The sequence below is a fragment of the Faecalibacterium intestinale genome, assembly GCF_040096575.1.
In the GTDB taxonomy this organism is placed as follows: domain Bacteria; phylum Bacillota; class Clostridia; order Oscillospirales; family Ruminococcaceae; genus Faecalibacterium; species Faecalibacterium intestinale.
Window position 1 is genome coordinate 227,980 of record NZ_JBBMEN010000001.1, and the last position, 56,704, is coordinate 284,683.

Genomic DNA, 56,704 nt, shown 5'->3' on the forward strand with positions numbered 1-56,704 from the left:
CGGCGGTAAGGTACTGCACCGTGGTCAGCACGTCCTTCATCTCACCGCCGTAGGCACCGGCGTTCATGTAGACTGCGCCGCCCACCGTGCCGGGGATGCCATAAGCAAATTCCAGTCCGGTCAGGCCGTGTTCCAGCGCCGTTTTGCACAGTGCCGAAAGCCGCACGCCCGCCCCGGCGGTGAGCTGTGTGCCGTGCACCTCCACAGCGTCCTGCATGGAGGAAATATCCAACACTGCGCCGTTGTAGCCTTCGTCGGCAAACAGGATATTACTGCCATTGCCCAGCAGATAATACCGGACGCCCTGCGCCTTGCACAAGGCAACGGCGCGGCAAAGCTGCGCCCGGTCTGTCGGCTGCACGAACAGCCGCGCCGGGCCGCCGATTTTAAAGGTACAATGCGCCGCCAGCGGCTCATTTTCTTTATAAGCAATGCCTGCTGCGGTCAGCAGCTGCTTGAGTTGTTCCATAGGGTCAGGCTCCTTTTTATAGAGAGTTTCAGTCCATTTTGTCATCCAGTCCCAGCCGGATCAGCAGCTCCTTGGCTGCGTTATAGCCCATCTTCTTCTGGCGGTTATTGATGGCTGCGGTCTCCAGCACAACAGCCAGATTACGGCCGGGAGAGACCGGGATGCTGGTGCTGGGAATGCTCACGCCCAGAATGTCGTAGTATTCGCTTTCCAGACCGGTGCGCTGGTAGTTCTTGGTGGGGTCCCACGCTTCCAGCTGCACCACCAGATCCAAACTTTCGCTCAGCTTGACAGCACCCACGCCGTACACACGAGCCACGTTGACGATGCCAATGCCGCGCAGTTCGATGAAGTGGCGGATGTTTTCCGGTGCAGTGCCCATGATCTGACGGTTGGACACCTTGCGCAGCTCCACGGCGTCATCTGCCACCAGACGGTGGCCGCGCTTGACCAGCTCAATGGCCAGCTCGCTTTTGCCGATGCCGCTGTCGCCAAGGATCAAGATGCCCTCGCCGTACACCTCCACCAGCACGCCGTGCCGGGTGATGCGGGGCGCAAGCTCCAGATTCAGCACGCTGATCAGGCTGCCCATCAGGGTGCAGGTAGTCTCGTTAGAGCGCAGCAGGGCGACCGCGTGCTTCTGCGCCAGTTCCTGCATCTCCGGGAAGGGCGCCAGCTCCTCGCTGCGGCAGACGATGACCGCCGGGGGCTGCTGCCGGAACAGCTGCTCCAGCGCTTCGTAGCGCTTTTCTGCCGTCAGACCGGACAGAAAGTTCATCTCTGCCAGACCCATGATCTGCAGGCGGAGCTTATCGAAGTAATCATAGTAGCCCGCCAGAAACAGACCCGGGCGGTTGACCTCAGCGATCTCCACACTGATCTCATCCAGCGCCCGGGGGGTGTATACTACTTCCATGCTGACGCGGTCGGTCAGCGTTTTAAGCGAAACATTGAACGTACCCATCCTGGTTCCTCCTGTATCCTATTGCCGCGCCGTGCTGCGGGCACTCTTATTCTTATTATAATAAAATTTGGCGTCAAATACAACGCCCGGGGCGCTGTTTTTGTACTGCAGGCAGGAAACCGACGCTGCATCGCTGCCCGTGCACAGGATTTTTACATTTTTCTTACTTTACATGGGTTTTACATTTCGTCGATTTCAAATTTTACATTATTTTTCTATACTTAAAGCACAGGAGAAAAACACGTCAAGATAAAGTGAGGAAAACACTTATGACCATTTTTAATGTCTTTTCGCTGCTGGGAGGTCTGGCTCTGTTTTTGTTCGGTATGGACATCATGGGCAAAGCACTGGAAAAGCAGGCCGGCGGCCAGCTGCAAAAAATTCTCAGCAAACTGACCGATAACCCCCTCAAGGGCTTTTTTTTGGGTCTGTGCGTGACCGCCGTCATCCAGAGCTCCAGCGCTACCACCGTTATGGTGGTGGGCTTTGTCAACAGCGGCATCATGGAGCTGCATCAGGCCATTGGCGTGATCATGGGCAGCAACGTGGGCACCACCGTGACCAGCTGGATCTTGAGCCTTTCCGGTTTGCAGGGCGACAGCCTGTTCATCCAGCTGCTCAAACCTACTTCTTTCAGCCCGGTGCTTGCATTTATCGGCATTTTGCTGTATATGTGTAAGAGTGAGAAGAAAAAAGGCGTGGGCACTATCCTTATCGGCTTTGCCGTGCTGATGACTGGCATGACCACCATGTCCAACGCGGTGTTGCCGCTGCAGAACGAGGCATGGTTCACCAGTCTGTTCACCCGCTTCTCCAACCCCCTGCTGGGCGTTCTGGTGGGCGCACTGGTCACCGGCATCATCCAGAGCTCCAGCGCCAGCGTGGGCATCCTGCAGGCGCTGAGCGCCACCGGTGTCATCACCTACGGCAGTGCCATCCCCATCATCATGGGTCAGAACATCGGCACCTGTGTAACTGCACTGCTGTCCTCGGTGGGTGCGAACAAAAACGCCCGCCGCGCTGCTATGGTGCACCTGTACTTCAACATCATCGGTGTGACCATCTTCCTGTTCGGATTCTATGGGCTCAACGCCGTCTGCCACTTTGCCTTTGTGAATACCACCATTGAGGCCTGGGGCATTGCAATCGTGCACTCGGTGTTCAACATTCTGGCCACTGTCATTCTGCTGCCCTTTGCCACTGGGCTGGAAAAGCTGGCTATCCTGACTATTCCCGATTCCCCGGAAAAAGAGGAGTTTGCTCTGCTGGATGACCGTCTGCTGAACACCCCTGCTATGGCTGTGGAGCGTGCCCGTGCCGCTACCGCCGAAATGGCAGAACTTGCCCGGGTGGGCGTGGTGCAGGCCATGAGCCTGACCCATGAATGGAGCGACGAGCTAGCCCAGAAGGTGCGGGACGAGGAGTGCCGGGTGGACCGGTACGAGGACGCGCTGGGCACTTATCTGGTCAAGCTGTCCAGCCGGGAACTGAACCACGCCGACAGCCAGAGCGTGAACACCCTGCTGCACACCATCAGCGATTTTGAGCGCATCAGCGACCATTCCGTTAACCTGCTGGAATCTGCCGAGGAGATGCACCAGAAGGAGATTCACTTCTCCAAGGATGCACAGGAGGAGCTGCAGGTGCTGGAGGATGCGGTGCAGGATACCCTGAGCCGCACTACCGATGCCTTCCGCAAGAGCGATCTGCACCTTGCTTCCAAGGTGGAGCCGCTGGAGGCCGTGGTCAACGAGCTGGTGCGTGCCATCAAGGCGCGGCACGTTGCCCGCCTGCAGGCTGGCAGCTGCTCTATTGAGTACGGCTTTGTGCTGGACGATCTGCTGACCAACTACGAGCGTGTGTGCGACCATTGCAGCAACGTAGCAGTTGCGCAGATCGAGGTGGCACAGGACAGCTTTGACACCCACGCTTACCTGAACGACCTGCGCCACGGCAACGACACCAAGGAAAGCGAAGAATTCCATCGCCGTCTGGGCCGCTACCGTGAGCGGTATCTGTTCCCGGACGGACAGACTGCTGAGGAGAATTGAGTTATGATCTATATCGTAGAGGACGACGCTTCCATCCGGGAACTGGAGCAGTATGCCCTGCAATCCAATGGCTACGAGGTGCAGGGCTTTGAAAGCGCCGAGCCCTTCTGGCAGGCTATGCGTGCCGCCGAGCCGGAACTTGTGATCTTAGACGTGATGCTGCCCGGCGAGGATGGCTTTTCCATCCTGAAAAAGCTGCGCAATACCCCTTCCCTGCGCAAACTGCCCATCATTATGGTCACTGCAAAATCCAGCGAGCTGGACACCGTGCGCGGGCTGGACTGCGGCGCAGATGATTACATTGCAAAGCCCTTTGGCATTATGGAATTTCTCAGCCGGGTGCGTGTGGCGCTGCGGCGCTCCGCCCCGGAGGTAAGGCCGGACGTACTGGTTTTCCATGAGATCCAGCTGGATAATGCCCGCCACAGCGTTACGGTAAACAGCACCCCTGTGGAGCTGACCTACAAAGAATACTGCCTGCTGCGGCTGTTGCTGGAAAACACCAGTCTGGTGGTGACCCGCGAGACCATTTTGCAGGTGGTGTGGGGCACCGACATCTCGGTGGAGAGCCGTACCGTGGATATGCACATCCGCACCCTGCGCAAAAAGCTGGGCGACGCGGGGCGTTACATCTGCACCGTGCGCAAGGTGGGCTACAAACTGACCGATGAGGAGGCCGAAGAAGAATGAAGCTGCGCAGCATGGAAGAAAAAATCAGCTACCGGTTGTTCCTGATGGGCTTTCTGGGGCTTATATTCACCGCAGCGCTGTGCATTTTTGTATTCCATAAAGCCTTTACGGCGCAGGCGTGGTCGGGGCTGGAGCGCGAGAGCGACCTTGTGCGCGCCGGGTACGAGCAGACCGGAGACCCCGCGCAGCTGAGTGCCTTTGTGACCGATGATCTGCGCGTGACGCTGATCAGTCAGGACGGCAGCGTACTGTTTGAATCTGCCACCGACCAGCCCATGGAAAATCATCTGACCCGCCCGGAGATCCGCGATGCCATTGCAAACGGCGAGGGACGGAACATCCGCGATTCCCAGACCATGGGCTACGAGACCTATTACTACGCGCTCCGGCTTTCCGGCGGGGACGTGCTGCGCGTGGCGCAGGACGCCGAGACCGTATGGTCTATCTACGACTCCACTATCCCGGCCATCGTACTGAGCTGTGTAGCGCTGATGCTGGCCGCTGCGGTGCTGGCTGCTCTGCTGACCAAGGCATTGGTACAGCCGGTGCTGAACATGACCGAAGATCTGGATCATATTCAGGAAAACGTGCCCTACCGGGAGCTGATTCCCTTTGCGGAAAGCATCCATTCTGACCGCATCCTGCGGGAGAACAACGAGAAGATGCGGCAGGAGTTTACCGCCAATGTCAGCCACGAGCTCAAGACCCCACTGACCAGCATTTCCGGCTATGCAGAGCTGATCGAGACCGGCATTGCAAAGCCGGAGGATGTGCCGGATTTCGGCCGCAAGATCCACAGCGAAGCCACCCGCATGATCCAGCTGGTCAACGACATTTTGCAGCTTTCCAAACTGGATACCGTAAGCGAGACCGGGGACACCCCGGTGATGGAAACGGTAGACCTTTTGGATGTGGCCAAGGAATGCGTGGAGCGCCAGAAACTGAATGCACGCCGCGCTTATATCTCCCTGACCTATCTGGGCGAGAGTGCCCCGGTGCTGGGCAGCCGCGCGCTGCTGGATGAACTGTGCCAGAACCTGTGCGACAACGCCATCCGCTACAACCGCCCGGGCGGCAAGGTGCAGATCATTACCGCTTGCAGCCGGGACGGGCACTGCTCCCTGACCGTGACCGACAACGGCATCGGCATCCCGCGGGAGGCACAGTCCAGCGTGTTCGAGCGCTTCTACCGGGTGGATAAGAGCCGCAGCAAAGCCACCGGCGGCACCGGACTGGGGCTTGCCATCGTCAAGCACATTGCCCGCATCCACAATGCCCGCATCAAGCTGGAAAGTCAGGTGGACGTTGGAACCACCATCACCGTTACCTTCCCCACTGCCTCTTAATACAGCATGAAATGCACGTCTGTCCGCAATTGCGGGCAGGCGTTTTTTGTTGGGTCAAAACTTGCGCCGCTGCCGTCCCGCAGCGCTGCCCGGGCTTGCAGGTGCAGCACATCCACGCCCTGCTGCCAGCAGCCTTGCAAAAGCGCCGTGCACTGCGCCGCAAGCTGTTGCTGCTGCGCCTGCGTGGGCAGCGGGCTGTGGGCGGCACGCTGACAGTCCAGCCGCACAAGTACCTGCGCCTTTTGCAGGGTGACCGAAACGGTGCAGCGCCGGATGCCAATGCGCTCCCCTTCCAGCCAGAGCTGCCGGGTGCCGCCTTGTTCGGTAAGCAGACGGTATACCTCGGCCTGCTCCGGGGACAAAAGCGTATTACCCACCACAGTGTGCAGAACACCGCCCTCCTGCAAAGACACCTCTTCCGCGCTCCACCCGAGAACCGGCAGAAGTCCCGGTTCTGTGTGCTCATACAGCCGGGGCGCGGTGGGCGCTGCGGCCTTTAGCTGTGCCATCAGGGCGTCCGGTAAAGCGGCCTGTGCGGCAAGGCGGTCTATCTCCCCTTCGGCGCAAAGCAGCCTTGCCGCCGTGCGTCCGCAGCCGCGCCGCAGCACAAGCTGCTCGTACTCTGTTAATAAGGGTTCTTCCGCTTTTGACAGCAGCAGGTAATCACACAGGCGGTAGCTTGCGGTTTGGGGCAGTGCCTGCTCTGCCGCATCCAGTGCCCGCTCCATCGTTTGGCCCTCTGCCTGCACAAACTGCAATGCAGCAGTGGCATCGGCAGCATCAGCGGCGGCCTGCGGTGCCTGATAAAGCAGCCCTGCCTGATACCCCTGTTCGCTCTGTGCCAGATACACTGCCCGCACCATGCTTTTCTCGGTGCTCTCGCACCGCAGGAACAAAAGGCACCACCCTGTCAGCAGTAAAAACAGCAGCGGCTTGTAAGATTTTGCATTTCTCATGGCTGCACCTCAGCTTCCGGCTGCTGCCAGAGCAAGCGGATGGCGGCACACAGCATGGCCACCCGGTAGACAGCGCACAGCAGCCACAGCAGCAAAAGCAGCGCATCCATGCGGGAAAAGCTGCCGCCGCTCCACGCCCGCAGCAGCTCCAGCCGAGGGTATGCGCCACTGCCAAACAGCAAAGCACTGCCCATCAAAGCTGCCGCCTGCACCGCAAAGCCCCATACCGGCAACCAGACCGTGTGGCGAGCAGACCGCGTGCTGCACAGAAGGGCTCCGGCAAAGTATTCTGCATAGACCGGTACGCTCCAGTTTGTTCCAGTCGGCTGTGCCGGGGTGAACAGCCGGTACCAGTGCAGCTGACCGGCAAGCCCCAGCAGACAAACCACGCCGCCCACGGCTACAAACCACCACAGCACCCGCGCCGAGGCGTTCCAGCTTGCGGGACGGATGCACCACCCCGCCCAGAGCAGCAGCGGCAGAAAGCCCAGCAGCGCCATGGAGGAAAACTCTGCCGTGCACAGCCCTTGTGCCTGCACGAGGGTGTGCACCAGTTCCATAAATAGCCCGGCTGTCAGTGCCAGCCGTACCGCCAAGGAGGGCGCTTTATCCCGCAGCGCCGCCGCAGCCAGCGCTGAAAGAATGCACAGGCACACCGTGCTGACTGCGCCCAGCCACAGTGCCCGGCGCACCGGGACACCCTGCGGGATGCCATCTGCCAGCGCTGCCGTGACCACGCTGAGGGTCAGCGCTGCTGGGGTAAAATATCCTGCTTGCTGCTTCATGTCTGCCGCTTCCCCCTCTCCCGCTTTTGCCAGATATTGAACCCGTGCCGGGACAGCTGCCGGTAGTTGCGGCGCAGAACACCATCCTCGGAAAGCGGCTGCTGCGGGAACGGGTGCGGCGCAAGATAGGACACGCCCAGCGCTTCGGTGCTGACGATGCTGAGCAAAAAGCCGAAAAACGCCGCTGCCAGCCCTACCGGCCCGGCAAGCCCTGCCAGCAGCACCGTGCCGATGCGCAAAAGGGTGGCGGGCTCATACAGTCCCGGGGTGACAAAGACCGCAATGGCCGTAATACTAGCCACAAAGATGACCGGGGTGCTCATAAGCCCGGTGGCAATGGCGGCGTCTCCGATGATGAGCGCCGACACCAGACTGACCGAGTGCCCCAGCGACTGCGGCATCCGCAGACCCGCCTCCCGGATGATCTCTAAGATCAGGATCACCAGCAGCATCTCGGCAAAAAGGGGCAGCGGCGTAGCCTTTTCGGCTGCTTCGATCTTATACAGCAGCTGCGGGGGCAAAAGCTCCGGCAGATACACCGCCACGCACACAAAGACCCCCGGTAAGAACACCGTAAGGTAGAAAGAAAAATATTTCAGCACCCGCAGAAAAGAGGAAAACGCCGCCGTAGAAGCGTAATCATCCAGACACTCGAACTGCTCGCTGAACAAAGCGGGCAGCACCAGCGCTGAGGGGCTGCCGTTGACCAAAATTACCAGCTTGCCCTCGCAGAGCTTCGCGGCGGCGACCGCCGGGCGCTCGGTGTAGTGTACCGGGGTGAACAGCCGCGCCTTGCCGGGTAGCAGCCACGGCACAAAATAGCTGGAATCCAGCAGCAGCTCCGGCCTTGCACTTTGCAAAATGGTACGCACCCGGCGCACCATGGCAGGGTCGGCACGGTCCTTGCAGTAGCAAAGGGCATACTCTGTATTGCAGCAGGTGTGCGCCTGTGCAGCCTCCTGCACAAGGGTGTCGGTGCGGACAAGACGGCGCAAAAGGCTCAGGTTCACCCGCAGCAGATCGGTAAAGCCTTCCCTGCTGCCGCGCAGATTGCCCTCGCCGGATGGCTCTTCCACAGAGCGGAACTTGAGCCCCTGCACCGAAAAAACAATACCGCTGCTGCATCCCTCTAACAGCAGCACAGCCATGCCGGCTGTCAGCCGCGCTACAAGCTGCGGCAGATCCTGCACCGGGGCGCTCTCAGCCGGAAAAGCCGATCCGTGCAGGATATACGCATAGGCCTGTGCGCCGGTAAGCCGGACAGAAGCAGACTGGCGTCCGGCAGCGTCCAGCAGCAGTTCCCAGAGCGAATCTAAGCTTGCCATGCCGTCAAACATTACGATACATCCCGGACAGCCATATAAAACGATCTTCTTCGCATAATAATCTGCCGACTTGCCAAACCTAGCATCAAGCGCGGACAGGTTTTCCGCAAGGCTTTGCGAAAGCTGCTGCACATCTATCACTCCTTTGTATGTGCAGTATGCCCGCTTTGCCGCAGCGGAATACGCCGCGCACACCGCACCGGGAGGGTTTGTGCATGAAACTGCTGCTTTGCCGCACCATTATCCTGTATCTCTGCGTTTTGTTTGCCATGCGGCTGATGGGCAAGCGTCAGCTGGGAGAGTTGCAGCCGGAGGAGCTGGTATCCACCATCCTGATCTCCAATCTGGCGTCCATCTCCATTGAGTCAGAGGATGTGCCCATCACCGCCAGTCTCATCCCGCTGTTCCTCATTGCGGCGCTGGAACTGCTGGGTTCAGTGGTAAGCTTCCGCAGCCAGAAATTCTTCAATTTTCTCTCCGGGCGACCCAAAACGGTCATTCTGGACGGAAAGATCGATCAGAACGCTTTGCGGATGCTGCGGCTGACCACCGCTGACCTGATGGAGGCGCTGCGCGGCAAGGATATCTTTGACCCGCGCAGGGTGTCTTACGCCGTCATTGAAACGAACGGCACATTGTCGGCGGCGCTTCGCCCGGAGCAGGAAGCAGCCACCCTGTCCGACTTGCAGCTGAAGGTGCAGCAGACACAGGCCACCATCCCCTTTGTGCTGGACGGACAGGTGCTGGAGGATAATCTGCGCTGGTGCGGCAAAGACCGTGCGTGGCTGGAACGCACCGCCACGGCAAACACGGTTTTGCCGCAGGAGATCTTACTGCTTATCGGCAACGAGACCGAGGACTATTTTCTGCTGAAAAAGGAAGGCCGTCAGCCGGGAGGAAAACGATGAAGCGGATCTATGCGTGTATCCTGATCGTAGCTGCGCTGCTGGGGATATCTCTTTATAGCAGCGGACGGGTGCAGGGCTTTGCGCAGGACATCTCGGCTGACTTGGACTGTGCCCTTGAAGCTGTGCGGCAGAAGGATCTCCCCACTGCGCGGCAGGCGCTTGCCGAGGGCGCAGAGCTGTGCGACACCATGCGCCAGACTATGAGCCATCTGCTGCGCACTGCTGACTACACAGAGCTGGAAGCTGCACTGCGGGCGGCGGACGGATACCTTGAGCAGCAGGCCACCGAGGATGCGCTGGGCGAGCTGCGCCGCGCACAGGTAGAGGTGGAGCGGCTGGAATGGCTTGCCCGGCGGCTGGTGTAAGCGGCACGCAAAAAAGGAGAGCGGCTCCGAAGAACCGCCCTCCCACAATTCAGGCTATGCTATTGTAAATATGCTCGGGGACAGATGATCACAGAGCAGCCTTTGCTGCCTCGATCTGCTTGATCAGCTCGGGCACGACCTTGAACAGGTCGCCCACGATGCCGTAGTCTGCAACACCGAAGATGGGAGCACCCTCGTTCTTGTTGACGGCGATGATGCACTCAGAATCCTGCATACCGGCGGTGTGCTGGATGGCACCGGAAATACCCAGAGCCACATAGATCTTGGGGTGCACGGTCTTGCCGGTCTGACCGACCTGATGGTCAGCGGTCATCCAGCCTGCATCGGTGACGGCACGGGAAGCGCCCACGACACCGCCGCCCAGAGCGGCTGCCAGCTGCTCGGCCAGCTCGATGCCCTTGTTGACATCCTTGCTGATACCACGGCCCACGGAGACGATGACGTCTGCGCCGATCAGGTCGACCAGCTTCTCAGCGGCCTTCTCCACGCTCAGCACTTCGGTCTTGATGTCCTCAGCGGTCAGGCTGAAGGCGGGCTTGACGATCTGGCAGGCATCAGCCTTGGCCTGATCGAAGGGAGCCTTCTTCATAACACCGGGACGCACAGTGGACATCTGGGGACGGAAGCGGGGGCAGATGATGGTAGCCATCAGATGGCCGCCGAATGCGGGACGGGTCATCTTCAGGTTGCGGTCTTCCATATCGAACTTCTGCTTGGACAGGTCGATGGTGGAGCTCTCCTTCAGGAAGTCGATGTACTTTGCAGTGTCGATATCCAGATGGGTAGCGTCGGCGGTCAGGCCGGTGTGCAGACGGGCTGCGCAGCGGGGGCCGAGGTCGCGGCCGATGTTGGTAGCGCCGATCAGCAGCACCTCAGGCTTGTACTCGTTGACCATATCGCACACGACCTTAGCGTATGCGTCGGTGGTGTAGTTCTTCAGCAGGGGGCTGTCGCACACCAGAACCTTGTCGGCACCGTAGCCGCCCAGCTCCTTGGCAATGCCCTCCACGTTGTCGCCCAGCAGCAGGCCGGTGACCTCGCAGCCCAGCTCGTCGGCCAGCTTACGGGCCTCGCTAACCAGCTCGAAGTCAGTGGACATCAGTGCGCCCTGGCGCTGCTCGCAAAAGACCCATACGCCCTTGTATTCGTTAAAATCAGCCATTGTAATCCTATGCTCCTTTCATCAGATCAGGTGCTTCTTGGCCAGGATGCCAGCCAGCTGGGCAGCAACATCGTCGCCCTGCAGCATGGTGCCTGCGCCCTTCTGCGGAGGAGTGAAGGACTTAAAGACGTTCGTCGGAGAACCCTTCAGGCCAATGGTGTCCACCTCGATCAGCGGATCGTCCTTCAGTGCGTTGTAGTCGAACACTTCCATGGGCTTGTCGTAGCAGGTAAAGATGCCGTTCACGCTCATGTAGCGGGGGTCGTTCAGCTCCTTGATGCAGGTCAGCAGGCAGGGAGTCTGCACCTTGACCATCATGTAGCCGTCCTCCAGCATACGCTTCACGGTCAGGGTGTTGCCGTCCTTCTGGATGTCGGCAACGTAGGTGACCTGCGGCAGATGCAGCTTTTCAGCGATCTGGGGGCCGACCTGTGCGGTATCGCCATCGATTGCCTGACGACCGCAGAACACAACGTCCTCGGGGCCAACGCCGATCTTGTTGACGGCAGCAGCCAGGATCTGGCTGGTTGCAAAGGTATCGGAACCGCCGAACTCACGGCCGGAGACCAGAACAGCCTTATCAGCGCCGCGGGCCAGCAGCTCACGCAGCATACCCTCTGCCGGCGGGGGACCCATGGTGACAACAACGACTTCACAGCCGGTGGCGTCCTTCAGCTTCAGAGCAGCCTCCAGAGCATTCAGGTCATCGGGGTTGGTGATGGTTGCCATGGATGCACGATCCAGAGTGCCATCGGGCTTGACGGACACCTTGCCGGAGGTATCAGGAACCTGCTTTACACAAACAATTGCTTTCATTGTAACTCTTGCCTCCCTTACTTCAGCAGCGCGCCGGAAATGACCATCATCTGCACTTCGCTGGTGCCCTCGTAGATCTCGGTGATCTTGGCATCACGCATCATGCGCTCGATGGGGTAGTCACGGGTGTAGCCGTAACCACCGAACAGCTGCAGGCAGCGGCGGGTCACATCGCTTGCGGTGCGGGCTGCAATCAGCTTAGCCTGAGCAGCCTCGACGCTGTAACGAACCTTTGCGCCATCCATAGCCTGCTGCTTCTTCAGAGCGGCAGCATAAACCAGATACTTAGCAGCCTCAACACGAGCCTTCATCTCAGCCAGCTCAAACTGGGTGTTCTGGAAAGCAGCGATTGCACGACCGAACTGCTTGCGCTCCTTGACGTAAGCAACGGTCTCCTCCAGAGCGCCCTCGGCGATGCCCAGAGCCTGAGAAGCGATGCCGATACGGCCGCCGTCCAGCGTAGCCATAGCCAGCTGGAAGCCCTTGCCGCGCACGCCCAGCATACGATCCTTCGGGATGCGGCAATCCTCAAAGATCAGCTCGCAGGTAGAAGAACCGCGGATACCCATCTTGTCCTCTGCCTTACCAACAGAGAAGCCCGGGTCGGTGCGCTCCACGATGAAGGCGGAGCAGAGCTTGGTGGGACGGCCGCGCTTATCCAGCACGTTATCGGTAACGGCGATGACGATGAACACATCAGCAAAGCCGGCGTTGGTGATGAAGATCTTGGAGCCGTTCAGCACCCAGTAATCGCCATCTTCCTTGGCAATGGTCTGCTGACCCTGCGCATCGGTACCAGCGCCCGGCTCGGTCAGGCCGAAAGCACCCAGCCACTCGCCGCTGCACAGCTTCGGCAGGTACTTAGCCTTCTGCTCGGGGGTGCCGTTCTCGTAAATGGGGGCAGCGCACAGGCTGGTGTGAGCAGAGACGATGACACCGGTGGTGCCGCAGACCTTGCTCAGCTCCTCCACGGCCATGACGTAGGACAGCACATCGCCGCCTGCACCGCCGACCTCAGTCGGGAAATAGATGCCCATCATGCCCAGCTTGCCCATCTTTTCGACGGTCTCCTTGGGGAAGTATTCCTCTGCGTCAACCTTCTTTGCCAGAGGCTTGACTTCGTTCTCAGCAAACTCGCGGTACATTTTCTGCACCATCTGCTGCTGCTTGGACAGAGTAAAATCCATCGCTATATCCTCCTAACAGGTCTTTTTTCATTTACCGGAATAGCCCGGTGCAAACAAATTCCTCCCGACTGCTTTCCCCGCAGCCGGGAGAAATGTTTATCAGAACTTACAGCTGGTCAACCGGGGTCTTGGTGCGGTCTGCGTTGTAAACGTAGAAGCCCTTACCGGTCTTGCAGCCCAGATTGCCGCCGCGCACCATCTTGCGGATCAGCGGGCAGGCACGGTACTTGCTGTCGCCGGTCTCGTTGTACAGCACGTCCATGATGGCCAGGCAGATGTCCAGACCGATGAAGTCGCCCAGTTCCAGGGGTCCCATGGGGTGGTTAGCACCCAGCTTCATAGCGGTGTCGATGCCGGCGATATCAGAAACGCCCTCCATCTTGATGAAGGCAGCCTCGTTGATCATGGGGATCAGGATGCGGTTGACCACAAAGCCGGCAGCCTCGTTGACCTGAACGGGGGTCTTGCCGATGGCAACGGAGATCTCCTTGATCTTCTCAACGGTCTCAACGGGGGTGTTGCAGCCGGCGATGACCTCGATCAGCTTCATGCGGTCTGCGGGGTTGAAGAAGTGCATACCGATCAGGGGACGGGTCAGACCCTTGCCGATCTCGGTGATGGACAGAGAAGAAGTGTTGGAAGCGAAGACGCACTCGGGCTTGCAGATCTTATCCAGCTCACCGAAGGTGGTCTGCTTGACCTTCATGTCCTCGAAAGCAGCCTCAACGACCAGATCGCAGTCTGCGCACAGATCTTCCTTCAGGCCCGGGGTGATGGCTGCAACGATCGCGTCAGCCTTCTCCTGAGTCATCTTTCCCTTAGCGACCAGCTTCTCGTAGCCCTTCTTGATCTTTGCCAGACCATTCTCGGCCCACTCCTGCTTGATGTCGCACAGAGCAACGGTGTTGCCCTCAACCTGTGCAAATGCCTTTGCGATGCCCTGACCCATAGTGCCAGCGCCGATAACACCGATCTTCATAGGAAATCTCTCCTTTAATATCAAAAATTATGTAATGGATTAGTTGTTGGTGAACACTGCCTTGGGCTTCGGTTTCTCACGGGACAGGAAGCAGGCCATGCCCTCCTGCTGATCGTGGGTCTCGAAGCAATCGCCGAACAGCTTCTCTTCGACCTCAACAGCCTTCTCGATGGGCAGGCTGATGCCGTCGTTCATTGCCTTCTTGCAGTTGCGCACAGCAATGGGAGCGTTCTTTGCGATCTTGCCTGCCAGCTTCAGGACATTCTCCATCAGCTCAGCCTGCGGATACACGGCGTTGACCAGACCAATGCGGTAAGCCTCGTCAGCCTTGATGTTCAGAGCAGAGTAGACCAGCTGCTTTGCCATGCCCATGCCGACCAGACGAGCCAGACGCTGGGTGCCGCCGAAGCCCGGGGTGATACCCAGACCGACTTCCGGCTGACCGAACACAGCGTTGTCAGAGCAGATGCGGAAATCGCAGCTCATAGCCAGCTCGTTGCCGCCGCCCAGTGCAAAGCCGTTGACGGCTGCGATGACGGGGATGGGGAAATGCTCAATCATCAGGAACACATCATTGCCCAGCTTGCCGAAAGCTTCGCCTTCTGCCTTGGTCATGGTGCTCATAGAGCCGATATCGGCACCGGCAACAAAGCTCTTGTCGCCTTCGCCGGTCAGAACGATGCAGCGGACAGTCTCCTGATCGACTGCCTCAAAAGCAGCCTTCAGGTCAGCCAGAACCTCGGGGTTCAGGGCGTTCAGTGCCTTGGGACGGTCGATGGTAATGACCTCAACAGCGCCCTGCACCTCGGTTTTTACAAATGCCATTGTGAAAACCTCCATTTCATACAGTTCAGTTTTTTCAAAACAGCCCCCGGAACGCGGGAGGGCTCTCCGGTTCCCTCCGGCGCTCCGGGTCTGTGGTTCAATCAGGATTCAGAGAAAAAGTGCTTAGTCCATCTCAACGATGGTAGCGCAGCCCATGCCGCCGCCGATGCACAGGGTAGCCAGACCCTTGTGAGCACCACGGTGCTTCATAGCATACAGCAGGGTGACCAGAATACGAGCGCCGGAAGCGCCGACCGGGTGGCCCAGAGCAATTGCGCCGCCGTTGACGTTCAGCTTGTCCTTATCAAAGCCCAGAGCCTCGCCGACAGCGATGGACTGTGCTGCGAATGCCTCGTTGGCTTCGACCAGATCCATATCGGCAACGGTCATGCCGGTCTTGGCCATGACCTTCTTGGTAGCAGCGATGGGGCCCAGACCCATGACCTCGGGCTCAACGCCTGCCAGAGCACCGGCAACCCAAGTTGCCAGAGGCTTCACGCCCAGCTCCTTAGCCTTCTCCTCGCTCATGACGACCAGAGCAGCAGCGCCGTCGTTGATGGCAGAAGAGTTAGCAGCGGTGACGATGCCGTCCTTGGTGAAGGCGGGCTTCAGCTTTGCCAGAACCTCGGGAGCGCTCAGACGGGGGCCCTCATCGGTATCGAACACGGTGTCGCCCTTCTTGCCCTTGATGACAACAGGAACGATCTCGTCCTTGAAAGCGCCGTCCTTGATGGCCTTGTCAGCCTTCAGCTGGCTGTTGTATGCGAACTCGTCCAGCATCTCGCGGGTGATGGGGCTGTAGCCGTACTTCTTCTGGTAGGTCTCGTTGGTGCAGACGTTCTCAGCGGTCATGCCCATGTGCTTGTTGAAGCCGCAGGCATCCCACAGTGCATCGTTGACCATGGTATCCACGATCTCGCTCTTGCCCATGGGAGCACCCATGCGGTAGCCATAGCGAGCCTTCTGCAGTGCGAAGGGAGCCATATCCATGTTCTCCATGCCGCCTGCAACAACGATATCAGCATCGCCTGCCTCGATCATCTGAGCAGCCATGTTCACGCAGTTCAGACCGGAGCCGCAGACCACGTTGACGGTGACGGCGGGGGTCTCGATGGGCAGGCCAGCCTTCAGGGCAGCCTGACGAGCGACGTTCTGGCCCAGACCAGCCTGAATGACGCAGCCCATGTAAACATGATCGACCTGCTCGGGCTTGACGTTTGCACGGTTCAGAGCCTCCTTGATGACGATGGAGCCCAGCTCAGTAGCGGGAACGTTGGCCAGAGTGCCACCGAACTTGCCGATAGCGGTGCGGCATGCAGATGCGATAACGATCTTTTTCATGTGAATAGCCTCCTGAATTGTGTATGTGTGTTACTTATCGGTTACCCAGTTATCAAAACGCCCTGCGGCATTTTTGCGGTATCAGATCTCTTCCCTCTCCCGGAGCTGTGCGTATTTTTCGCTGACGGCTTTTTCCACATTGGGTGTGACGAACTTGCTGATGTCACTGCCGTAGTACGCTGCTTCCTTTACGATGGTGGAGGAAAGATAACTCCATTTGATGCTGGTGGCAAGGAACATGGTCTCGATGCCGGGCATCAGTGCGTGGTTGGTTTGCGCAAGCTGGATCTCGTTTTCAAAGTCCGTTACCGCCCGCAGCCCCCGCACCATAACGGATGCGTGACGCTTTTTTGCGAACTCCACGGTCAGGCCATCGAAGCTTTCCACGGTCACGTTGGAGATGTTCTTGCAGCACTCCTGCAGCATAGCCACCCGCTCCTCCACTGTGAACAGCGGATGCTTGGCGCTGTTGATCAGCACCGCCACGATGAGGTGGTCGTTGATCTTTGCTGCGCGCTTGATGATATCAAGGTGTCCCTTGGTGACCGGATCGAACGACCCGGGATAAACTGCTGTTGCCATCGGTCAGTGTCCTCCTTGTGCGCTGTAATTACTAAGCGCGATGTGGTTCTGCCATGATAGCACTTTCCAGCCTTGGGTGCAACCTGAAACTGCTGCGGTGCGTTTTATCGTTAAATTTTAAACGAATCATCCCGCACTGCTCCGCAGTTGCTTCCCACGCTATTAGTAAAGCACATCGTCAAAATTTTATCAAGACTTTTTCTCAACTTTTTTGTTTTTTGCGTACCAAACAATCCCCACATAAAGCTAAGAAAACTGTTCATTATGCTATACTGGCTGTTTTTTAGCCAAAACTATTGATTCTACACTTTGTTAATGTTATAACTAAGTTGAGCTGTTCTGCGCGGAGCTGAGCACACACTGCTGCCTTGTTTATAAGGTTACCATACAGATGTGGCAAAACGGTGTGCATTCCGCAAAACAGGCGTAAAACAGCTGCATCATTTGTCCGCACAGAATTGTTTACAATTCTTTTATGTATTTTAAGAGAGGATGGTTTATAATGGATTGCAAGGAACTGTACGCACAGAAGCTTATGACTGCTGCGCAGGCTGCCGCTCTGGTCAAAAGCGGCGACTGGGTGGATTACGGCTGGGCTGTGAACACCCCTGTGGCCGTGGATGCCGAGCTGGCAAAGCGCCTGCCGGAGCTGGAAGGGGTCAACTTCCGGGGCGGCATCCTGATGTGGGTGCCGGAGATCTTCCAGATCGACGACCCCGCTGCCCACATGACTTGGAACAGCTGGCACATGGGCGGCATTGAGCGCAAGGCCATTGCGCAGGGCTTCTCCTTCTACTCCCCCATCCGCTACTCTGAGCTGCCCCGCTACTACCGCGAGAGCAGTGACCCCGTGGATGTGGCAGTATTTCAGGTGACTCCCATGGACGAGCACGGCTACTTCAACTTTGGCCCCAGCGCTTCGCATCTGGGTGCCGTGTGTGAAAAGGCCAAGAAGATCATCGTGGAGGTCAACACCAATATGCCGCGCTGCCTTGGCGGCATGGAGAACTGCGTACACGTTTCTCAGGTGAGCGGCATTGTGGAGGGCGCAAATCCCCCCATCGGCCAGATGGCAGCTGCCGGTGCCGCTACTGAGGTGGATCTGAAGGTAGCCAACCTCATTGTGCCGCAGATCCCCAACGGTGCCTGCCTGCAGCTGGGCATCGGCGGTATGCCCAACGCCATCGGCGGGCTGATTGCACAGAGCGACCTGAAGGATCTGGGCGTGCACACCGAGATGTATGTGGATGCCTTTGTGGATATTGCCAAGGCCGGCAAGATCAACGGCAGCCGCAAGCAGCTGGACAAGGGCCGTCAGGTCTACGCCTTTGGTGCCGGCACCCAGAAGATGTACGATTACCTGAACGATAACCCGGAGTGTATGTCTGCCCCGGTGGACTACACCAACGACATCCGCAGCATTTCCGCACTGGACAACTTTATCTCCATCAACAATGCCGTGGATATCGACCTGTTTGGTCAGGTGAACGCCGAGAGCGCCGGTGTGAAGCACATTTCCGGCGCAGGCGGTCAGCTGGACTTCGTGCTGGGCGCATACCTTTCCAAGGGCGGCAAGAGCTTTATCTGCCTGTCCTCCACCTTCTTTAATAAAAAGACCGGCCAGCTGGAAAGCCGTATCCGTCCCACGCTGGAGAATGGCAGCATCGTTACCGACACCCGCGCCAACGTGCACTATCTGTGCACCGAGTATGGCTGCGTGAACCTGAAGGGCCTGACCTCTTGGGAAAAGGCCGAGGCTCTGATCAGCGTGGCACACCCGGATTTCCGCGAGGAGCTGATCCGCGAGGCTGAAAAGCTGCACATCTGGCGCAGAAGCAACAAAATTTAATAAGCGCTGTGGGTATTCCCGCTGCCCGCAGCAGGAATGGAGTTTGTCATGATGGACAAAAAGCCGCACATCAAACCGTATCTCTATGGGATGCTCGCAGGGTTTGGTGCCATTGCACTGAGCATCATCTTCTTTTTCCTTATTTACCGCTTTGACGGCTTTGGCTCAGCTATCTCTACCCTGACCGGCATTCTGATGCCCTTTATCTACGGTGCCGTCATTGCCTATCTGCTCAAGCCGGTGTGCAACAGCATCGAAAGCTTTCTGCGCCGGTTCATCCCGGAAAAGATGAACGGTCTGATCAACGCGCTGTCCGTGGCACTCACCATCCTGTTCGGGCTTTTGCTGGTGTATGCGCTGGTCATGATGATCGTGCCGCAGCTGATCACCAGCGTGACGACCCTGTACTACACCGCGCAGGCCAACATTACAAGGTTCATGTACTGGGCAAACCATCTGGAGTTTATTGAAAACAACGAACAGATCATGGAGCTGCTCAATTCGGCCTACGCTGCCCTGAATACCAATCTTGACACGTGGATCAAGAACACCCTGCTGCCCTCCATGCAGAACATCGTAAGCGGCGCAGCCATTGGCGTGCTGAACGTGGTGACGGTGGCCAAGAACCTGATCATCGGCATCATCGTGGCGGTGTATATGCTGGCCAGCCGCAAGCGGTTCGTGCAGCAGGGCAAGCTGGTGCTGCACAGCATCGTCCGCCCCCGCTGGGCGCAGCTGATCACCGAGGAAGTGAAATACGCAGACCGGATGTTCGGCGGCTTCATCAACGGCAAGATCATGGACTCTGCCATCATCGGCGTGCTGTGCTATATCGGCTGTCTGATCTTCAAATTCCCCAGTGCGCTGCTGGTGTCGGTGATCATTGGCGTAACCAACGTGATCCCCTTCTTCGGCCCCTTTATCGGTGCTATTCCGGCTACGCTGCTCATCCTCATCCAGAACCCCATTAAGGCGCTGTGGTTCGTGCTGTTCGTGCTGGTTTTGCAGCAGCTGGACGGCAACATCATCGGGCCCAAAATTCTGGGCAACACCACCGGTCTTTCCAGCTTCTGGGTACTGTTCGCCATCCTGCTGTTTGGCGGCCTGTGGGGCTTTGTGGGCATGATCGTTGGCGTGCCGCTGTTTGCCGTTATCTACGACGTCATCAAAAAGCTGGTCATCCACGGCTTGCAGCGCCATCAGGAATTGACCCTGCTGAACAGCTATCACGACCAGTTCGGCGACCCCGCAGACGATGCAGCCGCACAGCCTGCTGCATCGCAACCTGCTGAAAACCAGTAACCCTTTCCTGCCCCGCATCAGAGCCCTTCCGATGCGGGGCATTTTTTAGCCATGCCGTATTATAAGAACGTATATAAAGGAGAACGATTTAATGGGTATTAAAATGATGTTATTGGGTATCGCCGTTATTCTGGCTGGGATTGCCTTATCTATAAGTAATATTTTTGCTTTTGTTGGTGGAGCCGCAGGTCTTTTAATCACAATTGCCGGTATGCTTGTACGGGGCAAAAACACAACCGAGAAATAATTCACGAAGGTTTGACAAATGACTTACACAATCGCGATCATTTCTACTTTAGCGGCATGGTTCGTTGGGCTATTTGCAGACGCAAACATCGATTTTGGAGACCCACAAGGGTTTTTAGCTCTCAGAGTGCTGTTTCCTGTTTTAGCTATGGGAATTTGTATTCTAAAGGCAATTAAAGAAAGCGATAAGAAATAAATAGCCGCCAACATGCACAGCAAGACCCCCGCCTTATGTTCCAGTCAGGAACACAGGGCGGGGGTCGTTTATTGCTTTGATTCAGATTTCAGCTCAATCCAGCGGCTGAGAGGGCTTCCAGTCCTTATAGTTCTCATACCGGCTCTCGCGGATCTTGTGGTGAGACCACACTTCGTCAGCGGTGGGCTGCCAGTCGGCGGCGTAAGCCTTGCACTTCTCGCACAGGTGCTCGACGCTTTCCGGGGACTGCAGGTCGGTGCTGTGGGCACCGGTCTCGTGCACCATCTTTTCCAGCAGCTCGGGGTTTTCCAGCATCGGGCAGGGCCGCAGATGGTTCTTGTTAAAGGGCTGACCGTTGTGGTAAGCCATGAACAGCGGGCTGTGCAGAATCTCCAGAATAGACTGGTCGTGGATGTTAGCGTTGGAGTAGTGGATGAACACACAGGGCTCAGCATCACCAGCAGAGTTGATGTGGAAGTAGTTGCGGCCGCCGGCGATGCAGCCGCCCACGAACTCGCCGTCGTTCTGGAAATCCATGGGGTAGAACGGGATATCGCACTCGGAAGAGCGCAGATAGCGGATACGGTCGATCATATACTTGCGCTGTTCCGGGGTGGGCATCAGCTCCGGGGCGGCCTCGTTGCCCACCGGCATATAGTGGAAATAGAAGCCGAAATGCGCGCCCTTCTCGCACAGGAAACGCATGAACTCGTCATTGGTGACGGCATCGATGTTCTGGCGGGTGTAGCAGATGGAGGTGCCGAAGATAATGCCGTACTTCTTGAGCAGATCCATGGCGTGCATTACAGCGGCATAGTGGCCTTCGCCGCGGCGGGCGTCGTTGGTCTCCGGGGTGCCCTCGATGGACAGCATAAAGGCGATATTGCCCAGACGCCGCACCTCTTCACAGAAGGGCTCGTCGATGAGGGTGGAGTTGGTGTAGATGGCAAACTGCACATCGTTGTGCTTTTCTGCCAGCTTGAGCACATCCTTCTTGCGCACCAGCGGCTCGCCGCCGGTCAGCATATACAGGTACACGCCCAGCTCCTTTCCCTGCGTAACGATCTTGTCCATGTCCTCAAAGCTGAGGTTGTTCTTGTTGCCGTACTCGCCTGCCCAGCAGCCCACGCAGTGCATATTGCAGGCAGAGGTGGGATCGAACAAGATCAGCCAGGGGATATTGCACTGGTACTTGACGCGGTTCTCGCGGATGGTCTTAGTGCCGCGGAAGAAGGCTTCGTAGCCCAGATTCAGCGCAGTGGTGCGCGCCACATGGGGGTCGGTCTGATCCAGCACGCAGTTGATAAGTTTCGTCCACTTGCTGTCGGGGTCGGTCAGCACCTTTTTGGCGTTCTCGTAGGTCTCATCGCTGAAGCCGCTGCCGTAGAACTGCTTTGCAGCATCTACCAGCTGGCACATTGTTTTTTCACGGTCTTGCTCGGCGTGGGAAAGCGCCACGTCCACTATTTTACCAAGTGCAGCACGCTGCATCTTGTGGGTCAGGTTCTCAAGAGATGTATTCATAACTTTTCCTCCCGAAATGATTCCTTTGGAAATTCTTATTTTGCTTGACCACATCTTACTACTTTGCGTGTTTTTGTGCCATAAACAGAAAATACGCCGTGATGGAAAACCCATCACGGCGTACCATTTGATAAAATTTTATTGAAGCCGCACGGACAAAAAACGCTTCATTCCTCTATTTTCAGGCTGCCGGTGCTCAGGCGGCACAGTGCACGGCGGAAATCCCCGTGGATCATGGTGCTTACGCGCTCCACCATCTGCTTGGGGTCGTTCTTCATATCCCGGCGGGTCCATTCCAGCGTCATGCCCACCAGTGCATACTTGTAAAAATCGACAACAAACTGTTTGTCTGCATCCTGTACGGTGATATCGTGGCATTCGCGGTCTGCAAAGTCCTTCAGGATGGGGTCCAGCAATCTATAAAGGTACTGCTCCACCTGTTCCCTGCCCACCGAGCGGTAAACATTGAGCACAAGGGTCTTGTTGTCCTGCAGCTGGTGCAGAACGTCCAGATAGGCTTCGCTCCATGTACCAAAGCCCCGGCGGCCTTCCATCGCCTTGGCGGCATCTTCTGCTAAGATCCAGTCCACCAGATCGTAAATATCCTTGAAATGGTAATAAAAGGTCATGCGGTTCACCCCGCAGTCCTCGGTGATATCGTTGATCGTGATCTTGTTCAGGGGCTTTTCCAGCAGCAGCTTCTTCAAAGATGCCTCCAGTGCCCGTTTTGTCGTTTGTGACACAAAAACCCATCCTTTCCCGGCAGACGCCGCTGCCGTTTCCGTGAATGATACCCCATGATTTATTTTACCGCAAAATACGACCTTATTTCAAGTAAAGATTCTTACCTTTTTATGAAGTTTGTGTGTGCACTGCCCGCTGCGAAAGTGCTGTTTTTACATTATATCCGCCCAAAATAAGACAAAAGTCTTGATTTTCTCCCGCCCTATGCTTAGAATGAATAAGAAGCAGAATTTTATGCAGTGCATACCTGCCGAGGGAGGGTTATTATTATGATGAAAACCATTGGGTTTTTAGGCTGTGGAAACATGGGCGGGGCTATTGCCCGCGCCGTGTGCAAGGCTACCGAGCCTGAGAATGTATTTCTGGCTAACCGCACGGCTGCCAAGGCCGAGGCGCTGGCCGCAGAACTGGGTTGTCAGACCGCTACCAACGCCGAGGTCGCCGGTGACTGCGATTTGATCTTTCTGGCGGTGAAGCCCCAGATGATGGAAGCCATGCTGGAGCCGCTGCGGTTCATACTTGCCGAGCGCAGCAATCGGTTCGTGCTGTGCACCATGGCTGCCGGCCTGCCGGTGGCACGCATTCAGGAGATGGCGGGCGGCGACTACCCCGTCATCCGCATCATGCCCAACACCCCGGCATCGGTAGGCGAAGGCATGATCCAGTATTGCTCCGTCAACGTGACCGCCGAGGAAGAGGAAGCTTTCTGTCAGCTGATGGCTCCCGCCGGGCGTCTGGACGCCGTAGCCGAGGGTATGATCGATGCTGCCAGCTGCGTTTCCGGCTGCGGCCCGGCATGGGTGTACCAGTTTATTGAAGCGCTGGCCGATGGCGGCGTGGCCTGCGGCCTGCCCCGGGCAAAGGCACAGGAGTACGCCGCACAGATGGTGCTAGGCAGCGCAAAGCTGGTGCTGGAAAGCGGCAAGCACCCCGGTGCGCTGAAGGACGCTGTGTGCAGCCCCGGCGGCAGCACCATTCAGGGCGTGCGGGTACTGGAAGAACACGGGCTGCGCGGTGCGGTGATGGATGCCGTGCTGGCCGCTTACGACAAAACAAAGGAAATGGGAAAGGGTTAATGGAATCATGCGCATCGTTGTGAAAGTAGGCACCTCCACATTGGCATACCCCACCGGGCGGCTGAACATCCGCCATGCAGAGGAACTGGTCAAGGTATTGAGCGATTTAAAGAACGAGGGACACGAGGTGATTCTGGTGTCCTCCGGCGCTATCGGCATGGGCGTGGGCAAGCTTTCGCTGCCTGCACGCCCCAAGGATACCACCACCAAGCAGGCCTGCGCCGCCGTGGGGCAGTGCGAGCTGATGTACACCTACGACCGGCTGTTCAGTGCCTACGATCACACAGTAGCGCAGATCTTGCTTACCGGCGTGGACGTGGAGCACACCGAGCGCCGGGTGAACATCCAGAACACTCTGACCCGCCTGCTGGAGCTGGGTGCACTGCCCATCATCAATGAGAATGACAGCGTTGCCACCGATGAGATCACCTCCATTGGCGATAACGACACGCTGGCCGCTATTGTGGCCTGCTGCTGCAAGGCCGACCTGCTTGTGTTGCTGAGCGACATCGACGGCCTGTACACTGCCAACCCCCACACCCACCCGGATGCGGCGCTCATCCCACTGGTGGAGGAGATCACCCCGGAGGTGATGGCACTGGCAGACGGTGCAGGTTCGGCACTGGGCACCGGCGGCATGGCTACCAAGCTGCGGGCTGCCCGCATGGTGACCGGCAGCGGCGCAGATATGGTCATTGCCAACGGCGCACACCCGGAGCTGCTGTATGATATCGCTGCGGGCAAGCCCATCGGCACCCGCTTTGCCGGGCACAAGCAGCCCGCACTGTCCACACAGGAGGTTTGAGCTATGACAACACAGGAAATTCTGGAAGCCGCCCGTGGGGCAAAGGCTGCGCTTGCACTGGCTGATGGCGCAAGCCGTGCACAGGCACTGCGCAGTATGGCTGCGCAGCTGTGCAGCCCCGCAAGCATGACGGCCATCCTTGCCGCCAACGCCGCTGATATGGCCGCTGCAAAGGGGCATATCAGCGAGGTGATGCTGGATCGTCTTGCCCTGACCGAGGAGCGCATCCGCGCCATGGCAAAGGGCATTGAAGAGGTTGCCGCCCTGCCCGATCCGGTGGGCCGGGTGCTGAAGCGGGTGGAGCGCCCCAACGGACTGGTGATTGAAAAGACCGCCGTGCCCATGGGTGTGATCGCCATCATCTACGAGAGCCGTCCCAACGTGACCAGCGATGCCGCCGCCCTTGCCATCAAGAGCGGCAACGCCTGCATCCTGCGCTGCGGCAAGGAGGCATGGCGCAGCGCCAACGCCATTGTACAGGCACTGCGGCAGGGGCTGCGGGAGAACGGCCTGCCGGAAAACGCAGTCTGCCTGATCGAGGACACCACCCACGCTTCCGCCAACGCCCTGATGACTGCCGTGGGCTATGTGGATCTGCTGATCCCCCGGGGCGGTGCAGGGCTGATCCGCGCCTGCGTGGAGAATGCCAAGGTGCCCTGCATCCAGACCGGTACCGGCATCTGCCACATTTTTGTGGACGACACCGCCGATCAGGCAAAGGCGCTGGACATTATTGAAAACGCCAAGGCCAGCCGCCCCAGCGTGTGCAACGCCGAGGAGGTGTGTTTGGTGCACTCTGCCATTGCGCAGGAGTTTCTGCCAAAGCTCGCGCAGCGTCTTGGCCCCGACCGCGTTGCTGCAGGCAAGCTGCCGGTAGAGCTGCGGCTGGACACACGCGCCGCCGCCATCATTCCCGGTACACCTGCCGGCCCTGCGGATTTTGACACCGAGTTTCTGGACTATATCCTTGCCGTCAAGGTGGTGGACAGCGTAGACGAAGCCATTGCCCACATTGCGCAGCACTCCACCGGCCACAGCGAGGCTATCCTGACCCGGACACAGACAGACGCCGACCGCTTTACCGCTGCGGTGGACAGCGCCGCCGTGTATGTGAACTGCTCCACCCGCTTTACCGACGGCGGAGAGTTTGGTCTGGGCTGCGAGATGGGCATTTCTACCCAGAAGCTGCACGCCCGGGGCCCCATGGGGCTGGAAGAGCTTTGCAGCTACAAATACGTTATCCACGGTGACGGGCAGATCCGGTGAGTTTTCTCGCCCCGGCTTCTTCATAATTTTTTTACAATTCTGTCCGGCCTGCGGGCGCGGCGGAGCAAGTTTTTGATAGTTGAAAAAAATTTCCTGTACAGGCCGATGCAAGCTGCTATGGCCTGTATTTTTGTTTTATCGGGATGGACTGTGTTTCAAAACAAGCACATAAAGTGAAAAATATTTCACTTTTCCCAGAAAACGGATGTCCTTGGATAGTGGTATGTATCCAAGATTTTGCCGTTTCTCACAATGTTAAAGTATTACTTTTATGTTTTTATAGGTTAAAAAAGCAAAGTTTTCTCTTGACAGAGCGTTTTTGATGCGGTAAAACTATATTGTAAGACTTGATATCGATTTCACTACCGTTTCACGGGAATTCAAAATTCGTACATCACAACTGGTACTATGTAAAAATAAGTAAAGGAGAGAGCATCCTATGACGATCGCAATTCTTGCCCACGATTCCCGCAAAGAACTGGCTCTGCAGTTCTGTACCGCTTACAGTGCCATCCTTTCCCGCAATAATGTTATCGCCACCGGTACCACCGGCCGGATGCTTGCGCAGACCACCGGCCTGCCGGTGCACTGCTACCTTTCCGGCAAGCTGGGCGGTGTGCAGCAGATCACCTCCCGCGTTGCCTGCGATGAGGTGGATCTGGTGCTGTTCTTCCGCGACCCGCTGAAGGCCGATGCCGCCAGCCTGACCGAGCAGAATCTGCTGCGTTTGTGCGATATGCACAGCGTCCCTATTGCCACCAACATTGCTACCGCAGAGGTTCTGCTGCGTGGTCTGGATCAGGGAGATCTGGACTACCGCGAGGGAATGCACCCGGCCTTGATCGAGCCGCTCCCCGCCGTGCAGGCCCGTGCCGTGTAAGCGTTTATTTGTGTGTTACTTTGTGTATAGAGGGAAAAAAGGAGCTATCGCAGCGTGTTGTGCGATAGCTCCTTTTTGTTTGCGTGTTATTTGCCCGCCGGGCAAACATTACTCCTTAAAATATGCTTTCTGGACAGCCAGCAGCACACCGGCGCGGCTGGCGGCAAAGTTCAAGCCGCCCTGCAGATAGCAGGTATAGGGGGCGCGCAGGGGGCCATCGCAGGAAAGCTCGATGGTGCTGCCCTGCGTAAAGCTGCCGCTGGCCATGACCACCTCGTCGGTGTAGCCCGGTTCCGGGCTGGGTTCCGGGGCGGCGTAGCTGTCCACGGGGCTGGCGGCCTGAATGCCCTGACAGAAGCCGATGAGCGCTTCTGCCGTACCGGCATCAAAGCAGGTGACGATATCGTTGTGATCCTCACAGTAGCGCGGGATGGGCTTTTTGCCCAGCAGCTCCAGCATACACTGGGCGTAGATGGCGGTCTTGATGGCCTCGCACACCACGCCGGGGGCGTAGTAGAAGCCCAGATACATATCCCGGGGGGTCTCCAGCGTGCAGCCCAGCTCCTTGCCAAGGCCGGGGGCGTTCAGGCGGTAAGCGCACAGTTCCACCAGATCCCTGCGTCCTACGATGTAGCCGCCGGTGGGTGCAATGCCGCCGCCGGGGTTTTTGATCAGGCTGCCCACTGCGATATCCGCGCCCACCTGACAGGGCTCCTGCGTCTGGGTGAACTCGCCGTAGCAGTTGTCCACAAAGATGATGATCTCCGGGTTTGCGGCGCGGGCGATATCCGCAATTTTGCGGATAGTAGCCAGATCAAAGGCGTTGCGCTGTAAATAGCCGCGGCTGCGCTGGATGTGGCACACCTTTGCGCCGGGGGCTTTCTGGGCGATCAGGTCGTAGTCCGGGGTGAAGTCGGCCTTGAGGGGAGCTTCGTCGTAGTTTACGCCGTAGTCCATCAGGGTGCCGGTACCCTTGCCCTTGCCGTCCAGACCGATGACGCCCTCCAGCGTATCGTAGGGGCGGCCGGTGGCGGCCAGCAGGGTGTCCCCTGCCCGCAGCAGACCGAACAGCGCCACCGCCAGCGTGTGGGTGCCGCTCTGGAACTGGCTGCGCACCAGTGCATCCTCTGCGCCCATGACCTGTGCAAAGATCTGCTCCAGCTTGGCGCGGCCGGTATCCCACAGACCGTAACCGGTGGTGCCCAGCATATCGGTGGAGGACATCTGGGTATCGGCAAAAGCCTTGAGCATCTTCAGCTGGTTGAAATCCCGGATTTCCTTCATCTGGCGGAAGTAGGGCTGGCACATCTCCATAGCCTTTTCGTCCAGCGCCAGCACCTCGGGCTTATAATCAAAAAAGTGGTTCAGAATCGACATTATAACGTGATAGTTCCTTCCTGTTATTTTTGGGTTCTTGCATTGCAATGCCAGTTCTTCCTTTCGGGAGAACTGGCATTTTGCGTAAAAAGCTTTATCATTTCTCGGGCACATAGCGGGCGTACTCGGCCTGCTTTGCAAAGCCGAGACGGCTATAAAACCGCACCCGCTCCGGTGCACAGAGGAATACCGGGTGCAAGCCTTCGGCGGCAAGACTGTTTGCCATTTCCACAATGAGCCGCCCGCCGATGCCCTTGCCCCGCAGCGGCTCTGCGGTCTGCCCGCAGGCCATATAGGCTTGCCCATTGCACAGGGCATAAGCACCTACGGTGCAGACGACTGTACTCCCCTGCTCCAGCGTCCATGCCACTGCCCTGCCCCGGCTGCGCTTTGTGCATAGCTCTGAGTAAAAATCCGCCTGCCGGGCGGGGTCTGCGGGGTAAAGCGCCGCTGCCACTCGGGCGGCGTGTGCTTCCCGGCAGAGGGACAGCTGCGCCCACAAAGCCTCGTCCACGGCGGGCAGGGGCAGCAGCCCGCCCTGCGGCAAGCCGAACACCGTCAACGTTTCTGCCTTGTGCCAGCCGTCCGGCGGCGGGCAGACGGCTTCGTCCAGAATGGCGCTCTCGCACCCGCAGAAGGATAAAAAGCTTGCCAGCTCTGCGGGGTTTGCGTGCCCGGCCAGCCACGCCGTGCTGCCGGAAAGTTCCAGTGCCAGCGTAGGGCCCGCGTAGAACCGCCACGGCTGACTTTTGCGAAAGAGCGCGCAGTCCAGCGGCAGCAGAGCGTCCAGCACCGGCAGACCCCGGCAGGCATTTGCGAACCGGGTGCGGCGCTTTGCATCCTTTACCTGTGCGATCACTTGAGCGCGTTTACGATCTTTTTGAACTCGCGGCCGCGCACCTCAAAGTTGGGGTACAGGTCAAAGGAGGCACTTGCCGGAGACAGGATGATGATATCTCCGGGCTTTGCGGCGGCGCGCGCCAACTCTACGGCGTGCTGCATATCATCTGCGTGCTGAATGGGCAGCGCAGTCTCGTCAAAGCCGGGGCACTCCCGCACAGCCTTTTCGATGCGTGGGCCGGTAGCGCCCATCAGCACCAAGTCCTTGACATGGGCAATGATCTCCGGTGCCAGCGGCTCGTAGGGAATGTGCTTATCGTAGCCGCCCGCGATGAGGATGACCTTCTGGCCAAAGCTGCGCAGACCGGCAATGGTACGGGTGGGGCTGGTGCCGATGGAATCGTTATAGTACAGCACACCGTCCAGAGTGCGCACCGGCTCGATGCGGTGCTCCACGCCGGTGAAGGTGCTGCCCACCTGACGGATAGCTTCTACGGGCACCTCGCCCCACACGGCAGCGGCAGCAGCCAGCAGGTTCTCGATGTTGTGCAGGCCACGCAGCTTGACATCCTTCTGGGCAAGGAAGGGGGTCACAACACCATCCTCTGCCATGCAGAGCATCCCATCCTTGCGCAGGAAAGCACCGTTGTCAGTATCATGCAGGCGGGTAAACCACACCTGCTTGCCCTTGCAGTCTGCCTGCATGGAGCGGCTGATCTCGTTCTCATACCCCAGCACGGCGCGGCAGGGCTGCTTCTGGTACAGCAGGATATTGCGCTTGGCATCAATGTATTCCTGCATATCCTTGTGGTGATCCAGATGGTTCGGGGTCACATTGGTGACCACGGCAATGTTGGGGCTTGCGTGCATACTGATCAGCTGGAAGCTGGAAAGCTCCACCACAGCCACGTCCTCCGGGGACACCTCCGGCAGCATAGGCAGCAGGGCTGCGCCGATGTTGCCGCCCAGATGCACCTTGCGGCCTGCGGCCTCGTAGAACTTGGAGATGAGGGTGGTGGTGGTGGTCTTGCCGTCCGAGCCGGTCACTGCCACGATCTCGCAGGGGCAGAAGTCGAAGAACAGTTCCACCTCACTGGTGACCATAGTGCCGACAGCCATGGCATCCTGCAGGGGCTTTTCAAAATAGCCCACAAAGCCCGGGGTGCGCATGATGATGTCCTGTCCCTTGAAGCCGTCCAGATAGTTTTCGCCAAGGCTCAGGTCGATGCCCAGTTCCCGGATGGTTGCAGCGTAATCGCCAAAGTCCTCCACGCTCTTTTTCTGGTCGCACAGGGTCACATGAGCGCCCAGTTCCACAAACTCCTTGATGAGGGTCTTGTGGCTGACGCCTGCGCCGATAAAGGCGACTTTTTTGCCCTGAATAAGCTGGGCAAGCTTCTGCTGATCTTTCTGCATAAAAACAGTTCCTCCTCTATAGGATCATGGTATAACACCGCGCCGCACGGGCAGCGCGGGGATCACTTTGCTGTACCATTATAGTCCATTTGCGCGCAATTGGCAACGGAAAACCGCACAGTCTGCTTCAAAAAACCCGGTAAATTCACAAAAAGGCAATTGTTTTTTCTGCTGCTTTCTGCTACACTTGTCGTTGCAGAGCGTTTTTTGCCGTTTCTGCGCGAAGATGAACGGAATGAGGTTGTTCTTTTTGAAACGATGGTTGCGTTTTACCGCAGCGGTGCTGGCTGCTGCGTTTCTTTTTGCCCTGACCGGCTGCGGCAGCTCCACAAACTCTGCTAGTTTTACATGGTTCGTGGACAGCATCCCCGCAAATCTGGACCCGCAGGTGGCTTCCGGTGCGTCGGACGTGATCGCCTGTGAGAATCTGTACGGCACGCTGGTGCGCAAAGACCCGGACGGCGCGCTTGTGCCGGGGCTCTGCGAAGAGTGGACGGTGTCCCCGGACGGGCTGACCTACACCTTTACCCTGAAGGACGGCCTGCGCTATGCAGCCGCCAAGGGTGCAGCTACAGAGTACGATATTACCGCCGAGGATTTTGTGTTTGCGTTCCGGCGCATTTTCCGCGCCGATACCGCCTCGCCCTATGCGGTGGAGTTTTCGGCTATTCAGAACAGCGCCGCCGTGCTGGCGGGGCTGGCGGACGAAAGCAGTCTGGGCGTTTCAGCCAATGGGGCACTGTCGTTGGTGTTCCGGCTGAGCGAGCGGGACGATAACTTTTTGGCAAAGCTGGCCATGCCCGGTGCAGCCCCCTGTGACGAGGCCTTTTTTGAGAGCACCCGGGGCACCTATGGGCTGACCGACAAGACTACGCTTTCCAGCGGGAGCTTTTATCTGTATAACTGGACGGCAAACGGCCTGTTTTTGCGCCGCACTGTGGAAAGCCCGCTGGTCGGCAGTCTGCGTCTGGTGCAGGACACCAGCGGCAGCGGCAAAAGCGCAGCCCAGCTTATTGCTGACGACAAATGCTCTGCCGCGCTGGATGAGAGCGGCGAGGCCACCAGCTTACAGACCGTAAGCTACTCCGACACCACATGGGCGCTGCTGTTCAACGCGGCGGAGGGGTCGGTGTTCCAGAACCAGCATCTGCGGCAGGCGCTGACCGGTATTGCCCGGGAAAACGCCGATGTGCCCTCCAGCGGCCTATACACAGCCGCAAAGGGGCTTGTGCCGGAGGGTCTGACCGTGGATGGGCTGGACTACCGCGAAACTGCCGGCGATCCCCTGCCCGCTATCCCGGAGCCGAAGGCCCTGTATCTGGCTGCCCGGCAGGGCATGGCTACCTCGGATTTTTCCGGCGTGACCCTGCTGCTGCCCAAGAACGCCGGACTGAGCGAGCTGGCCGACCAGATCAACAGCGCATGGCAGAAGGAGTGCTCCCTGTTCTTCTCGGTGGAAGAGGTAGAGCAGGACGAGTTTGACGCCCGCATTGCCGCCGGGAAATACACCATTGCCCTTGCGCCCATCCGTGCCGAAGGCGGCAGCGTGTACCAGATGCTGCAGCAGTTCACCACCGCAGGCGGTAGCCTGACCGGCTATGCCGATACCGTTTATGCCGACCGGCTGGCACTGAGTGCCCAGCAGACCGGCAAAGCCCGCTGTGCCCTGCTGGCGCAGTGTGAGCAGCAGCTGCTGGAAAGCTGCACCGTAGTGCCCCTGATGGCGCAGCAAAAGCGTCTGCTGCTGGCAAACGACGTGCGTGACCTTGTATTCGACCCATTTTTCCCGGTGCTGGACCTGACATGGGCCAAAATGAGCTGACCGCAAATTTCGTGCGGAAAAGCCTTGACATTCCTGCCCTGCTTTGTTACAATAGTGGAGCACTTGCAGGGTTAGCTCATCCGGTAGAGCGACTGCTTCCCAAGCAGTAGGCGGCGGGTTCGAGTCCCGTATCCTGCTCCAGAATATAGCGGTGAAACGTTCAGAATTTGTTCGTTTCATCGCTTTTTTGTTTGTTGACATTTCAAAAAACGACGTAAAAATTTGTGTTTTTCGCTCATAATCCAGCAGATAATCAAACAAAAGAACAAAAAACACTCCCGGGCTTTTGCAGAAAGTCCGGGAGTGTTTGCGTTTACTTGATTTTATATCGTGTTACTTTGCCACGAGTTCGGCGGCAAGGGCGTCCATCTGTGCTTCGGCGGCGGCGTTGGCGGCAGAACGGATGGTGACCACGTTCTCGCAGAGGGTGATGTTCTTCATGCTCTCCAGTTCGGCACGCATAAGCTTTGCAGCCATGGGTGCCCAAGTGCCGTTTTCCATCAGGCCAACGGTGCGGTTCTGGAAGCTTTTGGTCTTGAGGTGAGCCAGCAGGTTTTCCATCGGCGGGAAGAGGAAACCATCATAGGTGGCACAGGCCAGCACGATCTTGCCGCAGCGGAAGGCTTCGGTAACGGCGTAGGAAACATCGGTACGGGTCAAGTCCATCTCCACCACCTTTGCGCCCTGTGCGCGCAGCTTTTCGGCCATGGTGTGGGCGGCGGCACGGGTGTGACCGTGGATGGAGGCACTGGCCACCAGAATCTTTTCCGGCTCCTCGGCCTTGTAGCCGGACCAGAGATCGTAGTAGTTCAGGTACTTGCCCAGATCACCGGTAAGCACCGGGCCATGCAGCGGGCAGATGGTCTTGATGTCCAGTGCCGCAGCCTTTTTGAGCAGTGCCTGCACCTGCGGACCGTACTTGCCCACAATGTTCAGGTAGTAGCGGCGGGCTTCGCTTGCCCAGTCGGCGTTTTCGTCAAACTTTGCCACAGCGCCAAAACGGCCAAAGCCATCGGCAGAGAACAGCACCTTCTCACTGCTCTCGTAGCTGACCATGACCTCCGGCCAGTGCACCATGGGGGCAAACACAAAGGTAAGGGTGTGGGTGCCAAGGCTCAGGCTCTCGCCGTCCTTTACCACCACGCGGCGCTCCGGGGCAATGGCATCTGCGCCAAAGAACTGCTCCATATACTGGAAGGTCTTGGCGTTGCCCACCACCTGCATCTCAGGGTAAAGGGCTGCCAGCTTTGCCACGTTGGCACCGTGGTCCGGCTCCATGTGGGAGACTACCAGATAGGCGGGCTTGCGGCCGCCCAGTGCCTCGGCAAGATTTTCCAGCCAAGGCTCGGTAGCGCGGGCGTCCACCGTGTCCAGAATGGTGGTCTTTTCGTCCAGAATGACATAGGAATTATAGCTGACCCCGGTGGGCACCGGATACTGGCTCTCGAACAGGTCGATGGTGGTATCGTCCACGCCCACACCAAGGATGGCTTCGCTGATTTTTTTCATGCTCATACCGTTCAGACTCCTTTTGGGTTTATCTTGTGCCGTAAATTGGCAAATATTTCTGAGAACAATTCCTATTGTAGCACATCGTCAGAAATTTCGCAAGGGATAATGCGGGGAGCTTCTGCGCATCAAAGCTCTTCCCCGCTCTCCGGCAGATGCGCTGTTACCGGTCTGCCCGGCTCGGTGTCCAGTTCCAGCAGGGTGGCGGCGGTGTTTTCGTCCAGCGTCTGCACCGCACGCAGCTTGCGGCTGATGGCGCGGCTGCGCACCCCGATGAGGTTGTCCAGCTCTTCATCGGTCTGGCGCAGGCGCTGCTGCATCTTGGAAAGCCCCTGCCCGAACTTATCGAACTCGGTCTTGACCGCGCCCAGCAGCTGCCACACCTCGCCGGAGCGCTTCTGGATGGCAAGGGTCTTGAAGCCCATTTGCAGGCTGTTGAGCAACGCCGCCATGGTGCTGGGGCCGGCCACGTTCACCTGATAATCCCGCTGCAAAACTTCCAGCAGTCCGGCGTTCACCACCTCGGCATACAGACCTTCAAAGGGCAGAAACAGGATGCCGAAGGCCGTGGTATAGGGCGGCTCCACATATTTTTCCCGGATATCCTTTGCTTCGCTGCGCAGCACCAGTTCCAACGCGTGGCGGGCGTTTTCCACCGCCTGCGCATCGCCGGAAGCCTGTGCGTCCTGCAAGTGGGCGTAGGTATCGCCGGGAAATTTGGAGTCGATGGGCAGCCAGACGCTGTTGCCATCCACACCGGGCATCCGGATGGCGTACTCCACCCGCTGGGTGCTGCCGGGGATGGTGGCTACGTTGGTGTCGTACTGCTCCGGTGCAAGGATCTCTTCCAGAATCGCGCCCAGCTGGATCTCGCCCAGAATGCCGCGGGTCTTGACGCCGGAAAGTACCTGCTTCAGCCCGCCCACATCGGCGGCAAGGCTCTGCATCTCGCCCAAGCCCTTGTACACCTGCTCCAGCTGGTCGTTGACCGCCTTAAAGCTTTCGGTCACCCGCTTTTGCAGCGCGTCCTGTAATTGCTCGTCCACGGTGTGGCGGATCTCGTCCAGCTTCTGGGCATTCTGCGTCTGCATGGCGGCAAGGCCGTCTGCCAGCGCTTTGCGCATTTCCTCCAGCTTGCGGGCGTTGGAGACTTCCAGCCCCTGCAAACGCTGCTCCATGGTCTGCTGCTGGGTGTTCTGTCCTGCCGTCAGGGTGCTGCTCATGCCCTGCACTGCAGTTTGCAGGGTATCGCTGATGTGCGCCATCGCGGCCAGATTCTGCTGTGCCTGCTGCGCCTGCTTTTCTTCCAGCACCCGCGCCTGTGCTTCCAGCTGCTGGCGCAGCCACTCTTTCAGGGCTTCATCATCCTGCCGGGCGGCGGGCTTGCCGGTGCGGTACAGCAAAAGCGCCTGCAACAGGCAGATGGCCACCAGCAAAAGCGTATACAGTCCTGCCAAAAATCCCATAGACATTCTCCTTTAACTCAAAAATCCGGGTCTTGCGGTAATGGCAGACCCGGATCTGTTTATACTTCCTGATGCTTTACGATTTCATGTGTAGTCTCCACCTGCTGGCCGTACAGACCCACGCTGTCTACCTCTATCTCGCCTACCTGATTATCACAGGGGTCGGCGCGGAAGGAACACATGGGCGGGTCGAAGGGAGCGCAGATGTCGCTGTTAGCTACCATGCGGTCGGTATCCAGATTGCCGAAGTAGTGCAGACGCATCTTCTCGTTGCCCGCACGCGCCATAGACGCACCGGCAGAGCAATCGGCGTACATCCAGCCCTTGGGGGCAATATAGAACATTGCCCAGTCGTGGCAGCCGGCTGTCTCCGGCCGTGCCACCATGCCGCTCTGCCACTTGGCCGGGATGCCTGCAATGCGGCAAAGGGTGATAAATGTAGCAGCCATCACGCCGCAATCGCCCCGGCGGCTGCGGGCGCAGTTATCGGTGATGTTCTCGTGCACAAAATACATGGGCTGGAAGTGATAGTGCACGTTCAGGGTGACAAAATCGTAAATGCGCTTTGCCTTCTGCACCGGGTCGGTGATGCCCTCGGTCAGCTGCGCAGCCAGTGCCTTCATATAGGGGGTAAAGGCGATGTGGGGCAGCTGCTCGGCGGTGTCGAAATCCGGCTGCACCGGGTCGGCGTGCAGCTCCAGCGGGGCGGCGTAGTGCGCGGTGCTGCGGTAGCTGTACTGTGCCCCAAAGCGGCAGTTCTCGGCAAGGTCTGTCTCCCAGTATGCGGTGCGCTGAGGTGCAGTTTCCGGGGCGATATAAGTGGGCTGCACGGTAAAGCTGTCCAGCGTGATATTGCTCTGCGCCGGGCAGGCAGCGGGCAGCGGCAGCCACACCTTGACGTGCACGGTGTCTCTGCCTTCGGCCTTTGCGGCGGCAAGGGCACGGGCAAAGGTCTCATCGGTCATGCCGATGCTGGTGCGCAGGGTGATGTCTGCACTGACTGCACCGGTGCGCACCATCTGGTCGTGCTGGGGCTCAAAACGATCCCAGCTGCGCTCCGGAACGGGCGCGTTCAGCTGACGGGCGGCAAGGTCGGGATGGGTGGCCACCAGCGTTTCGGCAGCGCGGTAGATGTAGCGCTTCTGCCCTTCCACAAAGCGCCAGTCCATCTGTCCGGCAGCGTCCAGCGCGGCAAATTCCTCGGTGGTAAAGTCCCGCAGGGTGGCCTGCAGCCGGTTCAGCAGCCGCTCGGCAGTCAGGGTATAGTCCTGCGGCAGACGGCGCAGAATTTCCCTGTGCGCCAGCAGACCCTGCCGCCATGCATTCACGCCGTGCGGGGTGGGGTTTACCGGCAGCGCACCCTGCGGGTGCAGGGGCTGGTTCTGGCTGGCAGTCCAGTCCTCGGCCAAGCAGGCATCGATGCGCGCAATAGCGGCATCGTAGTAGCCCGCCTCCTTCAGGCGGCGGATATCGTCCGGCAACTCCATGTTCAGGTATGCAAAACAGGTATTCCAGTCCTTCATATTCTCTACTCCTTTTCCCACAGCAGAATGCCGCGCCCGGCATACGGCTGCATCTACCAGTACAGATGCGCCGCTCTGTGCATTCTTGTCCTTTTATTGTATCACAAATGAGGGGGATGTCAAAGCAATTTCTGTGCAGTCCGCTTCTTGTACCATACGGCAAATTCTGCTATACTGGAATTTATCCGGGAGTGGAAAGAGAATGCGGGCAATTTTTTGGCCCGCCGAGGATGAAAGTATGGATAAGATCATCATCCGGCCTATGACGCCGGAGGACTGGAGCACGGTCTCCAGAATCTATGTTGAGGGCATTGCCACGGAATACGCAACCTTCCAGACCGAATGCCCGCCCTACACCGCGTGGGATGCTTCCCACACAAAGGAGTGCCGTCTGGTCATTCTTTCCGGCGGAGTGCTGGCGGGGTGGTGCGCCCTGCACCGGGTAGACCCCCGCTGGTGCTACCGGGGCGTGGCTGAGGTAAGCATTTATGTAGGCGAGCAGTTCCGCGGGCACGGGCTGGGCTTCCAGCTGTTGAGCGCCCTGTGCGCCGCTGCCGAAAAAGCCGGGTACTGGACGCTGCAATCCACCGTTTTGCAGGATAATGCCGCCAGCCGTGCGCTGCACGCCAAGTGCGGCTTCCGGCTGGTGGGACGCCGGGAACGCATTGCGCGGGACTGCCACGGCCGCTGGCTGGACACCTATCTGATGGAGCGCCGCGCCGCCGCAGACGAGCCGGAGGGGTTCAAAAAGCTGTGACCAGCCGCTTGGCGCAGAATTATTTTTATTTGCAGAGGGGGAAAATCTGCGGATTTTCCCCCTCTGCCTTTTCACGGCGTATATAGTATAAAGCAGAAGGAGCCGCTGCACTTTTGGGGTGCAGCGGCTCCTGTTATTTGCGATGATCCAATTTTACCACTCGTCGTATTCGCCGTCGGCGTTTTTGGCGGCAGCCACACGGCTGTGCTTGAACATACTTTCCACCACAGCACAGTACTTATCGGCAAGGCAGACGATAATGGCCTCGCGGCAGCTGGGCACATGACGGAAGGTCAGCGGCCACATATGGCTGGAAATGATGCTCTGTTCCTTTTTGGTGATATGGAACACCTGTTCCGCATTGACGCAGGCACGACCCGGGTGGGAGAAGCCGTGCATCTCGAACAGGCGGCGGATGCCGTGGAAGGTGCCTTTTTTGTGCCAGTCATACAGGTAAAAATCGTGCAGGAAAGCTCCGACAGCCAGCGAGGTCTCGTCTGCACCCAGATGCAGGCGGTGGTTCAGCCAGCAGCTGACCAGCACCACGTTCTTGCAGTGCTGATAGGTGGTAACGTCCCCGTGCTGGATGAACTCCCGCATCTGCTGCACCTTGGGGTTCTGATCGTATTTTTCCAGAATGGCATAAAGCTGTTCGCGTTCCGTAACAGAAAGCTGCATGAGCAAAATTTCCTTTCAACTCAAAATGTCAGGAGCGGAGCTGCACCGGGTTGGAATTGCCGAAGTTTTCGGCCTTGGAGGGGTTTGCCCGCTTGAGGGTCAGATCCACCAGATACTGCTTGCCATCGCCCAGTTCTTCCAGCTGAGCAAGCTTTGCATTGGCAGCGGCTTCGTCCGGGTACCACTGGATCAGGAAGAAGTTTTCCGCTTCTACCCCGTAGTACAGCCAGAAGCCATCTGCCCGCAGCAGATCGTCCAGATGATCCACCTCTTCGCCGTCCGGCAGGCCAAGACCTTCCTCTGCGTAGAGGTTTTCCGGCTCCACCTGCAGCATCTCAATGACCTGAATGGAGCTTTGCAGATACTCGTCCTGCGAGGTGCTCTTATCCGAGCGCTCCCAGCCGGTGAGAAATGCCTGCATGAGCAGATCGCGCACCTTGATGCGCGGCAGTGTGGGATCCATAACCATTTTTGTTTCCTTCTTTCGTGGTTTTATCCCCGTTGGACAGTATACGGCATACGCCTGTGCAAGTCAACGGTTTATTTGTGAATTTTTTGTAGGTATGACTAAAATTTACACACGTTTTTCCTGTTTCAGTCGGTTATCTCAGGCGTGGAAGGAAAAGGTATCGTTCAGCCATTCCACCGCAAGCTGCACCCAGCGGTTGCGGTGGGTGCTGTCGGCGTCCACCTCCGGGGTGGAGATGCTGGTGCCGTGGCGTCCCTTTTCAAACAGGTGCGCTTCGCACGGCACGCCTGCCTTGTGCAGGGCACTGAGCAGCAGCAGAGTGTTTTCCACCGGGACGGTCTCGTCCTCCATGGTATGCCAGACGAACACCGGCGGTGTGGCGGGGGTAATCTTATCCTCCAGTGTAAAGCGCTGGTGGACGGCAATATCCTGCGTACCGGTCAGCTGCACAAAGCTGCCCCGGTGGGCGTATTCCCCGGCGGTGACCACCGGGTATGCCAGCAGCAGGGCGTTGGGGCGCGGCTGGTCTGCCATGCCGGGGATCTCCCACACCGCACCGGACAGTGCCAGATGCCCGCCGGCAGAAAAGCCGCACAAAGCGATCTGATCCGGCAAAATATTCCACTGTTCTGCGTGCTGCCGCACAAGGCCGATGGCCTGTGCCAGCTGCCGCATGGGCAGCGCATCCCGGGCGCTCTCCCCTACTGCGTAGTGCAGCACCGCCGTGTGATACCCGGCCGCCGCAAATTGCAGCGCCACGGGGTCGCCCTCTCGGGGGCTGACGTGGGTATAGCCGCCGCCGGGCACCACCAATACCAGCGGGCGCTGCCGGAAATGCGGCATGGCCTCCACGCTCTCCCGCAGGTAGAGCGTCAGCGTACCGCCGCCGGTCAGTTCCAGTTGTTCAAGCTGCATTTACGCATCCTCCTTATAAAAGCCGTGCCGCCCCTCCGGGTGGGCTGCGATAAATTCTGCGCATAGGTCTGCACAAATGCGGCACAGCTCCGGGCAGGGGCGCTTTTTATAGTATTCCGCGGTGCGTTCCTCTGCCGCTGTGCCCCCGGCAGGGGCAGCACCCGCCTTTGCCAGCAATTCCCGGCAGATGATGCTGCCGCCGCCGTTGCGGGTGCGGTACTGCTCTGCCGCCTGCTGCACCAGTGCGTACATCCGGGATTTATCCTTGGGGTCGGCTGGGTCGGCATAGACCATGCTCAGCACGGTCACCACGCCGCAGAACGCCCCGCACACCTCCCGCATCCGGCCAATACCCGCGCCAAAGCCTGCGGAAAGGCGCAGCGCTGTTTCCTCGGTCAGGCCAAGCTGGGGTGCAAACGCCGCCACCACGCTCTGACTGCAATTATAGCCCTTTAAGAACCATGCGTAGGCGGCATCGCCCTGTTTTGACATTTTCTCACATCCTTCCGGCATACTCGCTCCATTATAGCACAGTCTGCGCAAAAGTGGGAAAGCTTTTCCGAAAAAATTTCGTCCTTCATATAAGAAACGATCCGGGCGCGCCGTTTCGTGCACCGGGGCAGCAAATCTTTTACTTTTTTAACTTTTTATGAAAAGCCTTGATTTTCCCTGCAAGTCGTTGTATATTAGCACTCAGAAGTTATGAGTGCTAAGCATCCCGGCAGTTTACCGGGTACAGCGCACCAAATTATGTGATAAAAGAGGTTTTGTATTATGGCCAAGAAAGAATTTCAGGCAGAGAGCAAAAAACTGATGGACATGATGATCAACTCCATCTATACCAATAAAGAGATCTTCCTGCGGGAACTGATCTCCAATGCTTCGGACGCCATTGATAAGCTGTACTATAAGAGCCTGACCGACACCTCCGTGGGCATGAACAAGGGCGATTTTCGCATCCTCATCACCCGCGATAAGGAAAACCGCATCCTGACCGTGGAGGATAACGGCATCGGTATGACCAAGGAAGAGCTGGAGCAGAATCTGGGCACCATCGCACACTCCGGTTCTCTGGATTTCAAAAAGGACAACAAGGACGAAAACATCGATATCATCGGTCAGTTCGGCGTGGGCTTCTACTCTGCCTTTATGGTGGCCGATAAGCTGACCGTCATCTCCAAGGCTTACGGCTCGGACGAGGCTTGGCAGTGGGAGTCCTCCGGTGTGGACGGCTACGAGATGACCCCCGCCCAGAAGGATACCGTGGGCACCCAGATCATTCTGCACATCAAGCCGGATACCGACACTGAGAAATACGACAACTTTCTGGACGAATACGGCATCGTGGCTATCGTGAAGAAGTACAGCGACTATGTGCGCTACCCCATCCAGATGGAGCGCGAAAAGAGCCGTCAGAAGCCGGAACCGGATCCCAAGCCTGAGGACTACAAGCCCGAGTGGGAGACCTACACCGAGTTGGAGACCCTGAACAGCATGATCCCCATCTGGAAGAAGCAGAAGAGCGAAGTGACCGACGAGGAGTACAACAGCTTCTATAAGGATAAGTTCGGCGATTACGCCGATCCCGCCCGGGTCATCGTGAGCCGCACCGAGGGCACTGCCAACTACAACGCCCTGCTGTTCGTGCCCAGCCACCGTCCCTACGATTTCTATACCAAGGACTACGAGAAGGGTCTGGCGCTGTACGCTTCCGGTGTGCTGATTATGGAAAAGTGCGCCGACCTGCTGCCGGATTACTTCAGCTTTGTAAAGGGCATCGTGGACAGTCAGGACCTGAGCCTGAACATCAGCCGTGAGATGCTGCAGAAGGACAGCCAGCTGAAGCTGATCCACAACGCACTGGAAAAGAAGATCAAGAACGAGCTGCACGCCATGCTGAACAATGACCGTGCAAAGTACGAGGAGTTCTGGAAGGAGTTCGGCCGTCAGATCAAGTTTGGTGCTTACTCTGACTACGGTATGCACGCCGAGCTGCTGCGCGACCTGCTGCTGTTCTGGTCTGCCAAGGAGCAGAAGATGGTCACCCTGCAGGAGTACATCGACAAGATGCCCGCCGAGCAGAAGTACATCTACTTTGCCGCAGGCGACTCTACCGACCGTCTGGCAAAGCTGCCCTCCGCGGAGCTGGTGCTGGACAAGGGCTTTGACGTGCTGCTGCTGACCGAGGATGTGGATGAGTTCTGCCTGCAGATCCTGCACAGCTACCCCCGCAAGGATGCCGAGGGCAAGGACGGCACCGTGGAGTTCAAGAACGTGAACAGCGGTGATCTGGGTCTGGAATCCGAGGAGGAGAAGAAGGCCGCCGAGGATGCCACTGCCGAGAACAAGGCACTGTTCGATGCCATGAAGGACGCTTTGAACGGCAAGGTGAAGGAGGTCAAGGTTTCCACCCGCCTGAAGGATCACCCCGTCTGCCTGAGCGCTGACGGCCCGCTGTCCATTGAGATGGAGAAGGTGCTGTCCAAGCAGCCCGGCAGCGAGGGCGTGAAGAGCGACAAGGTGCTGGAGCTGAACGTGAACCACCCCGTGTTTGCCGCCCTGAAGGCCGCACAGGAGGCTGGCGACACCGAGAAGCTGAACAAGTACAGCGCCCTGCTGTACGCACAGGCACAGCTGATCGAGGGTCTGCCCGTGGACGACCCCGCCGCTTATGCCGAAGCCGTTTGCAGCCTGATGAAGTAAACTTTTCGCGCACAGAAATACCCCCTTAACAAAAAGGCCGCGCTCCGCTATAATAGAGTGGAACGCGGTCTTTTATTTTTATCTTTCTGTGAAAGGAAATTTATTTCATGGAGCCGAGAAAACATTATTTTGCAAAGATCCCCACCATTGCCATCTTTATCGTGATGGCGATGTCCGGGCCGTTGGGGGTGCTGTTGTTTATCCTGAAAGGCATCGACCAGAAGGTGCAGAAGGAGGAGCAGGAAGCCGCCGCTGCCCGGGGCGACTACCGCCCCGCCCCGGAACCTGCCTCAACGCAGAAAGCAAACGCATCCTATGGGCAGGACATCCCAACGGCAGAGCAGAAAAGCGCCAAACAGTGGCACAAGAATATTGCCACCCTCTGCACCATCATGGGTGCCGTTTTCCTGTTTGCCGGGGTGATGGATACAGTGGATATCATCGGTGCATGGCAGGTGCTGCCTGACCCCGGGGAGCTGTTTTCCGATATCGTCATGGCCATCGGCGGCGGCGGTGCGCTGCTGACTGGCCTGCGGATGAACCACACCCACAAGCTGGAGCGGCTGCTGGACAAGGTGGTAGGCGAACGGGATAACATCCCCCTGCCGGAACTGTTTGCCGCTGCCGGGGTGGACGCCGCCCGGGGACGCGCTGCCGCAAAAAGCGCCATTGAGCACGGATACTTCGGCGCGGATGCCTACATTGACAACCGCACCGACACGCTGGTGGTGCGGGGCGCGGCACCGCAGCCAAAAAAGCCCTCACCCGCTCCGGCACCTAAAGCCCGGCCTGCCACAGAGGACGAGTACGCCGCCCTGCTGCGCCAGCTGCGAGAGGTGAACGATGCCATCCCTGACCCGGTGATGAGCGTGAAGATCTCCCGGCTGGAAGAGGTCAGCGGACGCATCTTTGCGCTGGCGCAGAAGGACCCGGAGAAAAAGGCACAGCTGCAAAAATTTATGAATTACTATCTACCCACTGCGCTCAAGCTGTTGAACACCTACGCCAGCCTTTCCGGGCAGGCGGTGGAGGGCACGAACATCACCGAAGCCAAACACAGCATCGAGCGCAGCATGGACCTGCTGGTGACCGCCTTTGAAAACCAGCTGGACAAGCTGTTCCAAGCCGATGCGCTGGACGTGAACGCCGACATTGCCGCACTGGAAGGAATGCTGAACCTTGACGGCCTGACCGGCAGCGAATTTACCCACTGAACCACATCCCCGCACCCGATGGCTGCATCGGTGCGGGGATGTTTTTTTGTGCAAAGTGCAATTTTCCATCCCGTCTTTTTTGGGCGCTGCGCTCAAAATTCCGGGATTTGTGTGCATTTATGCCAAGCATTTTGATTTGCCGGAAAAATTTTTATTTTATTTGTTCGGCAGCAGCTAATCGGGCTGCGCGGGTGTTTTTTGCAACTTTTCATCGAGATGCAACAATAACACATGGTTTTTTGCGTTGTGTTTGACTATTATAGAAGCAGCTACGGCAGCTGCGAACGGCTGCATCGACTTTTCCGATCATAATAGTAGGAGGAAATTTCCATGATGAAGTCCATTTCCACCTGGAAGCAGGAGCTGACCGAGGGCGCACACGCTGCGCGTCTGGCTGCGCTGTACTGCTGCACCCCCGACCAGACCCCTGCACAGGCAGCCCGCTATGCGGCTGTTCTGGACGGGTTAGAGACCGCCTTCGGCGCACATAGCGAAGCCGGTCTGTATAGTGCCCCCGGCCGCACCGAGATCGGCGGCAACCACACCGACCACCAGCACGGCCGTGTGCTGGCAGGCAGCGTGAACATTGATATGATTGCTGCTGCCGCCCCCAACAGCCTGAACCAGCTGCGCGTACAGAGCGAGGGCTACGACCTGTGCGTTATCGACCTTGACGACCTGACTGCCCGCAAGGAGGAGGAGAACACCACCGCTTCCCTGCTGCGCGGCGAGTGCGAGGCTTTCCGTCAGCGCGGCGCAAAGCTTTCTGGTCTGGACGTGTACATCTCCTCCAACGTGCCCAAGGGCAGCGGCGTTTCTTCCTCTGCCGCCTTTGAGGTGCTGGTCGGTGTGATCTTGAACGACTGTTTCATGGCAGAAAAGGTCTCCCCCATCGCCATTGCACAGATCGGCCAGTGGGCAGAGAACGTCTACTTTGGCAAGCCCTGTGGTCTGATGGATCAGATGGCTTCCAGCGTGGGCAACATTATCACCATCGACTTTGCCGACAAGGCAAACCCTGATGTGGAGCCGGTGCAGGTGGACTTTTCCAAGGCCGGTCTGGCGCTGTGCATTCTGGACTCCGGTGCAGACCATGCCGACCTGACCGACGAGTACGCCGCCATCCCCAACGAGTGCCGCGCTGTGGCCGCTGTGTGCGGCGGCGAGGTGCTGCGGGACGTGCCCTTTGAGACCTTCCTTGCAAATATTCCGGCCTGCCGCAAGCAGTGCGGCGACCGCGCTGTGCTGCGCGCCTTCCACTTCTACGCCGATAATGACCGCGTGCCCCAGCAGGTAGCTGCCCTGCGCGAGGGCAACTTTGACGCCTTTTTGCAGATGGTGACTGCCTCCGGCGACAGCAGCTGGGAGTATCTGCAGAACGTCATCCCCGCCGGTTACAAGGAGCATCAGGAGGTGGCTGTGACCATCGCCGCTGCCAAGCATTATCTGGGCGGTAAGGGCGCTGTGCGCGTGCACGGCGGCGGTTTTGCCGGTACGGTGCAGGCCTTTGTGCCGGTGGAGATGCTGGCAGACTTTAAGGCCAACATGGAAAAGATCCTCGGCGCTGGCCGCTGCCATGTGCTGAACATCCGTCCCGAGGGGGGTGCTGTGCTGTGATATCCACTGCCATCCAGCAGCTCGTGAACTACGGGCTGGACACCGGGCTGATCCTGCCCGATGACGAGATCTATATCCGCAACCAGCTGCTGATGACCATGCAGCTGGACGACTTTACCGCCCCAGAGGGCGAAGCGTGCTATACCGATCTGGAAAGCATCCTCAAGACCCTTGTGGACGATGCCGTTGCCCGCGGCGTGTGCGAGGACAACTCCACCGCACGCGATCTGTTTGACACCAAGCTGATGGGCGTGCTGACCCCGCGCCCCAGCATCGTGCGCGCAAACTTTGAGGAGCGGTACGAGAACGAGGGTCCGCAGGCCGCCACCGACTGGTTCTACAAGTTCAGTCAGGACACCGACTACATCCGCCGCTACCGCATCAAGCGCGATCTGAAATGGGTCACCAAGACCGCGTACGGCGACTTGGATATCACCATCAACCTGTCCAAGCCGGAAAAGGACCCAAAGGCCATTGCCGCCGCAAAGCTTGCGCCCCAGAGCGCTTACCCCAAGTGCCAGCTGTGCGCGGAGAACGAGGGCTACGCAGGCCGCATGAACCACCCCGCGCGCGAAAATCACCGCATCATCCCGCTGACCATCAACGACAGCGCGTGGAATTTGCAGTACAGCCCCTACGTTTACTACAACGAGCACTGCATCGTGTTCAACAACCAGCACACCCCCATGAAAATTGAGCGGGCGACCTTCCGCAAGCTGCTGGATTTTGTAGGTCTGTTCCCCCACTACTTTGTGGGCAGCAACGCCGACCTGCCCATCGTGGGCGGCAGCATCCTGAGCCACGACCACTTTCAGGGCGGCCATTATGAGTTTGCCATGGCCAAGGCTCCTATTGAAAAACCTTGGGTGTTCCCCGGCTTTGAGGACGTGGAAGCCGGTATCGTGCACTGGCCCATGAGCTGCATCCGCCTGACCTGTGCAGATGACACACGCCTTGTGGAACTGGCCGATAAGCTGCTGGCTGCTTGGCGCGGCTACACCGACGAGAGCTGCTTTATCTTCGCCGAGACCGATGGCGAGCCCCACAACACCATCACGCCCATCGCCCGGATGCGGGACGGCAAGTATCAGCTGGACTTGGTGCTGCGCAACAACATCACCACCCCGGAGCATCCGCTGGGTGTGTACCATCCCCATGCCAAGCTGCACCACATCAAAAAGGAGAATATCGGCCTCATCGAGGTGATGGGTCTGGCTGTGCTGCCCAGCCGCCTGAAGCAGGAGCTGTTCGACCTTGCTGATGTGCTGGTGGTGCACCTGCCCACCGCAGAATACCCCGAAAGCCTGCAAAAGCACGCCGCGTGGGCGGAGGAGATCCTTGCAAAGCACCCGGAGCTGAACGCCGACAATGTGCACCTGATCCTGCAGGACGAGGTAGGTTATGTGTTTGCACAGGTGCTGGCCGATGCCGGTGTGTACAAGCTGGATGAAGCAGGCCGCGCCGGTTTTGTCCGCTTCCTTGAAAGCGTAAAATAACAATAATTTTGACCCGCCGATAGCTCTCTGTCGGCGGGTCTTGTTGAAGCAACCATGTTGGAGGTTTCGCTTATGCAATATACTTTGGAAGTTTGCGTAGACAGCACCGCCAGCGCACTGGCGGCAAAACGCGGCGGCGCTGACCGGCTGGAGCTGTGTGCCGACCTGATCATCGGCGGCACCACTCCTTCCCCTGCCCTGCTGCGGCAGGTCAAAGCCGAGACCGGTCTGCCGGTGCGGGCGCTGCTCCGTCCCCGCTTTGGCGATTTCTGCTACGACCGCTACGAGCTGGCACAGATGGCTGAATGCGCCGCAGAGCTGGTCGCTGCCGGTGCAGACGGTATCGTGACCGGCGTACTGACCCCGGCGGGCGCGCTGGACTTAGACGCCCTGCGCCCCATCTACGCCGCAGCCCGGCAGGCGGCAGAAAAAGCACACCGCACCGTGGACTGCACCCTGCACCGCGCCTTTGATGTCTGCTGCGACCCCTTTGCCGCGCTGGAAGCCGCAAAGCAGCTGGGGCTTGCCACCATCCTGACCAGCGGACAGGCCGCAAGCGCCCCGCAGGGTGCTGCCCTGCTGCGGCAGCTGGTGGAAGCTGCCGGGCAGGAAGTGGAGATATTGGTGGGCGCAGGCGTATCTGCCGCCAACATCCCCGCCCTTGCCGCCCAGACCGGTGCCCGGGCGTTCCACCTTTCCGGCAAGCAGGTGCTGGATAGCCGCATGACCTTCCGGCGGGAGGGCGTGCCCATGGGTCTGCCAGGCTTTTCCGAGTTTGAGATCTGGCAGACCAGCGAAGCAAACATCCGCGCCGCCCGCACCGCACTGGATGCGCTGTAACTGCAAAAAGCATCGTTTTTCCCGCAGTGCCGCTGTTTCCTCAGGAAACAGGCACTGCATCTGCTATTTTCTCTTATGACCTCTCCCGTGAAAATGCAAAAACGGGCAGCCCGCAGGCTGCCCGTTTTTGCTCTATTCAAATGCTTTTTCCGCTGAATATGCCCAAAGCAAAGCGGAGGGCATTCCAATTCGTCCCACTTTAGTGCAGGGCGGCAAACCGGGCTGCGCCGCGGGTGCACAGCCAGCGGTGCAGCAATAGGTTCAGCTCCAGCAGCACCGCCAGACAAACAGTCTGTGCTGCCAGCGGCGGCACGGCGTAGTCCAGTAAGGTCAGGGGCAAAAACAGCACCCCGCCCGCCAGCAGCCACCCGCCGAACATCGCCAGCATACTGGCGGCGCTCCGCTTGACGACAGCGGCTTCGCTGACCCAGTGGAGGTTGGGCAGGCACAGTCCTAAAACAAGCCCAAGCTGCGCCGTCAGCCACACAAAGGCTGCCAGCACCGCCAGCACGGGCAATCCCTGCCCTGCCGGAATGCGCAGCGCCGCCATGGCGCACCCGGCGCACAGCCATGCCGCAGGCAGCGTGAGCAGCAATTGCAGCTCCACCTTTGCCCGCAGCACCTGCTGCGGGGTCACCGGCAGGCTTTGCAGCAGCCGGAGGGTGTCACCCTCCAGCGACACCGATGGCGCTGTGATAAAGTTCATGGCGGCTGCGGTGCACACCATCCCGCACACCAGCATGGGCAGGCTCTCCGGCAGGTAAGCAGCAGTAAAGGCGCGCAGGTCTGCGGCCTTCCACAGTGCTGCCACGCCCAGCACCGGCAGCAGCAGACTGCTCAGTGCACAGTTGAGCAGCCACATGGGGCAAGCACCCAGATGCAGCAGTTCCCGCCGCAGCAATGCCCGGTGCGGGGGCTGCTTTTTTTGCGCCTTTGCGCGGTATTCCGCCTTGATCTTTCCCGGCTCAAGGGTCAGCAGCCGCAGATATGGCTTTGCCAGCGCCTTGCCGCAGAGCACCATACAGGCCACAGCCAGTGCCAGCAATAGCAGAAGTGCGGGAGCGCTGCCCACTGCGGCCAAGCCCAGCAGATGCAGCGGTGCAACGGCACGACTGGCAGCAGCGCCCGCCTGCACGGCATCCAGCACGAGGGCATCCACCGCGTTGCCCACCCATTGGAATACTGCATAATAGACCGCCAGAAACAGCAGCGTACCCACTACGGTGACAAGGCTTTTGTGCCGGGCGCGGCGGTTGAGCAGCGCCACAGCCCAGCCCAGCAGAACAGCCAGCACCATGGAGACACCCGCCAGCGCCAGTGCCACCGGCAGCGCCGCCAGCAGTGCACCGCCGGGGTGGGGTGCTGCCAGCGCATAGCAGACCACCGAGGGTACCCACGCCAGCAGCAGATAAATCAGCCCGGTCAGGTACACCCCGCCGCAGCGCACCGCAAAAATAGCGCCCGGCGGGATAGGCAGCGCCAGCAGCTGCTGGTTATCCCGGCAGCGGAACAAATGTCCGTAGCTGGTAAAGGCACTGGCCAGCACACTGACCGTCAGCGCCGAAAGCTCCATCAGCACAAAATAGAGCCAGTCCAGCCCCTGCGGTACCAGCGTTAACGCCATAGGCAGCGCCATAGCGCCAAAGCTGAGCATGACCAGCAACATCAGCACTATAAACAGCAGCGCGTAGCCAAATACTCCCGCCCGGGAGCGCCGCTTGCCGGTCTTGCTGCTGCGCACAAAGGCCGCGCCCAGCTCCAGAAGCTGTTTTTTGAGCAATGCACGGATCATAGCGCTTCCCCCGTATCCTCCAGCTCCAGAAAGACCTCTTCCAGTGTGTCGTCGCCGCGCACCTGCTCCATGGCACCCTCGCGCACCAGCTGACCCTTGCGCAAAATGGCTACCCGGTCGCAGAGTTTCTCGGCCACCTCCAGCACATGGGTGGAGAAAAAGATGGCCCCGCCCTGCGCACAGAAGGCTTTCATCTGGGTCTTGAGCTGATGGGAAGCCAGCGGGTCCAGCCCGACAAAAGGCTCGTCCATTAAAATCAGCTTCGGCTCGTGCAACAGCGCCGCAATGATGGCCAGCTTCTGCTTCATGCCGTGGGAGTATGCCCCGATGGACTGTGCCAAGTCCGGCGTCAGGCCAAAGGCATCGCCATACTGCCGGATGCGCTGCGCACGCTGTGCGGCGCTTACGCCAAAAATGTCTGCAATAAAATCAAGGTACTGGATACCGGTCATATAATCGTAAAGCTGCGGGTCGTCCGGCAGGTAGGCCAGACGGCGCTTGCATTCCAGCGGGTCGTCCCGCACGGAAATGCCGTCCACATAAATTTCACCGGCATCAAATTGCTGGATGCCGCAGCAGCATTTTAAAGTAGTGGTCTTGCCCGCGCCATTGTGCCCGATAAAGGCGCACAGCTCCCCCGGGCGGATGTGCAGGCAAAGGTCCTGCACGGCGGGCTTGCCGCCGTAGGTTTTGGTCAGATGTTCTATCTTTAACATAGGCTTTAACATGGGCTGTCTCCTTGCTTTCAGGTTCGAGCCAAGTATACACCTTCCGGCGGGGGGAAGGTCAAGCATTTCTCCGTTTTTTCTTGCGTTTTGTAAGGGGCTGTGCTATACTTTTTGTCGAACTGAACAGAAAACAGCAGGTGCGTTCCGTCACTTTGCCCCACCGGGCGGCGGCAGGAACGTTAAAAGGGAAGCGGGTGCAGATCCCGCACGATCTCGTCACTGTGATAAGGGAGTCCACTGTCAGGGTGCTTTTGCACCGGTCACTGAGTTATACGGCTTGGGAAGGCGGCAGCGGGCGTTGAGCTTTCAGTCAGGAAACCTGCCCGCTGTTGGTACCGGGGCTTTGCTGCCCCAGATCACGAGGAATTGGTTGTACCAAAAAGCCTGTAAGATACGGGGTCTTTTTGCTTTGCCATTTCGCAAGCAAAAGACCCCGTTTTTTCAGATACACCCTAGGTTCTCTTTCCTGTACCCTTCTGTTCGGTGCCGTATTTTACCCACATCAGGAAAGGAAAACAAGATGAAAAAACGCAACATCCGCAAAACGGCGGCCGCTCTGACCGCTCTGGCTCTGTGCGCCGGTGTACTGACCGGCTGCGGCGGGGCTGCATCCAGCACGGCTTCCTCTGTTGCTGCCAGTTCTGCCGCCAGCAGCGAAGCTTCCGGCGCAGACGCTGACGCACTGGCCGCACAGAACGTGGCAGACCTGATCGACGCCATCTATGTGCAGCAGCGCACCGATGACACCGACGCCCAGTGCGAAGCTGCAAAGGCCGCTTGGGACGCTTTGACCGATGCCCAGAAGGAGCTGGTGGAGGGCGAGAACGCCGACCCCGACTACTTTGGCCGCGACACCGGCGATGCTTCCAAGGATGATGCCCGCAACGCCGATGAGATCGGCGAGAACGAGCTGCTGGTGGTGTCCTTCGGTACCTCCTTCAATGACAGCCGCGCTGCCGACATCAAGGGCATTGAGGACGCTTTGCAGGCCGCTTACCCCGACTGGAGCGTGCGCCGCGCCTTTACCGCACAGATCATCATCAACCATGTGCAGGCTCGCGATGGAGAGAAGATCGACAATATGCAGCAGGCACTGGATCGCGCTGTGGCAAACGGCGTGAAGAACCTGATCGTGCAGCCCACCCACTTGATGCACGGTGCAGAGTATGACGAGATGAACGAGATGCTGGATCAGTACCGCGACAAGTTCGAGAGCGTTGCTGTGGCTGAGCCCCTGCTGGGCGAGGTCGGCGCGGACGCTTCCGTCATCAATGCAGATAAGGAAGCTGTTGCCAAGGCTGTTACCGCTGCCGCTGTGAAGGAAGCCGGTTACGAGAGCGCCGCTTCTGCCGCCGCCGATAAGACCGCTTTCGTCTTTATGGGTCACGGCACCTCCCACACCGCTAAGGTGAGCTACAGCCAGATGCAGACCACCATGCAGACCTTGGGCTACGACAACGTGTTCATCGGCACGGTGGAGGGCGAGCCCGAGGAGACCTCCTGCGAGGCCGTCATCGAGGCCGTGAAGGCTGCCGGTTACACCAAGGTCATCCTGCGCCCGCTGATGGTGGTGGCAGGCGACCACGCCAACAACGACATGGCCGGTGAGGATGCCGACAGCTGGCTGAGCCAGTTTACCGCCGCAGGCTGCTTTGAGGATGTGGACTGCCAGATCTCCGGTCTGGGCCGCATTGCGGATGTCCAGCAGCTGTACATTGCACATACCAAGGCCGCTATGGATCTTCTGAACGGCTAATGGATTCAGAAGCCCTCTCCGGCGCTGCTCTGCACACGGAGAGGGTTTTCTTTTATGGGCGCGTTCCCCGCACGAGGAGAAAACGCCCCCTGCCCCGGCAGTTTAGATGCCGGGCAAAAAATTTAGGATACTGAGGTATTTATTTTATGCGCTGCAAACAGTTTATTTTCGTTTCTCTGGCCGGTGTGGTGCTGGCTGCTTCTCTGGCAGGCTGCGGCGGGGTTGCCCCCGCCTCCTCCGCTGCGGCAAGCTCTGTGGCTGCTTCTTCCGTGGTGGTTTCCTCTGCCGCTGCCGAAGCTGCCCTGCCGGACGGCGTATACACCGCTGACTTTGAGACCGACAGCAGTATGTTCCACACAAGCGAAGCCTGCAACGGCAAGGGCACCCTGACCGTGGAAAACGGCGTGATGACCTTCCATGTCAGTCTGGCTTCCAAAAAGATCGTAAACCTCTACCCCGGCCTTGCCGCCGATGCCGAGGCCAACAAGACTGCATGGCTCATCCCCACCGTGGACACTGTCACCTACGCGGATGGCACCACCGAGGAGGTGTACGGTTACGACATCCCGGTGGAAGCACTGGACACCGACTTTCAGCTGGCTTTGCTGGGCACCAAGGGCAAGTGGTACGACCACACCGTAAGCGTGCGCAACGCCGAGCCCAAGACGGAGCAGGCTGCTGAGACCCCTGCAGACGGTGCATACACCGCTGCCGTGGTGCTGGAGGGCGGCTCCGGCCGCGCCACCGTGGAAAGCCCCGCTTCCCTGACCGTGGCAGAGGGCAAAATGACCGCTACCATCGTGTGGAGCAGCCCCAACTACGACTACATGATCGTGGATGGCGAGAAGTATCTGCCCACCAACACCGAGGGCAACTCCACCTTTGAAATTCCTGTGGCTGCACTGGGCACCCCGCTGGCTGTTACCGCCGATACTGTTGCCATGAGCAAGCCCCACGAGATCGAATACACCCTGACCTTTACCTTGGAGTAACCTTCCATGAAGCTGACCCGCGCTCAATTTTTAAAAGCTCTGCCCGCCGCCGCGCTGGTGCTTGCAGGCTGCACTGCCGCGCCCACTGCACCAGCTGATACGGACGAGCTGGTGTTCGACCACGCCTACCCGCTGGACTACGCCACCCAGTTTACCGCCGACTGCTACGCAGATGGCTCTACCCTGCTGACCATCCCGGACGCACAGGCAAAGTTTCTTGTCCGGCCGGAGGGCGCTGCCACTCTGCGCACCGTGCCCGAGGGCGTGACCGTTTTGCAGCAGCCGGTGCAGAATATCTATCTGGTGTCCACCTCTGCCATGGACTTATTCCTCCATCTGGATGCGCTGGACAGCATTGCCCTTTCCGGTACCCGCGCCGAGGGCTGGTATCTGGACGAGGCAAAACAGGCCATGCAGTCCGGGCGCATTGCCTACGCGGGCAAGTACAGCGCTCCGGACTACGAGCGCATCCTGACCGCAGAATGCGGCCTTGCGGTGGAAAATACCATGATCTACCACACCCCGGAGGTGAAGGAGCAGCTGGAGCGGTTCAGCATTCCGGTGCTGGTGGAGCGTTCCAGCTACGAGAGCAACCCGCTGGCGCGGATGGAGTGGATCAAGCTGTACGGCATTTTGCTGGGCAAAGAAGCCCTTGCCGAGGAGGTGTTCGCCCGGCAGGCGCAGCGCATTGCGCCGCTGCTGGAACAGCCCTCCACCGGCAAACGCTGCGCGTTTTTCTCTATTACTTCCAGCGGCCTTGCCACTGTGCGCAAAAGCGGAGACTATGTGGCGCAGATGATCGGCATGGCCGGGGGCGAATATGTTTTTGCAGACCTTGCCGACAGCGGCAACAGCCTTTCTACCATGAATATCCCGCTGGAGGATCTTTACGCCGGAGTCAAGGACGCCGATGTGCTCATCTACAACGGCACCATCGAGGGCACCATCTCCACCAAGGAAGAGTTGCTTGCCCGCTGCGCGTTGCTGGCAGAGTGCAAGGCGGTGCAAAGCGGGAATATCTGGTGCACGACGCCCAGCTTTTTCCAGCAAAGCATGGCACTGGCAGATTTTATGCTGGACCTCCATGCCGTTTTTACCGGGGCAACTGCCGACCCCGACACCCTGCATTTTTTGACCAGGATCACCTGAGGAGCCGCTTATGACCAGCCGCAAACGCCTTGTTTTATCTTACTGCTGCCTTGCCCTGCTACTGGCGGTGCTGTTTGCCGTGAGCCTGTTCTGGGGCAGCGTTGCGCTCACCCCGCAGGCCGTGCTTGCCGCTTTGACCGGACGCGGGCAGGACGCGCTGAGTGTGGGCATCATTACCCAGCTGCGCCTGCCCCGCGCGGTGATGGCCGCATTGCTGGGCGCAGCGCTCTCGGCGGCGGGCTACCTGCTGCAGACCTTTTTTGCAAACCCCATTGCCGGCCCTTTCGTGATGGGCATTTCCAGCGGGGCTAAGCTGGCGGTGGCGCTGGTGATGGTGCTGTTTTTGAACTACGGTCTGCTGACCAGCTCTGCCGTGCTCATTCTGGCGGCCTTTGCGGGCGCTATGGCGGCTATGGCCTTTGTGCTGGCCGCTGCCCGCCGGGTGCAGCGCATGAGCATCCTTGTAATATGCGGCGTAATGATCGGTTACATCTGCTCTGCCATCACCGAGTTTGTGGTGGCCTTTGCGCAGGATAGCAGCATCGTCAACCTGCACAACTGGTCGCAGGGCAGCTTTTCCGGCATGACGTGGAGCAATGTGCGCACGGCGGCGCTGGTGGTGCTGCCCGCGCTGGCAGCGGCTTTCTGCCTTGCAAAGCCCATGGCCGCTTACCAGATGGGTGAAGCCTACGCCCGGAGCGTGGGCGTGGATGTGCGGCGGTTCTCCCGGCTTTTGGTGCTGCTTTCCAGCCTGCTGGCCGCCTGCGTTACCGCCTTTGCGGGGCCGATCTCCTTTGTGGGTATCGCCGTGCCGCACCTTGTCAAACAGCTGCTGGGCAGCGCCCGCCCGCTGTATGTGCTGCCGGGTTGCTGTCTGGGCGGGGCGGCATTCTGCCTGCTGTGTGATTTAATTGCCCGCAGCCTGTTTGCGCCCATGGAGCTTTCCATCAGCGCGGTCACCGCTGTATTCGGTGCACCGGTGGTCATTGGGCTGCTGCTGCGCCGCAACCGGGAGGATGTGCGATGAAAAACTCCGTTGAAACCAAAGCCCTTGCCATCGGCTACGGCAAAGCTGCTCTTGCGCGGGATATCGCGCTGGGTGCTGCCAAGGGGCAGGTGCTGGCGCTCATCGGCCCGAACGGCGCGGGCAAATCCACTTTGCTCAAAACCTTAGCCGGGCAGCTTACCCCCTTAGGCGGCGCAGTGCTGCTGGACGGGCAGGAGCTTGCCCGCATCCCCGGCAACGCCCGGGCGCAAAAGCTGGCGCTGATGCTGCCCCACACCCGCCGCACGGAACTGACCACCTGCTTTGAGTTTGCAGCGGCGGGACGCATTCCTTACACCGGGCGGTTGGGCATCCTTTCTGCCGAGGACAAAAAACAGGTGCAGAATGCGCTGGAACTGGTGGGCGCGGCACATCTGGCCGACCGGGACTTCAACTGCGTCAGCGATGGGCAGCGGCAGCGCATTTTGCTGGCGCGGGCGGTCTGTCAGCAGCCGCAGGTGCTATTGCTGGACGAGCCCACCTCTTTTCTGGACATCAAGGGCAAGATCGAGCTGCTGACCATTCTGCAAAAGCTGGCGCATGAGCAGCAGCTTGCGGTCATCGTGACCCTGCACGAGTTGGACATGGCGCAGAAGATCGCGGACGCGGTGGTATGCGTTTCACCGCACGGCGTTTCTGCCCCCATGCCCCCGGCGCAGGCCTTTGCCCGGGAAAATATCAAGGCGCTCTACGGCCTGACGGAAGAACAGTACAGCGCTGTTTTTGACCCATCAAAGCCGGAAAAGCCTCAATTCGAGCACTATGTGCGCAGCGGGCAAAAGCTGCTGCGCTGCGGCTACACCACCGGCACCTGTGCGGCACTGGCAGCAGCCGGGGCTGCCCGATTGCTGCTGACCGGCATTGCGCCGGAAACCGTTGCTCTGCGCACGCCCAAGGGCATCGTGGTGGAGGTAGCTCCCCTGTTCTGCCGTACCTCTACAAACGGCGCGGAATGCGCCATTGAAAAGGACGGCGGCGATGACGTGGACGTGACCACCGGTCTGCCGGTGACCGCCACGGTGACGCTGCTGCCCGGCACACCCGAGGTACGCATTACCGGTGGCGCGGGGGTAGGCCGGGTGACAAAACCCGGGCTGGACCAGCCGGTCGGGCAAGCCGCCATCAACCATGTGCCCCGGCAGATGATCACCGAAGCGCTGCGCCGGGAGGCAGAAGCCGCCTGCTACCCCGGCGGCTTTGCCGTGACCATCTCCATCCCCGGCGGTGAGGAGGTAGCCCGGCGCACCTTCAACCCCCATATCGGGGTGGAGGGCGGGCTGTCAGTGCTGGGCACCAGCGGCATCGTAGAGCCTATGAGCCAGCAGGCCATTCTGGACACCATCCAGTTAGAAATGAATCAGGCGGCGCTGCGGGCAAAAAGCCACCGGCGGCTTATCCTTGCCCCGGGCAACTACGGGCTGGACTATCTGCACGAAACCTACCCGCAGTTTGCCGCCATCCCGGTGGTCAAGACCTCCAACTTTATCGGGGATACACTGGACATGGCGGCAGCGGCACACTTTGAGCAGGTGCTGCTGGTGGGGCACGTCGGCAAGCTGTGCAAGCTGGCGGGCGGCATTATGAACACCCACTCCCACACGGCAGACTGCCGCACGGAGCTGTTCTGCACCCACGCTGCCCTGTGCGGTGCTGACCGGGAGGTGTGCACTGCGCTGTACAATGCCGCCACCACGGATGCCTGTCTGGAGATTCTGGATACAGCTAGGCTGCGGGAGCCGGTGCTGCAAAGCCTGCTTGCCGCCATCCAGCTGCATCTTGACCGCCGCGCGGGCGGGGCGTTCCGGGTGGGCGCGGTGCTGTTTTCAAACCAGCACGGCCCGCTGGGACAGACTGAAACTGCCGCCCGCCTGCTGAACGAATGGAAGGAGTAATGCACATGGTACATTTTGTGGGCGCCGGGCCCGGCGCACCGGATCTGA

At 58.9% G+C, this 56,704-nt stretch carries 52 protein-coding genes, 1 tRNA gene and 1 riboswitch (2 of these 54 running past the window's edge); of the genes, 27 read left to right on the forward strand and 26 right to left on the reverse strand.

From position 1 onward, the window contains the following. Positions 1-469, reverse strand: the 5' portion of a protein-coding gene (murB, locus tag WMO20_RS01060; RefSeq protein ID WP_349185562.1) for a UDP-N-acetylmuramate dehydrogenase. 428 nt of this gene lie to the left of the window's left edge; only the first 469 of its 897 coding nucleotides appear in the window; the start codon lies at positions 467-469; the stop codon falls past the left edge of the window. Between the two features lie 28 nt (positions 470-497). Continuing rightward, positions 498-1,433 (reverse strand): HPr(Ser) kinase/phosphatase, encoded by a 936-nt coding sequence (gene hprK / locus WMO20_RS01065; RefSeq protein WP_015538538.1) that lies wholly within the window; start codon positions 1,431-1,433, stop codon positions 498-500. A gap of 269 nt (positions 1,434-1,702) precedes the next feature. Between hprK and WMO20_RS01070 the strand changes: the two genes are divergently transcribed. From WMO20_RS01070 to WMO20_RS01080, 3 genes are read left to right on the forward strand one after another with little or no spacing between them, the layout of a single operon-like run. Beyond that, complete coding sequence (locus WMO20_RS01070; RefSeq protein ID WP_316540542.1) at positions 1,703-3,484, forward strand: Na/Pi cotransporter family protein; 1,782 nt, start codon at positions 1,703-1,705, stop codon at positions 3,482-3,484. Positions 3,485-3,487: 3 nt separating this feature from the next. Beyond that, on the forward strand, positions 3,488-4,174 hold the full coding sequence (locus WMO20_RS01075) for a response regulator transcription factor (protein ID WP_015538540.1): 687 nt from the start codon (positions 3,488-3,490) through the stop codon (positions 4,172-4,174). Then, positions 4,171-5,520 carry a sensor histidine kinase gene (locus WMO20_RS01080; RefSeq protein WP_316540543.1) on the forward strand — a complete coding sequence of 450 codons (1,350 nt, stop codon included), beginning with the start codon at positions 4,171-4,173 and terminating at the stop codon, positions 5,518-5,520. Before WMO20_RS01075 ends, WMO20_RS01080 begins: the two co-directional genes overlap by 4 nt. Here the strand turns inward: WMO20_RS01080 and WMO20_RS01085 are convergent. The 3 genes from WMO20_RS01085 to WMO20_RS01095 are packed head-to-tail and all read right to left on the reverse strand — an operon-like array spanning position 5,517 to position 8,718. Continuing rightward, positions 5,517-6,476, reverse strand: a complete 960-nt coding sequence (locus WMO20_RS01085; RefSeq protein WP_349185563.1) for a hypothetical protein — start codon at positions 6,474-6,476, stop codon at positions 5,517-5,519. The genes WMO20_RS01080 and WMO20_RS01085 overlap by 4 nt on opposite strands. Next, positions 6,473-7,261, reverse strand: coding sequence for a hypothetical protein (locus tag WMO20_RS01090; RefSeq protein WP_349185564.1), 789 nt, complete (start codon positions 7,259-7,261; stop codon positions 6,473-6,475). The genes WMO20_RS01085 and WMO20_RS01090 overlap by 4 nt, the downstream gene beginning before the upstream one ends. Next, a complete protein-coding gene (locus WMO20_RS01095) occupies positions 7,258-8,718 on the reverse strand; it encodes a spore germination protein (RefSeq protein WP_349185565.1) in 1,461 nt (486 codons plus the stop codon). The genes WMO20_RS01090 and WMO20_RS01095 overlap by 4 nt, the downstream gene beginning before the upstream one ends. 83 nt (positions 8,719-8,801) lie before the next feature. Here WMO20_RS01095 and WMO20_RS01100 point away from each other — a divergent pair, with 83 nt between their 5' ends. Together WMO20_RS01100 and WMO20_RS01105 are read left to right on the forward strand one after the other, a co-directional pair. Next, positions 8,802-9,494: a DUF421 domain-containing protein gene (locus WMO20_RS01100; RefSeq protein ID WP_112090016.1), complete on the forward strand. Its 693-nt coding sequence runs from the start codon at positions 8,802-8,804 to the stop codon at positions 9,492-9,494. Beyond that, positions 9,491-9,859 (forward strand): DUF4363 family protein, encoded by a 369-nt coding sequence (locus WMO20_RS01105; RefSeq protein WP_316540547.1) that lies wholly within the window; start codon positions 9,491-9,493, stop codon positions 9,857-9,859. Before WMO20_RS01100 ends, WMO20_RS01105 begins: the two co-directional genes overlap by 4 nt. A gap of 88 nt (positions 9,860-9,947) precedes the next feature. Here the strand turns inward: WMO20_RS01105 and acrA are convergent, their stop codons facing one another. The 7 genes from acrA to coaD form a co-directional block, all read right to left on the reverse strand. Further along, entirely contained in the window at positions 9,948-11,042 is a 1,095-nt protein-coding gene (gene acrA, locus WMO20_RS01110; protein ID WP_112090018.1) for an acryloyl-CoA reductase electron transfer subunit beta, read from the reverse strand. Between the two features lie 21 nt (positions 11,043-11,063). Next, positions 11,064-11,858: an acryloyl-CoA reductase electron transfer subunit gamma gene (gene acrB, locus WMO20_RS01115; RefSeq protein ID WP_005926210.1), complete on the reverse strand. Its 795-nt coding sequence runs from the start codon at positions 11,856-11,858 to the stop codon at positions 11,064-11,066. 17 nt (positions 11,859-11,875) lie between these two features. Next, on the reverse strand, positions 11,876-13,045 hold the full coding sequence (locus tag WMO20_RS01120; RefSeq protein WP_112090019.1) for an acyl-CoA dehydrogenase: 1,170 nt from the start codon (positions 13,043-13,045) through the stop codon (positions 11,876-11,878). A 106-nt stretch (positions 13,046-13,151) separates the two neighbouring features. Further along, positions 13,152-14,024 (reverse strand): 3-hydroxyacyl-CoA dehydrogenase family protein, encoded by an 873-nt coding sequence (locus WMO20_RS01125; RefSeq protein ID WP_112090020.1) that lies wholly within the window; start codon positions 14,022-14,024, stop codon positions 13,152-13,154. Positions 14,025-14,063: 39 nt separating this feature from the next. After that, on the reverse strand, positions 14,064-14,849 hold the full coding sequence (locus WMO20_RS01130) for an enoyl-CoA hydratase-related protein (RefSeq protein WP_349185566.1): 786 nt from the start codon (positions 14,847-14,849) through the stop codon (positions 14,064-14,066). Positions 14,850-14,972: 123 nt separating this feature from the next. Beyond that, positions 14,973-16,190, reverse strand: a complete 1,218-nt coding sequence (locus tag WMO20_RS01135) for an acetyl-CoA C-acetyltransferase (protein WP_349185567.1) — start codon at positions 16,188-16,190, stop codon at positions 14,973-14,975. Between the two features lie 81 nt (positions 16,191-16,271). Beyond that, positions 16,272-16,772, reverse strand: a complete 501-nt coding sequence (gene coaD, locus WMO20_RS01140) for a pantetheine-phosphate adenylyltransferase (RefSeq protein ID WP_349185568.1) — start codon at positions 16,770-16,772, stop codon at positions 16,272-16,274. Between the two features lie 502 nt (positions 16,773-17,274). Here coaD and WMO20_RS01145 point away from each other — a divergent pair. The 4 genes from WMO20_RS01145 to WMO20_RS01160 all read left to right on the forward strand — a co-directional run bounded on the left by WMO20_RS01145 (position 17,275) and on the right by WMO20_RS01160 (position 20,365). Next, positions 17,275-18,621: a butyryl-CoA:acetate CoA-transferase gene (locus tag WMO20_RS01145; RefSeq protein WP_097783900.1), complete on the forward strand. Its 1,347-nt coding sequence runs from the start codon at positions 17,275-17,277 to the stop codon at positions 18,619-18,621. A gap of 48 nt (positions 18,622-18,669) precedes the next feature. Further along, positions 18,670-19,923, forward strand: a complete 1,254-nt coding sequence (locus WMO20_RS01150; RefSeq protein ID WP_349185569.1) for an AI-2E family transporter — start codon at positions 18,670-18,672, stop codon at positions 19,921-19,923. A gap of 91 nt (positions 19,924-20,014) precedes the next feature. Further along, a complete protein-coding gene (locus tag WMO20_RS01155; protein WP_154251456.1) occupies positions 20,015-20,170 on the forward strand; it encodes a hypothetical protein in 156 nt (51 codons plus the stop codon). A gap of 18 nt (positions 20,171-20,188) precedes the next feature. Continuing rightward, the gene (locus tag WMO20_RS01160; protein ID WP_181573030.1) at positions 20,189-20,365 is read left to right on the forward strand and encodes a hypothetical protein; all 177 of its coding nucleotides are present in this window, start codon (positions 20,189-20,191) and stop codon (positions 20,363-20,365) included. A gap of 93 nt (positions 20,366-20,458) precedes the next feature. Here the strand turns inward: WMO20_RS01160 and WMO20_RS01165 are convergent, their stop codons facing one another. Both WMO20_RS01165 and WMO20_RS01170 read right to left on the reverse strand, forming a co-directional pair. Next, positions 20,459-21,889 carry a radical SAM protein gene (locus tag WMO20_RS01165; protein WP_349185570.1) on the reverse strand — a complete coding sequence of 477 codons (1,431 nt, stop codon included), beginning with the start codon at positions 21,887-21,889 and terminating at the stop codon, positions 20,459-20,461. 167 nt (positions 21,890-22,056) lie between these two features. Then, positions 22,057-22,632 carry a TetR-like C-terminal domain-containing protein gene (locus WMO20_RS01170; RefSeq protein WP_112090026.1) on the reverse strand — a complete coding sequence of 192 codons (576 nt, stop codon included), beginning with the start codon at positions 22,630-22,632 and terminating at the stop codon, positions 22,057-22,059. Between the two features lie 270 nt (positions 22,633-22,902). Between WMO20_RS01170 and proC the strand changes: the two genes are divergently transcribed. From proC to WMO20_RS01190, 4 genes are all read left to right on the forward strand, one after another. Continuing rightward, positions 22,903-23,709: a pyrroline-5-carboxylate reductase gene (proC, locus tag WMO20_RS01175; RefSeq protein ID WP_112090027.1), complete on the forward strand. Its 807-nt coding sequence runs from the start codon at positions 22,903-22,905 to the stop codon at positions 23,707-23,709. Between the two features lie 7 nt (positions 23,710-23,716). Beyond that, positions 23,717-24,514, forward strand: coding sequence for a glutamate 5-kinase (gene proB / locus WMO20_RS01180; protein WP_015538439.1), 798 nt, complete (start codon positions 23,717-23,719; stop codon positions 24,512-24,514). 3 nt (positions 24,515-24,517) lie between these two features. Next, positions 24,518-25,780 carry a glutamate-5-semialdehyde dehydrogenase gene (locus tag WMO20_RS01185; protein ID WP_349185571.1) on the forward strand — a complete coding sequence of 421 codons (1,263 nt, stop codon included), beginning with the start codon at positions 24,518-24,520 and terminating at the stop codon, positions 25,778-25,780. A gap of 439 nt (positions 25,781-26,219) precedes the next feature. Then, complete coding sequence (locus WMO20_RS01190; protein ID WP_112090029.1) at positions 26,220-26,660, forward strand: methylglyoxal synthase; 441 nt, start codon at positions 26,220-26,222, stop codon at positions 26,658-26,660. Positions 26,661-26,768: 108 nt separating this feature from the next. On the opposite strand, the gene WMO20_RS01195 is transcribed toward WMO20_RS01190, so the two are convergent. From WMO20_RS01195 to murD, 3 genes are all read right to left on the reverse strand, one after another. Beyond that, positions 26,769-28,037: a methionine gamma-lyase family protein gene (locus tag WMO20_RS01195; RefSeq protein ID WP_349185572.1), complete on the reverse strand. Its 1,269-nt coding sequence runs from the start codon at positions 28,035-28,037 to the stop codon at positions 26,769-26,771. 97 nt (positions 28,038-28,134) lie between these two features. Continuing rightward, on the reverse strand, positions 28,135-28,896 hold the full coding sequence (locus WMO20_RS01200) for a GNAT family N-acetyltransferase (protein ID WP_349185573.1): 762 nt from the start codon (positions 28,894-28,896) through the stop codon (positions 28,135-28,137). Continuing rightward, positions 28,893-30,293: a UDP-N-acetylmuramoyl-L-alanine--D-glutamate ligase gene (gene murD / locus WMO20_RS01205; protein ID WP_349185574.1), complete on the reverse strand. Its 1,401-nt coding sequence runs from the start codon at positions 30,291-30,293 to the stop codon at positions 28,893-28,895. The genes WMO20_RS01200 and murD overlap by 4 nt, the downstream gene beginning before the upstream one ends. 250 nt (positions 30,294-30,543) lie before the next feature. On the opposite strand from murD, the gene WMO20_RS01210 reads away from it, so the two are divergent. Further along, on the forward strand, positions 30,544-32,115 hold the full coding sequence (locus WMO20_RS01210; RefSeq protein WP_349185575.1) for an ABC transporter substrate-binding protein: 1,572 nt from the start codon (positions 30,544-30,546) through the stop codon (positions 32,113-32,115). A gap of 65 nt (positions 32,116-32,180) precedes the next feature. Further along, positions 32,181-32,256, forward strand: a tRNA-Gly gene (locus WMO20_RS01215). A 192-nt stretch (positions 32,257-32,448) separates the two neighbouring features. Here the strand turns inward: WMO20_RS01215 and WMO20_RS01220 are convergent. From WMO20_RS01220 to WMO20_RS01230, 3 genes are all read right to left on the reverse strand, one after another. Continuing rightward, positions 32,449-33,630, reverse strand: coding sequence for an FprA family A-type flavoprotein (locus WMO20_RS01220; RefSeq protein ID WP_349185576.1), 1,182 nt, complete (start codon positions 33,628-33,630; stop codon positions 32,449-32,451). 122 nt (positions 33,631-33,752) lie between these two features. Then, positions 33,753-35,090 (reverse strand): DNA recombination protein RmuC, encoded by a 1,338-nt coding sequence (locus WMO20_RS01225; protein WP_349185577.1) that lies wholly within the window; start codon positions 35,088-35,090, stop codon positions 33,753-33,755. Between the two features lie 59 nt (positions 35,091-35,149). Continuing rightward, positions 35,150-36,613 (reverse strand): transglutaminase-like domain-containing protein, encoded by a 1,464-nt coding sequence (locus WMO20_RS01230; RefSeq protein WP_349185578.1) that lies wholly within the window; start codon positions 36,611-36,613, stop codon positions 35,150-35,152. Between the two features lie 238 nt (positions 36,614-36,851). Between WMO20_RS01230 and WMO20_RS01235 the strand changes: the two genes are divergently transcribed. Further along, positions 36,852-37,370, forward strand: coding sequence for a GNAT family N-acetyltransferase (locus WMO20_RS01235; protein ID WP_316541044.1), 519 nt, complete (start codon positions 36,852-36,854; stop codon positions 37,368-37,370). A 153-nt stretch (positions 37,371-37,523) separates the two neighbouring features. Here WMO20_RS01235 and WMO20_RS01240 read toward each other — a convergent pair whose 3' ends face one another. From WMO20_RS01240 to WMO20_RS01255, 4 genes are all read right to left on the reverse strand, one after another. Then, complete coding sequence (locus WMO20_RS01240; protein ID WP_112090038.1) at positions 37,524-38,048, reverse strand: HD domain-containing protein; 525 nt, start codon at positions 38,046-38,048, stop codon at positions 37,524-37,526. 28 nt (positions 38,049-38,076) lie between these two features. Next, positions 38,077-38,517: a hypothetical protein gene (locus tag WMO20_RS01245; protein WP_112090039.1), complete on the reverse strand. Its 441-nt coding sequence runs from the start codon at positions 38,515-38,517 to the stop codon at positions 38,077-38,079. 138 nt (positions 38,518-38,655) lie between these two features. Continuing rightward, a complete protein-coding gene (locus WMO20_RS01250; RefSeq protein WP_349185579.1) occupies positions 38,656-39,432 on the reverse strand; it encodes an alpha/beta hydrolase in 777 nt (258 codons plus the stop codon). Further along, a complete protein-coding gene (locus WMO20_RS01255) occupies positions 39,433-39,924 on the reverse strand; it encodes a C-GCAxxG-C-C family protein (RefSeq protein WP_349185580.1) in 492 nt (163 codons plus the stop codon). Between the two features lie 282 nt (positions 39,925-40,206). Between WMO20_RS01255 and htpG the strand changes: the two genes are divergently transcribed. The 5 genes from htpG to WMO20_RS01280 all read left to right on the forward strand — a co-directional run bounded on the left by htpG (position 40,207) and on the right by WMO20_RS01280 (position 47,302). Next, entirely contained in the window at positions 40,207-42,135 is a 1,929-nt protein-coding gene (gene htpG, locus WMO20_RS01260) for a molecular chaperone HtpG (RefSeq protein WP_112090041.1), read from the forward strand. Positions 42,136-42,242: 107 nt separating this feature from the next. Continuing rightward, the gene (locus WMO20_RS01265; RefSeq protein ID WP_349185581.1) at positions 42,243-43,349 is read left to right on the forward strand and encodes a 5-bromo-4-chloroindolyl phosphate hydrolysis family protein; all 1,107 of its coding nucleotides are present in this window, start codon (positions 42,243-42,245) and stop codon (positions 43,347-43,349) included. Between the two features lie 330 nt (positions 43,350-43,679). Next, on the forward strand, positions 43,680-44,966 hold the full coding sequence (locus WMO20_RS01270; RefSeq protein ID WP_349185582.1) for a galactokinase: 1,287 nt from the start codon (positions 43,680-43,682) through the stop codon (positions 44,964-44,966). After that, positions 44,963-46,462 (forward strand): UDP-glucose--hexose-1-phosphate uridylyltransferase, encoded by a 1,500-nt coding sequence (gene galT, locus WMO20_RS01275; RefSeq protein WP_349185583.1) that lies wholly within the window; start codon positions 44,963-44,965, stop codon positions 46,460-46,462. Before WMO20_RS01270 ends, galT begins: the two co-directional genes overlap by 4 nt. Before the next feature lie 72 nt (positions 46,463-46,534). After that, on the forward strand, positions 46,535-47,302 hold the full coding sequence (locus WMO20_RS01280; protein ID WP_349185584.1) for a copper homeostasis protein CutC: 768 nt from the start codon (positions 46,535-46,537) through the stop codon (positions 47,300-47,302). 199 nt (positions 47,303-47,501) lie between these two features. On the opposite strand, the gene WMO20_RS01285 is transcribed toward WMO20_RS01280, so the two are convergent. Both WMO20_RS01285 and WMO20_RS01290 read right to left on the reverse strand, forming a co-directional pair. Continuing rightward, complete coding sequence (locus WMO20_RS01285; RefSeq protein WP_349185585.1) at positions 47,502-49,094, reverse strand: hypothetical protein; 1,593 nt, start codon at positions 49,092-49,094, stop codon at positions 47,502-47,504. Beyond that, entirely contained in the window at positions 49,091-49,810 is a 720-nt protein-coding gene (locus tag WMO20_RS01290) for an ABC transporter ATP-binding protein (protein ID WP_223451623.1), read from the reverse strand. Before WMO20_RS01290 ends, WMO20_RS01285 begins: the two co-directional genes overlap by 4 nt. A gap of 130 nt (positions 49,811-49,940) precedes the next feature. Next, a riboswitch (cobalamin riboswitch) is annotated at positions 49,941-50,163 on the forward strand. 179 nt (positions 50,164-50,342) lie between these two features. Between WMO20_RS01290 and WMO20_RS01295 the strand changes: the two genes are divergently transcribed. From WMO20_RS01295 to cobM, 6 genes are all read left to right on the forward strand, one after another. Next, positions 50,343-51,578 carry a sirohydrochlorin cobaltochelatase gene (locus WMO20_RS01295; protein WP_316544202.1) on the forward strand — a complete coding sequence of 412 codons (1,236 nt, stop codon included), beginning with the start codon at positions 50,343-50,345 and terminating at the stop codon, positions 51,576-51,578. Positions 51,579-51,724: 146 nt separating this feature from the next. Continuing rightward, positions 51,725-52,570: an iron transporter gene (locus WMO20_RS01300; protein ID WP_349185586.1), complete on the forward strand. Its 846-nt coding sequence runs from the start codon at positions 51,725-51,727 to the stop codon at positions 52,568-52,570. Positions 52,571-52,576: 6 nt separating this feature from the next. Next, positions 52,577-53,719 carry an ABC transporter substrate-binding protein gene (locus WMO20_RS01305; RefSeq protein WP_349185587.1) on the forward strand — a complete coding sequence of 381 codons (1,143 nt, stop codon included), beginning with the start codon at positions 52,577-52,579 and terminating at the stop codon, positions 53,717-53,719. Between the two features lie 10 nt (positions 53,720-53,729). Next, positions 53,730-54,746, forward strand: coding sequence for a FecCD family ABC transporter permease (locus tag WMO20_RS01310; RefSeq protein ID WP_112090051.1), 1,017 nt, complete (start codon positions 53,730-53,732; stop codon positions 54,744-54,746). Beyond that, positions 54,743-56,656, forward strand: a complete 1,914-nt coding sequence (gene cbiD / locus WMO20_RS01315; protein WP_349185588.1) for a cobalt-precorrin-5B (C(1))-methyltransferase CbiD — start codon at positions 54,743-54,745, stop codon at positions 56,654-56,656. The genes WMO20_RS01310 and cbiD overlap by 4 nt, the downstream gene beginning before the upstream one ends. Before the next feature lie 5 nt (positions 56,657-56,661). Then, positions 56,662-56,704, forward strand: the beginning of a protein-coding gene (cobM, locus tag WMO20_RS01320) for a precorrin-4 C(11)-methyltransferase (RefSeq protein WP_316544206.1). The gene runs 716 nt beyond the window's last position; the window shows 43 of its 759 coding nt (coding positions 1-43); it begins with the start codon at positions 56,662-56,664; the stop codon falls past the right edge of the window.

What these genes read in the sequence shown, in the direction of transcription:
- WMO20_RS01305 (WP_349185587.1), top strand. Translation starts at nt 52,577, where the DNA reads ATGAAGCTGACCCGCGCTCAATTTTTAAAAGCTCTGCCCGCCGCCGCG.
- WMO20_RS01310 (WP_112090051.1), top strand. Translation starts at nt 53,730, where the DNA reads ATGACCAGCCGCAAACGCCTTGTTTTATCTTACTGCTGCCTTGCCCTG.
- WMO20_RS01290 (WP_223451623.1), bottom strand. Translation starts at nt 49,810, where the DNA reads ATGTTAAAGATAGAACATCTGACCAAAACCTACGGCGGCAAGCCCGCC.
- WMO20_RS01120 (WP_112090019.1), bottom strand. Translation starts at nt 13,045, where the DNA reads ATGGATTTTACTCTGTCCAAGCAGCAGCAGATGGTGCAGAAAATGTAC.
- WMO20_RS01240 (WP_112090038.1), bottom strand. Translation starts at nt 38,048, where the DNA reads ATGCAGCTTTCTGTTACGGAACGCGAACAGCTTTATGCCATTCTGGAA.
- WMO20_RS01295 (WP_316544202.1), top strand. Translation starts at nt 50,343, where the DNA reads ATGAAAAAACGCAACATCCGCAAAACGGCGGCCGCTCTGACCGCTCTG.
- WMO20_RS01255 (WP_349185580.1), bottom strand. Translation starts at nt 39,924, where the DNA reads ATGTCAAAACAGGGCGATGCCGCCTACGCATGGTTCTTAAAGGGCTAT.
- WMO20_RS01100 (WP_112090016.1), top strand. Translation starts at nt 8,802, where the DNA reads ATGAAACTGCTGCTTTGCCGCACCATTATCCTGTATCTCTGCGTTTTG.
- WMO20_RS01190 (WP_112090029.1), top strand. Translation starts at nt 26,220, where the DNA reads ATGACGATCGCAATTCTTGCCCACGATTCCCGCAAAGAACTGGCTCTG.
- htpG (WP_112090041.1), top strand. Translation starts at nt 40,207, where the DNA reads ATGGCCAAGAAAGAATTTCAGGCAGAGAGCAAAAAACTGATGGACATG.
- WMO20_RS01090 (WP_349185564.1), bottom strand. Translation starts at nt 7,261, where the DNA reads ATGAAGCAGCAAGCAGGATATTTTACCCCAGCAGCGCTGACCCTCAGC.
- WMO20_RS01135 (WP_349185567.1), bottom strand. Translation starts at nt 16,190, where the DNA reads ATGAAAAAGATCGTTATCGCATCTGCATGCCGCACCGCTATCGGCAAG.
- WMO20_RS01070 (WP_316540542.1), top strand. Translation starts at nt 1,703, where the DNA reads ATGACCATTTTTAATGTCTTTTCGCTGCTGGGAGGTCTGGCTCTGTTT.
- WMO20_RS01245 (WP_112090039.1), bottom strand. Translation starts at nt 38,517, where the DNA reads ATGGTTATGGATCCCACACTGCCGCGCATCAAGGTGCGCGATCTGCTC.
- hprK (WP_015538538.1), bottom strand. Translation starts at nt 1,433, where the DNA reads ATGGGTACGTTCAATGTTTCGCTTAAAACGCTGACCGACCGCGTCAGC.
- WMO20_RS01225 (WP_349185577.1), bottom strand. Translation starts at nt 35,090, where the DNA reads ATGGGATTTTTGGCAGGACTGTATACGCTTTTGCTGGTGGCCATCTGC.
- WMO20_RS01280 (WP_349185584.1), top strand. Translation starts at nt 46,535, where the DNA reads ATGCAATATACTTTGGAAGTTTGCGTAGACAGCACCGCCAGCGCACTG.
- WMO20_RS01265 (WP_349185581.1), top strand. Translation starts at nt 42,243, where the DNA reads ATGGAGCCGAGAAAACATTATTTTGCAAAGATCCCCACCATTGCCATC.
- acrA (WP_112090018.1), bottom strand. Translation starts at nt 11,042, where the DNA reads ATGGCTGATTTTAACGAATACAAGGGCGTATGGGTCTTTTGCGAGCAG.
- proB (WP_015538439.1), top strand. Translation starts at nt 23,717, where the DNA reads ATGCGCATCGTTGTGAAAGTAGGCACCTCCACATTGGCATACCCCACC.
- proC (WP_112090027.1), top strand. Translation starts at nt 22,903, where the DNA reads ATGATGAAAACCATTGGGTTTTTAGGCTGTGGAAACATGGGCGGGGCT.
- cbiD (WP_349185588.1), top strand. Translation starts at nt 54,743, where the DNA reads ATGAAAAACTCCGTTGAAACCAAAGCCCTTGCCATCGGCTACGGCAAA.
- WMO20_RS01155 (WP_154251456.1), top strand. Translation starts at nt 20,015, where the DNA reads ATGGGTATTAAAATGATGTTATTGGGTATCGCCGTTATTCTGGCTGGG.
- WMO20_RS01125 (WP_112090020.1), bottom strand. Translation starts at nt 14,024, where the DNA reads ATGAAGATCGGTGTTATCGGCGCTGGCACTATGGGTCAGGGCATCGCA.
- WMO20_RS01080 (WP_316540543.1), top strand. Translation starts at nt 4,171, where the DNA reads ATGAAGCTGCGCAGCATGGAAGAAAAAATCAGCTACCGGTTGTTCCTG.
- WMO20_RS01130 (WP_349185566.1), bottom strand. Translation starts at nt 14,849, where the DNA reads ATGGCATTTGTAAAAACCGAGGTGCAGGGCGCTGTTGAGGTCATTACC.
- WMO20_RS01150 (WP_349185569.1), top strand. Translation starts at nt 18,670, where the DNA reads ATGATGGACAAAAAGCCGCACATCAAACCGTATCTCTATGGGATGCTC.
- murD (WP_349185574.1), bottom strand. Translation starts at nt 30,293, where the DNA reads ATGCAGAAAGATCAGCAGAAGCTTGCCCAGCTTATTCAGGGCAAAAAA.
- WMO20_RS01235 (WP_316541044.1), top strand. Translation starts at nt 36,852, where the DNA reads ATGGATAAGATCATCATCCGGCCTATGACGCCGGAGGACTGGAGCACG.
- WMO20_RS01165 (WP_349185570.1), bottom strand. Translation starts at nt 21,889, where the DNA reads ATGAATACATCTCTTGAGAACCTGACCCACAAGATGCAGCGTGCTGCA.
- WMO20_RS01270 (WP_349185582.1), top strand. Translation starts at nt 43,680, where the DNA reads ATGATGAAGTCCATTTCCACCTGGAAGCAGGAGCTGACCGAGGGCGCA.
- WMO20_RS01085 (WP_349185563.1), bottom strand. Translation starts at nt 6,476, where the DNA reads ATGAGAAATGCAAAATCTTACAAGCCGCTGCTGTTTTTACTGCTGACA.
- WMO20_RS01300 (WP_349185586.1), top strand. Translation starts at nt 51,725, where the DNA reads ATGCGCTGCAAACAGTTTATTTTCGTTTCTCTGGCCGGTGTGGTGCTG.
- coaD (WP_349185568.1), bottom strand. Translation starts at nt 16,772, where the DNA reads ATGGCAACAGCAGTTTATCCCGGGTCGTTCGATCCGGTCACCAAGGGA.
- WMO20_RS01160 (WP_181573030.1), top strand. Translation starts at nt 20,189, where the DNA reads ATGACTTACACAATCGCGATCATTTCTACTTTAGCGGCATGGTTCGTT.
- WMO20_RS01075 (WP_015538540.1), top strand. Translation starts at nt 3,488, where the DNA reads ATGATCTATATCGTAGAGGACGACGCTTCCATCCGGGAACTGGAGCAG.
- WMO20_RS01250 (WP_349185579.1), bottom strand. Translation starts at nt 39,432, where the DNA reads ATGCAGCTTGAACAACTGGAACTGACCGGCGGCGGTACGCTGACGCTC.
- WMO20_RS01145 (WP_097783900.1), top strand. Translation starts at nt 17,275, where the DNA reads ATGGATTGCAAGGAACTGTACGCACAGAAGCTTATGACTGCTGCGCAG.
- WMO20_RS01230 (WP_349185578.1), bottom strand. Translation starts at nt 36,613, where the DNA reads ATGAAGGACTGGAATACCTGTTTTGCATACCTGAACATGGAGTTGCCG.
- acrB (WP_005926210.1), bottom strand. Translation starts at nt 11,858, where the DNA reads ATGAAAGCAATTGTTTGTGTAAAGCAGGTTCCTGATACCTCCGGCAAG.
- WMO20_RS01220 (WP_349185576.1), bottom strand. Translation starts at nt 33,630, where the DNA reads ATGAGCATGAAAAAAATCAGCGAAGCCATCCTTGGTGTGGGCGTGGAC.
- WMO20_RS01195 (WP_349185572.1), bottom strand. Translation starts at nt 28,037, where the DNA reads ATGTCGATTCTGAACCACTTTTTTGATTATAAGCCCGAGGTGCTGGCG.
- WMO20_RS01185 (WP_349185571.1), top strand. Translation starts at nt 24,518, where the DNA reads ATGACAACACAGGAAATTCTGGAAGCCGCCCGTGGGGCAAAGGCTGCG.
- WMO20_RS01285 (WP_349185585.1), bottom strand. Translation starts at nt 49,094, where the DNA reads ATGATCCGTGCATTGCTCAAAAAACAGCTTCTGGAGCTGGGCGCGGCC.
- WMO20_RS01105 (WP_316540547.1), top strand. Translation starts at nt 9,491, where the DNA reads ATGAAGCGGATCTATGCGTGTATCCTGATCGTAGCTGCGCTGCTGGGG.